This window comes from Escherichia sp. WS1118 (assembly GCF_046487695.1).
Lineage (GTDB): Bacteria > Pseudomonadota > Gammaproteobacteria > Enterobacterales > Enterobacteriaceae > Escherichia > Escherichia coli.
Map to the genome: position 1 here is coordinate 1 of NZ_JBJQIZ010000012.1, position 57,671 is coordinate 57,671.

General features: G+C 52.2%; 53 protein-coding genes (1 of these 53 running past the window's edge). 17 read left to right on the top strand and 36 right to left on the bottom strand.

Going from position 1 to position 57,671, the window contains the following annotated elements; genetic code table 11:
* Positions 1-413: 413 nt before the first annotated feature.
* Positions 414-986, bottom strand: a complete 573-nt coding sequence (gene gmhB / locus ACJHYO_RS18825) for a D-glycero-beta-D-manno-heptose 1,7-bisphosphate 7-phosphatase (protein WP_001140178.1) — start codon at positions 984-986, stop codon at positions 414-416.
* 187 nt (positions 987-1,173) lie between these two features.
* Here gmhB and metN point away from each other — a divergent pair, with 187 nt between their 5' ends.
* The 7 genes from metN to ACJHYO_RS18860 all read left to right on the top strand — a co-directional run bounded on the left by metN (position 1,174) and on the right by ACJHYO_RS18860 (position 7,638).
* A complete protein-coding gene (metN, locus tag ACJHYO_RS18830; RefSeq protein WP_000593994.1) occupies positions 1,174-2,205 on the top strand; it encodes a methionine ABC transporter ATP-binding protein MetN in 1,032 nt (343 codons plus the stop codon).
* Positions 2,198-2,851 (top strand): methionine ABC transporter permease MetI, encoded by a 654-nt coding sequence (locus tag ACJHYO_RS18835; protein ID WP_001294600.1) that lies wholly within the window; start codon positions 2,198-2,200, stop codon positions 2,849-2,851. Before metN ends, ACJHYO_RS18835 begins: the two co-directional genes overlap by 8 nt.
* Before the next feature lie 39 nt (positions 2,852-2,890).
* Entirely contained in the window at positions 2,891-3,706 is an 816-nt protein-coding gene (gene metQ / locus ACJHYO_RS18840; RefSeq protein ID WP_000874224.1) for a methionine ABC transporter substrate-binding lipoprotein MetQ, read from the top strand.
* Positions 3,707-3,823: 117 nt separating this feature from the next.
* Positions 3,824-4,228, top strand: coding sequence for an Rcs stress response system protein RcsF (gene rcsF / locus ACJHYO_RS18845; RefSeq protein ID WP_001202329.1), 405 nt, complete (start codon positions 3,824-3,826; stop codon positions 4,226-4,228).
* Positions 4,225-4,932, top strand: a complete 708-nt coding sequence (gene tsaA / locus ACJHYO_RS18850) for a tRNA (N6-threonylcarbamoyladenosine(37)-N6)-methyltransferase TrmO (protein WP_000094006.1) — start codon at positions 4,225-4,227, stop codon at positions 4,930-4,932. The genes rcsF and tsaA overlap by 4 nt, the downstream gene beginning before the upstream one ends.
* Positions 4,933-5,042: 110 nt before the next feature.
* Entirely contained in the window at positions 5,043-6,761 is a 1,719-nt protein-coding gene (gene proS, locus ACJHYO_RS18855; RefSeq protein WP_410232542.1) for a proline--tRNA ligase, read from the top strand.
* 52 nt (positions 6,762-6,813) lie between these two features.
* Positions 6,814-7,638, top strand: coding sequence for a YaeF family permuted papain-like enzyme (locus tag ACJHYO_RS18860; RefSeq protein WP_000360465.1), 825 nt, complete (start codon positions 6,814-6,816; stop codon positions 7,636-7,638).
* A 155-nt stretch (positions 7,639-7,793) separates the two neighbouring features.
* Here the strand turns inward: ACJHYO_RS18860 and nlpE are convergent, their stop codons facing one another.
* Genes nlpE through ACJHYO_RS18875 form a run of 3 tightly spaced genes read right to left on the bottom strand, consistent with a single transcriptional unit; the run spans position 7,794 to position 9,482 of the window.
* On the bottom strand, positions 7,794-8,504 hold the full coding sequence (gene nlpE / locus ACJHYO_RS18865) for an envelope stress response activation lipoprotein NlpE (RefSeq protein WP_000239186.1): 711 nt from the start codon (positions 8,502-8,504) through the stop codon (positions 7,794-7,796).
* Positions 8,505-8,517: 13 nt separating this feature from the next.
* A complete protein-coding gene (arfB, locus tag ACJHYO_RS18870; protein ID WP_000635528.1) occupies positions 8,518-8,940 on the bottom strand; it encodes an alternative ribosome rescue aminoacyl-tRNA hydrolase ArfB in 423 nt (140 codons plus the stop codon).
* Complete coding sequence (locus tag ACJHYO_RS18875) at positions 8,937-9,482, bottom strand: YaeQ family protein (protein WP_001185283.1); 546 nt, start codon at positions 9,480-9,482, stop codon at positions 8,937-8,939. Before ACJHYO_RS18875 ends, arfB begins: the two co-directional genes overlap by 4 nt.
* 165 nt (positions 9,483-9,647) lie before the next feature.
* Between ACJHYO_RS18875 and ACJHYO_RS18880 the strand changes: the two genes are divergently transcribed.
* Positions 9,648-9,848, top strand: coding sequence for a YaeP family protein (locus tag ACJHYO_RS18880; RefSeq protein WP_000417058.1), 201 nt, complete (start codon positions 9,648-9,650; stop codon positions 9,846-9,848).
* Positions 9,835-10,095, top strand: a complete 261-nt coding sequence (rof, locus tag ACJHYO_RS18885; RefSeq protein ID WP_000062311.1) for a Rho-binding antiterminator — start codon at positions 9,835-9,837, stop codon at positions 10,093-10,095. The genes ACJHYO_RS18880 and rof overlap by 14 nt, the downstream gene beginning before the upstream one ends.
* 33 nt (positions 10,096-10,128) lie before the next feature.
* Here the strand turns inward: rof and tilS are convergent, their stop codons facing one another.
* The 20 genes from tilS to rpsB all read right to left on the bottom strand — a co-directional run bounded on the left by tilS (position 10,129) and on the right by rpsB (position 33,633).
* Positions 10,129-11,442, bottom strand: coding sequence for a tRNA lysidine(34) synthetase TilS (tilS, locus tag ACJHYO_RS18890; RefSeq protein WP_033555661.1), 1,314 nt, complete (start codon positions 11,440-11,442; stop codon positions 10,129-10,131).
* Positions 11,443-11,506: 64 nt separating this feature from the next.
* Positions 11,507-11,896, bottom strand: a complete 390-nt coding sequence (locus ACJHYO_RS18895) for a VOC family protein (protein WP_000901082.1) — start codon at positions 11,894-11,896, stop codon at positions 11,507-11,509.
* A gap of 56 nt (positions 11,897-11,952) precedes the next feature.
* Positions 11,953-14,094, bottom strand: a complete 2,142-nt coding sequence (ldcC, locus tag ACJHYO_RS18900; RefSeq protein ID WP_001020993.1) for a lysine decarboxylase LdcC — start codon at positions 14,092-14,094, stop codon at positions 11,953-11,955.
* 97 nt (positions 14,095-14,191) lie between these two features.
* The gene (accA, locus tag ACJHYO_RS18905; RefSeq protein WP_000055741.1) at positions 14,192-15,151 is read right to left on the bottom strand and encodes an acetyl-CoA carboxylase carboxyl transferase subunit alpha; all 960 of its coding nucleotides are present in this window, start codon (positions 15,149-15,151) and stop codon (positions 14,192-14,194) included.
* Positions 15,152-15,163: 12 nt separating this feature from the next.
* On the bottom strand, positions 15,164-18,646 hold the full coding sequence (gene dnaE / locus ACJHYO_RS18910) for a DNA polymerase III subunit alpha (RefSeq protein WP_001294801.1): 3,483 nt from the start codon (positions 18,644-18,646) through the stop codon (positions 15,164-15,166).
* 36 nt (positions 18,647-18,682) lie between these two features.
* Positions 18,683-19,279 carry a ribonuclease HII gene (gene rnhB, locus ACJHYO_RS18915; RefSeq protein WP_000569423.1) on the bottom strand — a complete coding sequence of 199 codons (597 nt, stop codon included), beginning with the start codon at positions 19,277-19,279 and terminating at the stop codon, positions 18,683-18,685.
* Positions 19,276-20,424, bottom strand: coding sequence for a lipid-A-disaccharide synthase (gene lpxB, locus ACJHYO_RS18920; protein ID WP_033555664.1), 1,149 nt, complete (start codon positions 20,422-20,424; stop codon positions 19,276-19,278). Before lpxB ends, rnhB begins: the two co-directional genes overlap by 4 nt.
* A complete protein-coding gene (lpxA, locus tag ACJHYO_RS18925; protein ID WP_000565966.1) occupies positions 20,424-21,212 on the bottom strand; it encodes an acyl-ACP--UDP-N-acetylglucosamine O-acyltransferase in 789 nt (262 codons plus the stop codon). Before lpxA ends, lpxB begins: the two co-directional genes overlap by 1 nt.
* A 3-nt stretch (positions 21,213-21,215) precedes the next feature.
* Positions 21,216-21,671: a 3-hydroxyacyl-ACP dehydratase FabZ gene (gene fabZ / locus ACJHYO_RS18930; protein ID WP_000210739.1), complete on the bottom strand. Its 456-nt coding sequence runs from the start codon at positions 21,669-21,671 to the stop codon at positions 21,216-21,218.
* A 104-nt stretch (positions 21,672-21,775) separates the two neighbouring features.
* Complete coding sequence (gene lpxD / locus ACJHYO_RS18935; RefSeq protein WP_001139272.1) at positions 21,776-22,801, bottom strand: UDP-3-O-(3-hydroxymyristoyl)glucosamine N-acyltransferase; 1,026 nt, start codon at positions 22,799-22,801, stop codon at positions 21,776-21,778.
* Between the two features lie 3 nt (positions 22,802-22,804).
* A complete protein-coding gene (gene skp, locus ACJHYO_RS18940) occupies positions 22,805-23,290 on the bottom strand; it encodes a molecular chaperone Skp (protein WP_000758956.1) in 486 nt (161 codons plus the stop codon).
* Positions 23,291-23,411: 121 nt separating this feature from the next.
* Entirely contained in the window at positions 23,412-25,844 is a 2,433-nt protein-coding gene (gene bamA / locus ACJHYO_RS18945) for an outer membrane protein assembly factor BamA (protein WP_001240896.1), read from the bottom strand.
* A gap of 29 nt (positions 25,845-25,873) precedes the next feature.
* Complete coding sequence (rseP, locus tag ACJHYO_RS18950; RefSeq protein ID WP_001298422.1) at positions 25,874-27,226, bottom strand: sigma E protease regulator RseP; 1,353 nt, start codon at positions 27,224-27,226, stop codon at positions 25,874-25,876.
* A gap of 11 nt (positions 27,227-27,237) precedes the next feature.
* A complete protein-coding gene (cdsA, locus tag ACJHYO_RS18955) occupies positions 27,238-28,095 on the bottom strand; it encodes a phosphatidate cytidylyltransferase (protein WP_033555671.1) in 858 nt (285 codons plus the stop codon).
* A 12-nt stretch (positions 28,096-28,107) separates the two neighbouring features.
* Positions 28,108-28,866: a (2E,6E)-farnesyl-diphosphate-specific ditrans,polycis-undecaprenyl-diphosphate synthase gene (gene ispU, locus ACJHYO_RS18960; protein WP_001295562.1), complete on the bottom strand. Its 759-nt coding sequence runs from the start codon at positions 28,864-28,866 to the stop codon at positions 28,108-28,110.
* 188 nt (positions 28,867-29,054) lie between these two features.
* A complete protein-coding gene (gene ispC / locus ACJHYO_RS18965) occupies positions 29,055-30,251 on the bottom strand; it encodes a 1-deoxy-D-xylulose-5-phosphate reductoisomerase (RefSeq protein WP_000811920.1) in 1,197 nt (398 codons plus the stop codon).
* Between the two features lie 91 nt (positions 30,252-30,342).
* A complete protein-coding gene (gene frr / locus ACJHYO_RS18970) occupies positions 30,343-30,900 on the bottom strand; it encodes a ribosome recycling factor (protein WP_000622418.1) in 558 nt (185 codons plus the stop codon).
* 149 nt (positions 30,901-31,049) lie between these two features.
* Positions 31,050-31,775: a UMP kinase gene (gene pyrH, locus ACJHYO_RS18975; protein WP_000224573.1), complete on the bottom strand. Its 726-nt coding sequence runs from the start codon at positions 31,773-31,775 to the stop codon at positions 31,050-31,052.
* Between the two features lie 146 nt (positions 31,776-31,921).
* A complete protein-coding gene (gene tsf, locus ACJHYO_RS18980; RefSeq protein WP_000818114.1) occupies positions 31,922-32,773 on the bottom strand; it encodes a translation elongation factor Ts in 852 nt (283 codons plus the stop codon).
* A 134-nt stretch (positions 32,774-32,907) separates the two neighbouring features.
* A complete protein-coding gene (rpsB, locus tag ACJHYO_RS18985; protein ID WP_000246882.1) occupies positions 32,908-33,633 on the bottom strand; it encodes a 30S ribosomal protein S2 in 726 nt (241 codons plus the stop codon).
* A gap of 367 nt (positions 33,634-34,000) precedes the next feature.
* Here rpsB and map point away from each other — a divergent pair, with 367 nt between their 5' ends.
* The 4 genes from map to ACJHYO_RS19005 all read left to right on the top strand — a co-directional run bounded on the left by map (position 34,001) and on the right by ACJHYO_RS19005 (position 39,082).
* Positions 34,001-34,795, top strand: coding sequence for a type I methionyl aminopeptidase (map, locus tag ACJHYO_RS18990; protein ID WP_001018194.1), 795 nt, complete (start codon positions 34,001-34,003; stop codon positions 34,793-34,795).
* A gap of 61 nt (positions 34,796-34,856) precedes the next feature.
* Positions 34,857-37,529, top strand: a complete 2,673-nt coding sequence (glnD, locus tag ACJHYO_RS18995) for a bifunctional uridylyltransferase/uridylyl-removing protein GlnD (protein WP_085455686.1) — start codon at positions 34,857-34,859, stop codon at positions 37,527-37,529.
* Positions 37,530-37,559: 30 nt separating this feature from the next.
* Positions 37,560-38,384 carry a 2,3,4,5-tetrahydropyridine-2,6-dicarboxylate N-succinyltransferase gene (gene dapD, locus ACJHYO_RS19000; RefSeq protein WP_001186656.1) on the top strand — a complete coding sequence of 275 codons (825 nt, stop codon included), beginning with the start codon at positions 37,560-37,562 and terminating at the stop codon, positions 38,382-38,384.
* 311 nt (positions 38,385-38,695) lie between these two features.
* On the top strand, positions 38,696-39,082 hold the full coding sequence (locus tag ACJHYO_RS19005; RefSeq protein ID WP_000272188.1) for a DUF3461 family protein: 387 nt from the start codon (positions 38,696-38,698) through the stop codon (positions 39,080-39,082).
* A gap of 52 nt (positions 39,083-39,134) precedes the next feature.
* Here ACJHYO_RS19005 and cdaR read toward each other — a convergent pair whose 3' ends face one another.
* From cdaR to dgt, 3 genes are all read right to left on the bottom strand, one after another.
* Positions 39,135-40,292, bottom strand: a complete 1,158-nt coding sequence (cdaR, locus tag ACJHYO_RS19010; protein WP_000929439.1) for a DNA-binding transcriptional regulator CdaR — start codon at positions 40,290-40,292, stop codon at positions 39,135-39,137.
* 154 nt (positions 40,293-40,446) lie between these two features.
* The gene (gene degP, locus ACJHYO_RS19015; RefSeq protein ID WP_000753936.1) at positions 40,447-41,871 is read right to left on the bottom strand and encodes a serine endoprotease DegP; all 1,425 of its coding nucleotides are present in this window, start codon (positions 41,869-41,871) and stop codon (positions 40,447-40,449) included.
* Between the two features lie 129 nt (positions 41,872-42,000).
* On the bottom strand, positions 42,001-43,518 hold the full coding sequence (dgt, locus tag ACJHYO_RS19020; protein ID WP_021515945.1) for a dGTPase: 1,518 nt from the start codon (positions 43,516-43,518) through the stop codon (positions 42,001-42,003).
* A gap of 83 nt (positions 43,519-43,601) precedes the next feature.
* On the opposite strand from dgt, the gene mtnN reads away from it, so the two are divergent.
* Genes mtnN through ACJHYO_RS19035 form a run of 3 tightly spaced genes read left to right on the top strand, consistent with a single transcriptional unit; the run spans position 43,602 to position 45,754 of the window.
* A complete protein-coding gene (gene mtnN, locus ACJHYO_RS19025; protein WP_000689844.1) occupies positions 43,602-44,300 on the top strand; it encodes a 5'-methylthioadenosine/S-adenosylhomocysteine nucleosidase in 699 nt (232 codons plus the stop codon).
* A complete protein-coding gene (btuF, locus tag ACJHYO_RS19030) occupies positions 44,293-45,093 on the top strand; it encodes a vitamin B12 ABC transporter substrate-binding protein BtuF (protein ID WP_001129927.1) in 801 nt (266 codons plus the stop codon). The genes mtnN and btuF overlap by 8 nt, the downstream gene beginning before the upstream one ends.
* A gap of 37 nt (positions 45,094-45,130) precedes the next feature.
* Positions 45,131-45,754: a TRIC cation channel family protein gene (locus tag ACJHYO_RS19035; protein WP_000964221.1), complete on the top strand. Its 624-nt coding sequence runs from the start codon at positions 45,131-45,133 to the stop codon at positions 45,752-45,754.
* A gap of 46 nt (positions 45,755-45,800) precedes the next feature.
* Here ACJHYO_RS19035 and erpA read toward each other — a convergent pair whose 3' ends face one another.
* The 4 genes from erpA to yadX are packed head-to-tail and all read right to left on the bottom strand — an operon-like array spanning position 45,801 to position 47,707.
* Complete coding sequence (gene erpA, locus ACJHYO_RS19040; protein WP_001295564.1) at positions 45,801-46,145, bottom strand: iron-sulfur cluster insertion protein ErpA; 345 nt, start codon at positions 46,143-46,145, stop codon at positions 45,801-45,803.
* Positions 46,138-46,203 carry a small protein YadW gene (gene yadW, locus ACJHYO_RS19045; RefSeq protein ID WP_120795373.1) on the bottom strand — a complete coding sequence of 22 codons (66 nt, stop codon included), beginning with the start codon at positions 46,201-46,203 and terminating at the stop codon, positions 46,138-46,140. Before yadW ends, erpA begins: the two co-directional genes overlap by 8 nt.
* A gap of 23 nt (positions 46,204-46,226) precedes the next feature.
* Positions 46,227-47,648, bottom strand: a complete 1,422-nt coding sequence (gene clcA, locus ACJHYO_RS19050) for a H(+)/Cl(-) exchange transporter ClcA (protein ID WP_000845407.1) — start codon at positions 47,646-47,648, stop codon at positions 46,227-46,229.
* Positions 47,649-47,659: 11 nt separating this feature from the next.
* On the bottom strand, positions 47,660-47,707 hold the full coding sequence (gene yadX / locus ACJHYO_RS19055) for a protein YadX (RefSeq protein ID WP_211180485.1): 48 nt from the start codon (positions 47,705-47,707) through the stop codon (positions 47,660-47,662).
* 165 nt (positions 47,708-47,872) lie between these two features.
* On the opposite strand from yadX, the gene hemL reads away from it, so the two are divergent.
* Positions 47,873-49,153 (top strand): glutamate-1-semialdehyde 2,1-aminomutase, encoded by a 1,281-nt coding sequence (gene hemL / locus ACJHYO_RS19060; RefSeq protein WP_000045295.1) that lies wholly within the window; start codon positions 47,873-47,875, stop codon positions 49,151-49,153.
* A 34-nt stretch (positions 49,154-49,187) separates the two neighbouring features.
* On the opposite strand, the gene fhuB is transcribed toward hemL, so the two are convergent.
* The 5 genes from fhuB to mrcB form a co-directional block, all read right to left on the bottom strand.
* Positions 49,188-51,170 carry a Fe(3+)-hydroxamate ABC transporter permease FhuB gene (gene fhuB, locus ACJHYO_RS19065; RefSeq protein ID WP_085455685.1) on the bottom strand — a complete coding sequence of 661 codons (1,983 nt, stop codon included), beginning with the start codon at positions 51,168-51,170 and terminating at the stop codon, positions 49,188-49,190.
* Complete coding sequence (gene fhuD, locus ACJHYO_RS19070) at positions 51,167-52,057, bottom strand: Fe(3+)-hydroxamate ABC transporter substrate-binding protein FhuD (protein ID WP_001765359.1); 891 nt, start codon at positions 52,055-52,057, stop codon at positions 51,167-51,169. The genes fhuB and fhuD overlap by 4 nt, the downstream gene beginning before the upstream one ends.
* Complete coding sequence (gene fhuC / locus ACJHYO_RS19075) at positions 52,057-52,854, bottom strand: Fe3+-hydroxamate ABC transporter ATP-binding protein FhuC (protein WP_001158929.1); 798 nt, start codon at positions 52,852-52,854, stop codon at positions 52,057-52,059. The genes fhuD and fhuC overlap by 1 nt, the downstream gene beginning before the upstream one ends.
* Before the next feature lie 50 nt (positions 52,855-52,904).
* On the bottom strand, positions 52,905-55,148 hold the full coding sequence (gene fhuA / locus ACJHYO_RS19080; RefSeq protein WP_000035485.1) for a ferrichrome porin FhuA: 2,244 nt from the start codon (positions 55,146-55,148) through the stop codon (positions 52,905-52,907).
* Positions 55,149-55,367: 219 nt separating this feature from the next.
* On the bottom strand, positions 55,368-57,671 hold the 3' portion of the coding sequence (gene mrcB, locus ACJHYO_RS19085) for a bifunctional glycosyl transferase/transpeptidase (RefSeq protein ID WP_000918171.1). Its footprint extends 231 nt past the window's final position; 2,304 of the gene's 2,535 nt are visible here — the last part of the coding sequence; its start codon lies off the right edge, out of view; it ends in the stop codon at positions 55,368-55,370.

A 57,671-nucleotide genomic window follows, 5' to 3' on the forward strand; every position in this document is an offset into this window, starting at 1 on the left:
GGCCTGCCGCCAGCGTTCAATCTGAGCCATGATCAAACTCTTCAATTTAAAAGTTTGATGCTCAAAGAATTAAACTTCGTAATGAATTACGTGTTCACTCCTGAGACTTGGCATTCATTTTTCGTCTTGCGACGTCAAGAATCCGTATCTTCGAGTGCCCACACAGATTGTCTGATAAATTGTTAAAGAGCAGTTGCGACGCGGCTTTCAGCTCACTGTCGCGAGGTGGCGTATATTACGCTTTCCTCTTTCAGAGTCAACCCTGAATTTCAGGATTTTTCTCTTCAACCGAACCGGCTGTTTGTGTGAAGTGATTCACATCCGCCGTGTCGATGGAGGCGCATTATAGGGAGTCGGCTCAGGAAGACAAGCGGAAAAATGCATTTTTATTTCAACCGCTCATCTTTTAATCATTACGCCGGTTTTTGCTGCTTTTTTATCGCTTGCGGCAGGTCTGCCAGGCTATTTAACACCCAATCCGCCGCGTTTTCTGCTTCAGGCGTAACAGGTTTACCCGTACGCACCAGCACTTTTGTTCCCACGTTCGCCGCAGCCGCTGCCTGCATATCTTCTAATTTATCGCCCACCATATAAGAAGCGGCCATATCAATATGCAAATAATCGCGTGCCGACAAAAGCATCCCCGGATGTGGTTTGCGGCAGTCGCAGACCTGGCGAAACTCTTCAACACTACCCTGCGGATGATGCGGGCAATAATAGATGCCATCCAAATCGACATCGCGGTCCGCCAGCGACCAGTCCATCCACTCGGTCAGCGTTTCAAACTGTGCTTCAGTAAATTTACCGCGAGCAATGCCAGACTGGTTGGTTACTACCACCAGCGCAAAGCCCATTTTTTTTAGCTCGCGCATGGCGTCAATAACACCGTCGATAAATTCAAAGTTGTCGATCTCATGGACATAGCCGTGATCGACATTAATGGTGCCATCACGGTCAAGAAAAATTGCGGGTACGCTCTTCGCCACCTTTTATAGCTCCTTAATAAGGCATGTGACGCTAGTATCGCATGTTTCGACCAGCAAGAAAGTGCTCTTCGCATAAACCTGATTGATTTAGACGTCTGGATGCCTTAACATCCATTTCATTGACGGCGTTGCCCGTTCCAGGCATTCGAAATGCCACGACTAACTTAATGACGATAATAAATAATCAATGATAAAACTTTCGAATATCACCAAAGTGTTCCACCAGGGCACCCGCACCATCCAGGCGTTGAACAACGTCAGCCTGCATGTGCCAGCTGGACAAATTTATGGCGTTATCGGTGCCTCTGGCGCGGGTAAGAGTACGCTTATACGTTGTGTAAACCTGCTGGAGCGCCCAACCGAGGGTAGCGTGCTGGTCGATGGCCAGGAACTGACCACGCTGTCAGAATCCGAGTTGACCAAAGCTCGCCGCCAGATTGGTATGATTTTCCAGCATTTTAACCTGCTCTCTTCGCGTACTGTTTTTGGCAACGTGGCTCTGCCGCTGGAGCTGGACAACACACCGAAAGACGAGATCAAACGTCGCGTGACGGAATTGCTGTCATTGGTTGGTCTTGGCGATAAGCATGATAGCTACCCGTCGAATCTTTCCGGTGGGCAGAAACAACGTGTGGCGATTGCCCGTGCATTAGCCAGCAATCCCAAAGTATTGCTGTGTGATGAAGCCACCAGCGCGCTGGACCCGGCAACGACACGTTCTATTCTCGAACTGCTGAAAGACATTAACCGCCGTCTGGGTTTGACGATTCTGTTGATCACCCACGAAATGGACGTTGTGAAGCGTATTTGTGATTGCGTGGCGGTCATCAGCAATGGCGAACTGATCGAGCAGGACACGGTAAGTGAAGTGTTCTCGCATCCGAAAACGCCGCTGGCGCAGAAGTTTATTCAGTCGACCCTGCATCTGGATATCCCGGAAGATTACCAGGAACGTCTGCAAGCGGAGCCATTTACTGACTGCGTGCCGATGTTGCGCCTGGAGTTTACCGGTCAATCGGTCGATGCCCCGCTGCTTTCTGAAACCGCGCGTCGTTTCAACGTCAACAACAACATTATTAGCGCGCAGATGGATTACGCCGGTGGCGTTAAGTTCGGCATCATGCTGACTGAAATGCACGGCACACAACAAGATACGCAAGCCGCCATTGCCTGGCTGCAGGAACACCATGTAAAAGTAGAGGTACTGGGTTATGTCTGAGCCGATGATGTGGTTGCTGGTTCGTGGCGTATGGGAAACGCTGGCAATGACCTTCGTATCCGGATTTTTTGGCTTTGTGATTGGTCTGCCGGTCGGCGTCCTGCTTTATGTTACGCGCCCGGGGCAAATTATTGCTAACGCGAAGCTGTATCGTACCGTTTCTGCGATTGTGAACATTTTCCGTTCCATCCCGTTCATTATCTTGCTGGTATGGATGATTCCGTTTACCCGCGTTATTGTCGGTACATCGATTGGTTTGCAGGCAGCGATTGTTCCGTTAACCGTTGGTGCAGCACCGTTTATTGCCCGTATGGTCGAGAACGCTCTGCTGGAGATCCCAACCGGGTTAATTGAAGCTTCCCGCGCAATGGGTGCCACGCCGATGCAGATCGTCCGTAAGGTGCTGTTACCGGAAGCACTGCCGGGTCTGGTGAATGCGGCAACTATCACCCTGATTACCCTGGTCGGTTATTCCGCGATGGGTGGTGCAGTCGGTGCCGGTGGTTTAGGTCAGATTGGCTATCAGTATGGCTACATCGGCTATAACGCGACGGTGATGAATACGGTACTGGTATTGCTGGTCATTCTGGTTTATTTAATTCAGTTCGCAGGCGACCGCATCGTCCGGGCTGTCACTCGCAAGTAACGTTCAACACAACATAAATAATTGAAGAAGGAATAAGGTATGGCGTTCAAATTCAAAACCTTTGCGGCAGTGGGAGCCCTGATTGGATCACTGGCACTGGTAGGCTGCGGTCAGGATGAAAAAGATCCAAACCACATTAAAGTCGGCGTGATTGTTGGTGCCGAACAGCAGGTAGCAGAAGTCGCGCAGAAAGTTGCGAAAGACAAATATGGCCTGGACGTTGAGCTGGTAACCTTCAACGACTATGTTCTGCCAAACGAAGCATTGAGCAAAGGCGATATCGACGCCAACGCCTTCCAGCATAAACCGTACCTTGATCAGCAACTGAAAGATCGTGGCTACAAACTGGTCGCAGTAGGCAACACTTTTGTTTATCCGATTGCTGGTTACTCCAAGAAAATCAAATCACTGGATGAACTGCAGGATGGTTCGCAGGTTGCCGTGCCAAACGATCCAACTAATCTTGGTCGTTCACTGCTGCTGCTGCAAAAAGTGGGCTTGATCAAACTGAAAGATGGCGTTGGCCTGCTGCCGACCGTTCTTGATGTTGTTGAGAACCCAAAAAATCTGAAAATTGTTGAGCTGGAAGCACCGCAGCTGCCTCGATCTCTGGACGACGCGCAAATCGCTCTGGCAGTTATCAATACCACCTATGCCAGCCAGATTGGCCTGACTCCAGCGAAAGACGGTATCTTTGTCGAAGATAAAGACTCCCCGTACGTAAACCTGATCGTAACGCGTGAAGATAACAAAGACGCCGAGAACGTGAAGAAATTCGTCCAGGCTTATCAGTCTGATGAAGTTTACGAAGCAGCAAACAAAGTGTTTAACGGCGGCGCTGTTAAAGGCTGGTAATTTTTAGGCTGTTTCCACAATTTGTAATATCATTCAGGACGGGCGCTTGCCCGTCTTGTCATTTTTACAAGCTCCTGATTCAATATTGACGTTTTGATCATACATTGAGGAAATACTATGCGTGCTTTACCGATCTGTTTAGTAGCACTCATGCTAAGCGGCTGTTCCATGTTAAGCAGATCCCCTGTCGAACCCGTTCAAAGCACTGCACCCCAGCCGAAAGCGGAGCCTGCAAAACCGAAAGCGCCGCGCGCCACGCCGGTCCGAATTTATACCAATGCAGAAGAATTAGTCGGCAAACCGTTCCGCGATCTCGGCGAAGTCAGTGGCGACTCTTGCCAGGCCTCTAATCAGGACTCTCCGCCGAGCATTCCAACCGCACGTAAGCGGATGCAAATCAACGCCTCGAAAATGAAAGCCAATGCGGTATTACTGCATAGCTGCGAAGTCACCAGCGGTACGCCAGGCTGCTATCGTCAGGCTGTATGTATCGGTTCTGCGCTTAACATTACGGCGAAATGAGCAGTTTCCAGTTCGAGCAAATAGGCGTTATTCGCTCGCCCTATAAAGAAAAGTTCGCCGTTCCGCGCCAGCCAGGTCTGGTAAAAAGCGCCAACGGCGAACTGCATCTCATTGCTCCCTACAACCAGGCCGACGCCGTTCGCGGCCTGGAAGCATTCAGCCATTTATGGATCCTTTTCGTCTTTCATCAAACGATGGAAGGCGGCTGGCGTCCGACTGTGCGTCCGCCTCGTCTTGGCGGTAATGCCAGAATGGGTGTTTTCGCTACGCGCTCCACTTTTCGCCCTAACCCAATTGGTATGTCGCTGGTAGAGCTGAAAGAGGTTGTTTGCCATAAAGACAGCGTGATTCTGAAGCTCGGCAGTCTGGATCTGGTCGATGGTACGCCGGTGGTGGATATCAAACCGTATCTCCCCTTTGCCGAATCGCTTCCCGATGCCAGTGCCAGCTATGCGCAAAGTGCGCCAGCGGCAGAAATGGCGGTGTGTTTTACCGCAGAGGTCGAAAAGCAGCTTTTGACGCTGGAGAAGCGTTATCCGCAGTTAACGCTGTTTATCCGCGAAGTACTGGCGCAGGACCCGCGCCCGGCCTATCGTAAAGGTGAGGAAACGGGCAAAACCTATGCCGTCTGGCTGCATGATTTTAACGTTCGCTGGCGCGTCACCGACGCAGGTTTTGAAGTCTTTGCGCTGGAACCGCGTTAAATTCACGCCCTTCTCTTTTGACATTTCTTTTGCACTGGTAAACTAAATCACTTTTTTTGTCCCAGGCTCGCCTTGAGCCTGTTCTACCTTCCAACTGGAACCGTAACAACATGCGTACTAGCCAATACCTGCTCTCCACTCTCAAGGAGACACCTGCCGACGCCGAGGTGATCAGCCATCAGCTGATGTTACGCGCCGGGATGATCCGCAAGCTGGCCTCCGGGTTATATACCTGGCTGCCGACCGGCGTGCGCGTTCTGAAAAAAGTCGAAAACATCGTGCGTGAAGAGATGAACAACGCCGGTGCGATCGAGGTGTTAATGCCGGTGGTTCAGCCATCTGAACTGTGGCAAGAGAGTGGTCGTTGGGAACAGTATGGCCCGGAATTGCTGCGTATTGCTGACCGTGGTGACCGTCCGTTCGTACTTGGCCCAACTCATGAAGAAGTGATTACCGACCTGATTCGTAACGAGCTGAGCTCTTACAAACAGCTGCCGCTGAACTTCTATCAGATCCAGACCAAGTTCCGCGACGAAGTGCGTCCGCGTTTCGGCGTCATGCGTTCCCGCGAATTCCTGATGAAAGATGCTTACTCTTTCCATACTTCTCAGGAATCCCTGCAGGAAACCTACGATGCAATGTATGCGGCCTACAGCAAAATCTTCAGCCGCATGGGGCTGGATTTCCGCGCCGTACAGGCCGACACCGGTTCTATCGGCGGTAGCGCCTCTCACGAATTCCAGGTGCTGGCGCAGAGCGGTGAAGACGATGTGGTCTTCTCCGACACCTCTGACTATGCAGCGAACATTGAGCTGGCAGAAGCTATCGCGCCGAAAGAACCGCGCGCTGCTGCTACCCAGGAAATGACGCTGGTTGATACGCCGAACGCGAAAACCATCGCGGAACTGGTTGAACAGTTCAATCTGCCGATTGAGAAAACGGTGAAGACTCTGCTGGTTAAAGCGGTTGAAGGCAGTAGCTTCCCGCTGGTTGCGCTGCTGGTGCGTGGTGACCACGAGCTGAACGAAGTTAAAGCAGAAAAACTGCCGCAGGTTGCCAGCCCACTGACTTTTGCGACCGAAGAAGAAATTCGTGCCGTGGTTAAAGCCGGTCCGGGTTCACTGGGTCCGGTAAACATGCCGATTCCGGTGGTGATTGACCGTACCGTTGCGGCGATGAGTGATTTCGCTGCTGGTGCTAACATCGATGGTAAACACTACTTCGGTATCAACTGGGATCGCGATGCCGCTACCCCGGAAATTGCTGATATCCGCAACGTGGTGGCTGGCGATCCAAGCCCGGATGGTCAGGGTTCGCTGCTGATCAAACGTGGTATCGAAGTCGGTCACATCTTCCAGCTGGGTACCAAGTACTCCGAAGCACTGAAAGCCTCCGTACAGGGTGAAGATGGCCGTAACCAAATCCTGACGATGGGTTGCTACGGTATCGGGGTAACGCGTGTAGTAGCTGCGGCGATCGAGCAGAACTACGACGAACGCGGCATCGTATGGCCTGACGCTATCGCGCCGTTCCAGGTGGCGATTCTGCCGATGAACATGCATAAATCCTTCCGCGTACAGGAGCTGGCCGAGAAACTGTACAGCGAACTGCGTGCACAAGGTATCGAAGTGCTGCTGGATGACCGCAAAGAGCGTCCGGGCGTGATGTTTGCTGATATGGAACTGATCGGTATTCCGCACACTATTGTGCTGGGCGACCGTAACCTCGACAACGATGATATCGAATATAAATATCGTCGTAACGGCGAGAAACAGTTAATTAAGACTGGTGACATCGTCGATTATCTGGTGAAACAGATTAAAGGCTGATGCCAGAAAGGGTCCTGAATTTCGGGGCCCTTTTTTACATGGATTGTATAAAATGGATAAACCAAAGGCGTACTGCCGCCTGCTTCTCCCCTGCTTTCTTTTACTTTCGGCCTGTACCGTTGATATCAGCCAGCCAGACTCATCAGCCACAGTGGTAAATGCCGAGGCGAAAACATGGGCTGTTAAATTCCAGCATCAAAGCTCTTTCACCGAACAATCAATAAAAGAAATAACGGAACCAGATCTCAAACCCGGCGATTTGCTTTTCTCCTCAAGCCTTGGGGTAACCTCATTTGGTATCCGCGTATTCAGCACTTCCTCTGTGAGTCACGTTGCAATCTATTTGGGAGATAACAACGTTGCCGAAGCGACAGGCGCTGGCGTCCAGATTGTTTCCCTTAAAAAAGCCATAAAGCATAGTGATAAGCTTTTCGTCTTACGAGTCCCGGATCTTACCCCGCAACAAGCCACAGAAATCACCGCGTTCGCCAACAAAATTAAAGATAGCGGTTACAACTATCGCGGCATTGTCGAATTTATTCCATTTATGGTGACTCGCCAGATGTGCTCACTAAATCCGTTCTCCGAGGATTTTCGTCAACAGTGCGTCAGCGGCCTGGCGAAAGCGCAGTTAAGCAGTGTGGGCGAAGGAGACAAAAAGTCGTGGTTTTGTTCGGAATTTGTCACTGATGCATTTGCCAAAGCCGGGCATCCGCTTACGCTGGCGCAATCAGGCTGGATTAGCCCTGCCGATCTGATGCATATGCGTACTGGCGATATCTCTGCGTTTAAGCCAGAAACGCAGTTACAGTATGTTGGGCACATGAAGCCTGGGATTTATATCAAGGCAGGCCGCTTTGTTGGGCTGACTCAGTGATAAAAGCCAGCCTCGTGCGCAAAATGCCGGATGCGGCGTGAACGCCTTATCCGGCCTACAAAATCGTGCTAATTCAAAATATTGCATTGTATGCTTTAGGCCTGATAAGCGCAGCGCATGAGGCAATATTTCATTTGTTTCTGTCTCAAGACGGGTTACAGCCCCAAACTACTGCAATCCTGGTTTGGGTAAAATTTACCTGCCGTATCGGGCGCTAATACTTTAGTCGGCGCACCGGTATCGGGATTAGCCTCCAGCGTAAAGTGACCTTCAACTGACAGTAACACTGGTTTTTCACTGTTACCGCGCGCAGCCAGGTAGCCACGCTCCAGCTCTGCGTTATTCGCCACCATGAAACGTTTTCCGGTCGCGCAATCAGTGAAGGTCGCCGCATCAGCCATATAAAAATACATGCCCCGCAGGGTCATCGGCGTCATGGGTAAGCTGGATTGTGCCGGTTCCAGCGTGTAGTTGAACTGCGATTCAATCGGATTACCTTCACGATCGAGCATCTCCAGCGCATCTCCTTTCGCGCGATAATATGACTTTTCACCTTTGCTATCGGTTAATACCAGCTTGTCAGCGGTTCGCGCCCATGTACCGTAGGAAGCGAAGGAGGAAGGTTCTTCACGAGCCCCCAGATAACGCTCATTCATCACCCAGGTTCCGTCTTTTTCGAGGAACAGAGAGGTTTCGATTCCTTCGCAATCAGCACACGGCAGCACGCCACGCCAACTTTGCGGCATCGGTTTCAGTTCGGCAGCCTGCGCCGGAGAAAGCGTATCGACTTCGGCCCGATTATTACATCCCATCAGAGTAAAGAGGCTGATTACAGCCATCGCTGTCACTATCGCTTTTTTCACCATCCATTCCTTCTTTTTATTCCCGACCGCTGCGCACTTTGCCGCGCATCGCCTTCACGCTTGATTTTTGTGCTTTCGATGCCAGCCTGCGCTCTTTTGATGCACGGGTGGGCCGCGTAGGTCGTCGGGCTTTTTGTTCTGTTGTTAAATCTTTAATCACTGCCACCAGCCGGGCCAGCGCCGCTTCGCGGTTCAGTTCCTGACTGCGGTATTCCTGTGCCTTAATGACAATCACTCCGTCACTGCTGATCAAATGATGGCTGGCGGCGAGCAGACGCTCTTTGTAATACTCTGGCAGGCTGGACGCCCGAATGTCAAAACGCAGATGAATAGCCGTTGAGGTCTTATTAACATGCTGCCCGCCCGCGCCCTGCGCACGAATGGCGGTGATCTCAAACTCGCCATCAGGGATAGCAACATGTCGGGAAATCACAATCATGAAGGTTGTTGCCAGACGGTTAAGTTCACTTCCAGATTATTCTTATCATCCGATAACCAGATAACACCATCCTGAATCGTTGCCTGCAGCGTCATAGTACGATCGGCAAAGGCGCTCACTTTCGCCAGCTGCTCGTCGTCCAGATACCAGACGGAAAGATTGGCAAACTGCGCACATTTGCTCTGATTTTGCTGCCACCAGATTTGCGCCGCCCGACTATTATAGGCAAACAGCGCCACTTCTGCGGCCTGGGTGCAGGCTTTCTTAATCCGTCGCTCATCCGGCAGCCCCAGCTCAATCCACAAATCAATGCCCAGGTGATCGTTACGCAGCCACGCTTCCGGCTCATCATCGGCACACAAACCACGGGTAAATTGCAGACGTTCATCGGCATATTTTAGCCACGCCAGCAGGCGCAGCATCATGCGCTCCTGGGTTTCTGAAGGATGGCGCGCCAGCGTCAGAGAGGCATCGAGAAACTGGTTGCGGTCGAGATCGGCCACATTAACCGTCGCTTTATAAATTGTCGCTTTAAGCGCCATAAGAAAACTCCTTTCGAATCAGGAGGCCATTGTAACGGAATACGTGCAGTTGCGGCGCTGATATTGCAGAAATGAGTGTGGTATAGTCACCTTGCGAAACAGAGTTTATCTTCGTAGGCTTAGACTTGCATCCACGGTTAAGTCAGAGTGCTGACAGGAGGGCATGTGGAAAAATATTGTGAGTTAATACGCAAGCGGTACGCGGAAATCGCCAGCGGAGACTTAGGATACGTTCCGGACGCGCTGGGCTGCGTTTTGAAAGTGCTGAATGAAATGGCTGCCGACGACGCCCTTTCTGAGGCTGTCAGGGAAAAAGCAGCATACGCTGCGGCAAACTTACTGGTGAGCGATTATGTCAATGAATGATACGTATCAACCAATCAATTGTGATGATTACGATAATCTTGAGCTCGCCTGCCAGCATCATTTAATGCTGACACTTGAGCTGAAAGATGGCGAAAAATTGCAGGCGAAGGCCAGCGATTTAGTCTCCCGCAAAAATGTGGAGTATCTGGTCGTCGAGGCCGCTGGTGCAACCCGCGAGCTGCGTCTGGATAAAATTACCAGCTTTAGCCACCCGGAAATCGGTACGGTGGTGGTGAGCGAGTCCTGATTGACTTTCGCCGGATGCGACGTTTGATGCGTCTTATCCGGCTTTCACTTGACTAAGCGTTTTCTGCCAGACAAAACTGACGCCATTCTCACCTACAGCCACACCGTCTTGCGTCACAAATACCCCTGCCGCCGCAATCAGCGTTTCGCCATAAAACAGCAGTGGCGTGGTATCACGTAGCCACGGCGGAACGCCTAACTCTTGCCAGATTTTCTTCAGCTTACGTCCGCCGTTGCGCCCGACAATATGCAGCAGTCCTGGCGCTTTGAAACGCACGCTGACCGCTTCATCTGCACGCGGAGGGCGAATATCGCCTCCCGCAGTAAGCTGTACACTTCCCAGCCCCGCCGGTAATTCCAGCGGTTGTAGCCACGTCTGCCACGGCACAATGGTTTCGCTTTGCCCGGCAACGGATTTAATCCACCATAGTTGCGACTGATAGCGGCGGATTTCAAACGCGCCCAAACGTAAACAGGGGGAGGCATCTTCCCGCGCCAGCGCCACTTCCTGCCAGATCCTCACCAACGCGTCGCGGGAAGGCATCGGTGCATTCTGCCCTGCCAGCCAGCGGCGGATAATCGCCGCGCGACGGGCATCACTCATCGCCAGCATTGGCGCAATCTGCAGCGTCCCCTGCGGAGTTTGACAGTGCGCTAAATCATCCGCCAGCAGTTCATCTAACAGGCTCTCTTGTTCAGCACAAAGTGCGGCGCTGCGGGCTGTTGCTTCGGCAAAATGCGGCCAACGCTGCTGCAATAACGGCACTACGCGCAGGCGCAGAAAGTTACGATCGTAGCTATCATCCTGATTACTTTCGTCTTCAATCCAGCGTAAACCATGCGCCAACGCCCACTGCACCAGTTCTCCCCGCGTGCGGGCAAGCAACGGGCGGATAAGCTGTGTTCCGGCAAACTCCGAAACTTCCGCCATAGCCGAAAGCCCGGCAGGGCCGCTACCGCGTTTTAGCGCCAGCAGAAAGGTTTCACATTGATCGTCGAGATGTTGCGCTGTAACCAGCACTTCACCGGGCAACAAGGTGCGGGCAAATGCCTGATAACGTGCCTGCCGCGCCTGGGCCTCAATACCTAGCCCCTCTTGCGCAAGCTGCACACGTTCGACCACCAGCGGCACCTGCCACTGTTGGCAGATGTTTTCACAATGTTTCACCCATGCATCAGCATTGGCGCTTAAACCGTGATGCACATGGATAGCGCGCAGAGTGACGCCCGGATTTTCCGTCCGCCACTGCACCAGTTGATGCAGTAAGACAGTAGAATCAAGGCCGCCGCTAAAGGCCACCAGAATCTGGCGTGAGGAGAGAAGTTGTCTATTGAGCGTGAGTGTCATGATGGTGCGATTTTACAGTAGCAATGCCGGGCACGTTACCGGGCAAATGCGGCGATGACAAGCCTTACTGCTCATACAGTTCCAACGGCAGCCCGTCCGGATCGTTAAAGAACGTGAAGCGTTTTTGCGTGTAGGGATCGACACGGATGGCTTCACACTTCACGTTATGGCTTTCAAGGTGCGCCACTGCCGCATCGATATCATCAACGCTAAAAGCCAGATGACGCAGGCCGCAAGCTTCCGGTCGGCTGGGGCGCTCCGGCGGGAACGGAAATGAGAAAAGCTCAATCACATATTGTCCATTAAGCGCCAAATCCCCTTTCCACGAGTCGCGCGCTTCGCGATAGACTTCGCTTTGCAGCGTGAAACCAAGAATATCGCAGTAGAAAGCTTTGCTCATCGCATAATCCGTCGCAATAATCGCAATATGGTGAACCTGTTTTAAACCCAGCATAACGTCTCCTTTATTTGTTAACAGCACGTTACTCGCCCGGAAGCCGCTCTGGCAAGTTATCCTGCCATTTTTAGGACTCGTACGCGGTAAACACCGTCTTCGTCCTGTTTCGCGCCGTGAATATCCGTTTCAAAACCGGGGTAATGTTGCCCTACGGAACAAAGCATCAGTAGAAAATCGAGTACCGTGCGGCTCTCTTCGGTAAGCATTTCTCCCGGCATCAGCAGCGGTACGCCGGGTGGATAAGGCAGGATCATATTTGCCGATACTCTACCGACCAGTTGTTCCAGCGCAATGGTTTCTACTTCGCCTTTAATCTGTCTCTGCCATGCCTGATGTGGCGTCATGATCATCTCCGGCAAGGTATCAAATGCCCGCAACATCAAACCGGGAAGATCGTGTTTACGAATCAGCTTATGGATCCCTTGCGCCAGATCCTGAATACGCATATTGCGGTAGAAATCGGGATCTTCTGCATAGAGATCGGGCAGCATATTTTTGATCCGCAGGTTGAGATCGTAAGAGCGCTTAAATTCCGTCAACCCACGCAATAATCCCATTGCTTTGGTTTTATCGATGCCAATACTAAAGAGAAACAGCAGGTTATAAGGGCCGGTTTTCTCTACTACGATCCCACGTTCGTCGAGGAATTTTGCCACCAGCGCCGCCGGGCTCCCCTCCTCGCTCATATTGCCCTGCTCGTCCATCCCCGGTGTCAAAATAGTGACTTTAACCGGATCGAGAAACATGTGATTGGCATCCGCATCGCTAAAGCCGTGCCACTGTTCGCCAGGCGCAACGGGCCAGCATTCGGCTTCATCCACCTGCGGCGGTTGCCAGATATCGAAAAACCAGCCGTCAGACTCTTCCCGCAGCCGCTGGACCTCTTTGCGAAAATGCAGAGCTCGTTCTACTGAACGGTTAATCAGCCGTTTGCCCGGATTACCACGCAACATCGCCGCCGCCGTCTCAACAGAAGCAACAATGGGATAACTGGGCGAGGTGGTGGTATGCATCATAAAGGCTTCGTTAAACGCCTCTTCGTCATACTCACCTTTAATGTGGATCAGCGACGCCTGCGATAACGCCGCCAGCATTTTGTGGGTCGACTGCGTTTCGAAGATCACTTTTCCTGCAACACGCTCGCCGCTCATACCACTTTTACCCTGGTAGATTGGATGAAAATGGGTGTACGGCACCCAGGCAGAATCGAAGTGAATCGACGGGACATCCAGCGTCTGTTTGATCCAGTCGGTGTTGTAGAGCAAGCCATCATAGGTGGAGTTGGTGATCACCGCATGAACCGGCCATTGTGCCTGCGTGGTGGCAGCGACTTTCTCTTCGATGCTGTCGCGAGTAAATTCACGGCGCGGGATCCCACCCAGAATCCCCAACGCATTACGCGTCGGTTTCAGCCAGACTGGCACTACATCGTTCATCATCAACAGATGCGCCAGCGATTTATGACAATTGCGGTCGATCAACAGCGTACTGCCGAATGGCGCGGCGTACATACCCACAATTTTGTTCGACGTCGATGTTCCGTTGGTAACGATATAACTCTGTTCCGCGCCAAACGTCCGCGCGATGTACTCTTCCGCTTCCAGGTGTGGCCCGGTGTGGTCGAGCAACGAACCAAGCTCGGTGACCGAAATAGAGACGTCCGCCTTGAGGGTATTCCCGCCGAAAAAATCATAAAACAGACAGCCAACCGGGCTTTTTTGATATGCGGTGCCGCCCATATGCCCCGGCGTACAAAAGGTGTACTTCCGCTCTTTGACGTAGGTAAACAAGGCTTTCGTGAACGGCGGCGTAATGTTATCAAGATATTCGTTGGTGTACTGACGCATACGAATGGCGATATCTTCCGCCTGCCCCAGCGCATATTCAAAAAACCAGAGCGCCATCCGCATATCCTGCACGCTGACATCCATCGTCGAGTGGGTGTTGATGAAGGCATAAAGCGGGAGATATTCATTAAGTTGATTGATATCGCTACATAAATCGAGACTGTACTCATCCCAGTCAAAAATCACGCCGCAAATTCGTGGGTTATGTTCGATAAACTTCAGCAAATCAACGCTGTTTTGTGGCCAGATAATCTGAAAGCCTTGCGCCACCAGCGCCGACTCCAGTTCTTTGATGGGCTCATCTTTATAAAAGACGCCATGCGGTCCCATAATGGCAATGATGTTCATGTGTTCCTCCTGGAAAATCCTTCCTTAATCATAGCCTGCTCAAACCGTGGCGATAAAAAAGGGCCACCGAAGTGACCCTTTTCAGAACATTTGCCGATTACGCGTAGCCGTAGCTCATCAGGCGCTGATAACGACGATTTTTTAAATCTTCAGTGCTTAACACGTCGAGATCGGCCAGATCCGCCAGCAGCTGCGCTTTCAGAGACGCCGCCATCGCTTCCGGGTTACGGTGAGCACCGCCCAGCGGTTCCGGGATGATGGAGTCGATCAGTTTCAGCTCTTTCAGACGCGGAGCGATGATACCCATCGCTTCAGCCGCCAGCGGCGCTTTGTCAGCGCTCTTCCACAGAATGGACGCACAACCTTCCGGCGAGATAACGGAATAGGTGCTGTATTGCAGCATATTCACTTTATCGCCCACGCCAATCGCCAGCGCACCACCAGAACCACCTTCACCGATAACCGTACAAACTACCGGTACGCCGAGGCGAGACATTTCACGCAGGTTGCGTGCAATGGCTTCAGACTGACCACGTTCTTCTGCGCCCACGCCCGGATAAGCCCCCGGGGTGTCGATAAAGGTGATGATAGGCATCTTAAAACGTTCAGCCATTTGCATCAGACGCAGTGCTTTGCGGTAACCTTCTGGCGCTGGCATACCAAAGTTACGGCGAATTTTTTCTTTGGTTTCACGACCTTTTTGATGACCAATGATCATCACCGGACGACCATCGAGACGGGCGATACCACCGACGATAGCTTTATCGTCTGCATACGCGCGGTCGCCAGCCAGTTCGTCAAATTCATCAAATGCCAGGCGAACGTAATCCAGGGTATAAGGACGCTGTGGATGGCGTGCCAGTTGCGCAATCTGCCATGCACCGAGATCGGCGAAGATTTTACGCGTCAGTTCTACGCTTTTTTCACGCAAACGATGCACTTCTTCATCGATGTTAATATCCAGTTTCTCATCCTGACGGCTAACCGCGGTCAGAGAATCGATTTTCGCTTCCAGCTCTGCAATCGGCTGTTCAAAATCAAGGAAATTCAGACTCATAGTATTCCTGTATTAGTCAAACTCCAGTTCCACCTGCTCCGAACCAATGAGGCCACGGAGATCGTTTAATAAACGATCGCTCGGAGAGACACGCCACGTCGCGCCAAAACGCAATCGCGCGCGTGCATCCGCCCTCTGATAGTAGAGATGTACTGGAATTGTCCCAGAGCGGTGGGGTTCCAGAGACTGACGGAGTCGGTTTAAAAGCTGGTCATCAATTTGCCTGTCCGTCAGCGAGATAGCAAGCCCGCGAGCATATTTTTCCCGGGCTTCGTCAATATCCATCACTTCGCGAGCGGTCATTTTAAGCCCACCGCTGAAGTCATCAAAGCTGACCTGTCCGCTGACGATAAGTATGCGGTCTTTTTCCAGCAATTGCTGGTATTTATCCAGGGCGTCAGTAAACAACATCACTTCCAGCCGCCCGGAACGGTCATCCAGCGTGCAGATACCGATACGATTGCCGCGCTTGGTGACCATAACCCGCGCGGCAACAACGAGCCCCGCAGCCGTGATGACTTTACCACGTTCTGTCGGGTGCATGTCTTTCAGCCTTACGCCTCCGACATAACGCTCAATCTCTTTTAAATACTGGTTGATAGGGTGTCCCGTGAGGTACAGACCTAACGTTTCACGTTCCCCATCTAACACCACCTGCTCCGGCCAAGGTTGGCAGCTGGCGTAGGATTGTTCAATTTGTTCCGGCTCTTCGGCCAGCACGCCGAACATATCGGCCTGACCGATAGCTTCCGCTTTCGCGTGTTGGTCTGCCGCTTTTAACGCATCACCCAGCGAGTTCATCAGCGCCGCGCGGTGTGGCCCAAGACGGTCAAACGCCCCGGACATGATCAGTTTTTCCAGCACTCGCCGGTTTAACTTTTTGGTGTCGGTACGGGCGCAGAGATCAAACAGTTCGCGGAAGTAGCCGCCTTTATTACGGGCTTCGATGATGGCCTCAATCGGGCCTTCACCTACCCCTTTGATCGCGCCAATACCATACACGATTTCGCCGTCGTCGTTGACGTGGAAATGGTAAAGACCGGAGTTTATATCTGGTGGCAGGATTTTCAGCCCCATCCGCCAGCACTCATCCACCAGGCCCACCACCTTCTCGGTGTTGTCCATATCGGCGGTCATTACCGCCGCCATAAACTCCGCCGGATAGTGCGCTTTCAGCCATAACGTTTGATATGACACCAAAGCATAGGCCGCAGAGTGCGATTTGTTAAATCCGTAACCCGCGAATTTCTCCACCAGGTCGAAGATTTTCATCGCCAGTTCGGCGTTGATTCCGTTCTTTTCTGCACCTTCAGCAAATACAGAACGCTGCTTAGCCATCTCTTCCGGCTTTTTCTTACCCATCGCACGACGCAGCATATCCGCGCCACCGAGGGTATAACCAGAAAGCACCTGGGCAATCTGCATGACCTGTTCCTGATACAGGATGATGCCGTAGGTTGGCTCCAGCACCGGTTTCAGGCTTTCATGCTGCCACTGCACGTCCGGATAGGAGATCTCTTCGCGACCATGTTTACGGTCGATAAAGTTATCCACCATCCCTGATTGCAACGGACCGGGGCGGAAAAGTGCCACCAGTGCGATCATATCTTCGAAGCAGTCAGGTTGCAGACGCTTGATCAGGTCTTTCATGCCGCGCGATTCAAGCTGGAATACCGCCGTGGTTTCCGAGCGTTGCAGCATGTCGAAGCTTTTCTTGTCATCCAGCGGGATCGCGGCGATATCCAGAGGCGGCTCGCCATTCTTCGCCCGCCGCTTGTTGATCATCTCCAGCGCCCAGTTGATGATGGTGAGCGTACGCAAACCAAGGAAGTCGAACTTCACCAGTCCGGCGTATTCAACGTCGCTTTTATCAAACTGGGTGACCGGATGTTTGCCCTCTTCATCGCAGTAAAGCGGCGCAAAATCGGTAATTTTGGTCGGTGCGATAACCACCCCACCGGCGTGCTTACCGGCGTTACGGGTGACCCCTTCCAGTTTGCGCGCCATGTCGATCAGCGCCTTAACTTCTTCATCCGCTTCGTAGATTTCCGGCAGCTGCGGCTCGGCTTCAAACGCTTTCGCCAGCGTCATCCCCGGATCGGGCGGGATCAGTTTCGAGATACGGTCGACAAAGCCGTACGGATGCCCCAGCACGCGGCCTACGTCGCGGATCACCGCTTTCGCCGCCATCGTACCGAAGGTGATAATCTGCGATACCGCATCACGACCGTACATGTCCGCTACGTGCTCGATAACCTGGTCGCGTTTCTCCATACAGAAGTCAACGTCGAAGTCAGGCATGGAGACACGTTCCGGGTTAAGGAAACGTTCGAACAGCAGGTCAAATTCCAGCGGATCGAGATCGGTGATTTTTAACGCGTAGGCCACCAGTGACCCTGCACCAGAACCACGGCCTGGCCCTACCGGTACACCGTTATCTTTCGACCACTGGATAAATTCCATAACGATGAGGAAGTAACCCGGGAAGCCCATCTGGTTGATAACCTGAAGTTCAGTATCCAGACGTTCGTCATATTCCGGGCGGCGCTTAACACGTTCTTCCTCGTCAGGGAATAAAAAGGCCAGACGCTCTTCCAGGCCCTCTTTTGCACGCTTGACCAGATAATCTTCGGTGCTCATGTCCCCGGTCGGGAACTGCGGCAGGAAGTATTCACCAAGGCGCACGGTCACGTTACAGCGTTTGGCGATCTCAACGGTGTTGGCAAGGGCTTCGGGGATGTCGGCAAACAGCTCACACATCTCCTCTTCGCTACGCATATATTGCTGCGGCGAATAGTTACGAGGGCGTTTAGGATCGTCGAGGGTAAAGCCGTCGTGGATCGCGACGCGGATTTCGTGTGCGTCAAAGTCGCTGCTGTCGATAAAGCGCACATCGTTAGTCGCCACGACGGGCAAACCGCGCGCTTCCGCCAGTTCCACCGCCGCGTGCAGATAGCTTTCTTCATCCGGCCTGCCGGTGCGGATCAGCTCGAGAAAATAGCGATCCGGGAAGTGTTCTTCATAAAACGCGACACACTCATCTACCAGCGCGCTGTTACCACGCAAAAGACTGCGTCCAACGTCGCCCATGCGCCCGCCGGAAAGAAGGATCAACCCTTCATTTAATTCGATAAGCCAGTCGCGATCGATGATCGGCCCGGCGGTACCGTACCCGCGCTGATACGCTTTTGAGATCAGCAACGTCAGATTCTGATAGCCGGTATTGTTCGCCGCCAGCACCGTCAGGTGAGTTAACTCATCACCCAGCAGGTCGCACTGGACGTTAAAATCCGCCCCGACGATGGGCTTAATCCCTGCGCCATGTCCCGCTCCGTAGAACTTCACCAGACCGCAAAGGTTGGTGAAATCGGTGATCGCCAGTGCTGGCATACCCAACGCTGCCGCCTTTTTTACCAGCGGTGCGGTTTTGGCCAGGCCATCGATCATCGAGTAGTCGCTGTGCACCCGCAGGTGTACGAAACGTGGTTCAGACATCTTCAGATTCCGGTTTACTTAATCTCGACACAAGAATCAGGACGCAAGTCCCAGTGCGCGTTTGACAGGCCCAAAGCTGCGCCGATGGTGTTCGGTCGCGCCGTGTTCAGCCAGTTTTTCCAGATGAAAAGCGGTTGGATACCCTTTGTGTTGGGCAAAACCATATTGCGGGAAAACAATATCCAGCGCCGCCATTTCGGCGTCACGCGTCACTTTCGCCAGGATAGACGCGGCACTGATTTCCGGTACGCGGCTATCGCCTTTCACCACAGCCATCGAAGGCATCGGTAATTTCGGGCAGCGGTTACCATCAATCAACACATATTCCGGCGCAATATGCAGTCCAGCGACGGCACGCTGCATCGCCAGCATGGTCGCATGTAAAATATTCAGTTCGTCGATTTCGTGAGGTTCCGCGCGGCCCAGACTCCAGCTCAACGCTTTCTCTTTGATCTCTTCACAGAGCGCCAGACGGCGTTTTTCGCTCAGCTTTTTGGAATCATTCAGCCCGGCAATTGGGCGCGCCGGGTCAAGGATCACCGCAGCGGTGACGACCGCGCCAACTAACGGCCCGCGTCCGACTTCATCCACACCCGCAACCAGCTGCGTGTGCGGATAGACAAATTCGATCATTGTGCTAACTCCAGAACGGCTTGTGCCGCCTGCTCATCGGCATTGCAGCGGATCTGCTGATGCAGCTCGCGGAAGGTGTCGTGCATCGCATGGCTGGTTTTCCCGTTCGCCAACAGCGGTAACAGCGCCGCAGCCAATTTTTGCGGCTCACACTCTTCCTGCAATAGCTCTTTGACTAACTCTCTGCCCGCCAGCAGATTTGGCAGCGAGACATAATCAGTTTTCACCAGTCGCTTCGCCAGCCAGAAGGTGAAAGGCTTCATGCGATATCCCACTACCATCGGGCATTTAGCCAGCATACACTCCAGTGCTGCCGTACCCGACGCCAGTAGCGCCGCATCACTGGCGACCATCGCCTCACGGCCCATTCCATCCAGCAAATGAACCGACAGGTCTGGCGCGACTGCAGCTTTGATGCGTTCAAACTGCTCGCGGCGTTTGGCATTCACCAGCGGCACCACGATTTCGAGATCCGGATATGTCTGGCGCAAAAGCTGGGCCGTTTTCAAGAAATCGGCACTAAGCATTTCGACTTCTGCACCACGGCTGCCCGGCAACAATGCCAGACAGTGGGCATCGTAAGGGATCCCCAGCACATCACGGGCACCATTTTTATCTGGCTCTAATGGCATGGCATCAGCCATGGTATGACCGATAAAGCGGCACGGTACGTTGTATTTGTCATAAAACGCCTTTTCGAAAGGCAGAAATGCGAGCACCAGATCGGTGGCTCTGCCTATTTTGAAAACGCGTTTCTGTCGCCACGCCCAGACGGACGGACTGACGTAATGAATGGTTTTGATACCCTGCTTTTTGAGGTTACCTTCAAGAGTAATATTGAAGTCAGGCGCATCAATACCAACAAAAACATCTGGCTTCAGTTCGCCAAAACGCTTTGTCAGATCGGCACGAATATGTAGTAAGCGACGCAGACGACCGAGCACTTCAACAATGCCCATCACTGCCAGTTCTTCCATTTCGTACCAGGCTTCGCAGCCTTCAGCCTGCATTCGTGGCCCGGCAACACCAACAAAGCGGGCGTTGGGCACACGTTCTTTCAGAGCGCGGATTAAACCGGCCCCCAGGATATCGCCGGAGGTTTCTCCGGCGACCAGGGCAATCGTTAATGGACGCTGTTCAGTCATTAACGAATCAGACCGCGCGTTGAGCGTGCAAAGAAATCGGTAAAGGCTTTCACTTCCGGATATGTTTCCGCCAGTTCAGCAATTTCCGGTTTCACTTCATCGAGCGTTTTACCGCTACGATAAATCAGCTTATACGCATTGCGGATAGCGGTAATCGCCTCACGGCTGAATCCGCGGCGCTTCAGCCCTTCGATATTGACACCGAACGGCGTTGCGTGGTTACCCTGCGCAATGACATAAGGAGGGACGTCCTGCGCCACACCGGAGCAGCCGCCAACCATCACATGCGCACCAATGATGCAGAACTGATGGACTGCGGTCATGCCGCCGATGATCGCGAAGTCGTCAACCGATACGTGACCCGCCAGCGTTGCGTTGTTGGCGAGGATGCAGCGGTTACCTACCGTACAATCGTGCGCAATGTGCGCATTGATCATCAGTAAGTTGTCGCTGCCCACCTTCGTCAATCCACCGCCCTGGACTGTGCCACGATGAATGGTGACGCTTTCGCGAATGCGGTTACGATCGCCGATTTCCACGCGGGTCGGTTCGCCAGCATATTTCAGATCCTGGTTAACTTCGCCGATGGAGGCGAACTGATAAATCTCATTATCGCGGCCAATTTTAGTATGACCATTCACGACAACGTGAGATTTCAGTACGGTACCCTCACCAATTTCGACATGGGGTCCAACGATACAAAAAGGACCAATGTGAGCGTTCGCGCCAATCGACGCGCCCTCTTCCACAATGGCGGTTGGATGCACAAAGGCGGATTTATCAATCACGTATCAGGCCTCCCGGCTACGAGCACACATCATCGTTGCTTCGCAAACTACTTTACCGTCGACCAGAGCAACCCCTTTAAAACGGGTCAGGCCGCGGCGCGTTTTTTCGAAAGTGACTTCCATGATCATTTGATCGCCAGGCACGACCGGGCGCTTAAAGCGCGCTTCGTCAATACCGGCGAAGTAGTACAGCTCACCCGGTTCCAGTTTTCCTACGCTTTTAAACGCCAGAATACCTGTTGCCTGTGCCATTGCTTCCAGAATCAGCACACCCGGGAAAATCGGTTTTCCAGGGAAATGGCCCTGGAAGAATGGCTCATTGACAGAGACATTTTTTACTGCGCGCAGAAAACGACCTTCTTCAAAATCCAGCACGCGATCCACCAGTAAGAATGGGAAACGGTGCGGCAGAAGTTCTAAAATCTCTTCAATCTGCAGAGTATGAGTGTTAGTAGTCAAGATACTCTTCCTGTCAAAATATAAGAAACGACAATAATAACACGGCCTGCCGCAATCGTAAGAATGAGACAGGCCGTAAAGTTTGGCGAACAAAAGATGGAACGTTAGTCTTGTTGATTAACCTTGCGCTCAAGCGATTTCAGACGCTTGCTCATGTCATCAATGTTCATCACCAGTGCAGCGGTTTTGCGCCAGACTTTGTTGGGTTGCAGCGGAATGCCTGAGGAATAGACGCCTGGTTCAGTGATGGGACGCATCACCATACCCATGCCCGTAACCGTCACTTTGTCGCATATTTCCATATGCCCGTTGATTACGCTGGCTCCGCCGATCATGCAGTAACGACCAATTTTCAGGCTGCCCGCCATAATGACGCCACCGGCAACTGCCGTATTGTCGCCAATCACGACGTTATGTGCAATCTGGCACTGGTTATCAATGATCACACCATTGCCAATAACAGTGTCATCCAGCGCGCCACGATCAATGGTAGTGCAGGCACCGATCTCCACGCGATCGCCAATAATTACGCGACCAATCTGTGGGATCTTCACCCAGTTACCACGATCGTTGGCATAACCAAAGCCGTCTGCGCCTACCACTGTTCCGGACTGGATCAGGCAATTCTGACCGATCTGGATCTCATGGTAAATGGTTACGTTCGCCCAGAGACGCGAACCTGCACCGATTTTGCTGTTTTTACCTACGAAGCAACCGGCACCGATAATCACGTTATCGCCCAGTTCAACGCCGGACTCAATCACCGCGTTAGCGCCAATCGATACGTTGTTACCCAGCTTCGCTGTCTCGTCAATCACCGCACTGGGTGCAATGTTCTGCGCGGGCTTCGGCGTGGTATCTAAAATTTGCGCCATGCGCGCGTAAGTCAGGTAGGGATTCTTCACTACCAGCGCGGCACTTTTCGCGAAAGGAAGATCGTCCTGGGTCATGACAACCGCGGACGCCTGGCACAAGCCTAAATGCTCACGGTATTTTGGGTTAACCATGAACGTAATGTGACCTGTTTGTGCAGATTGCATGGACGCAACGCCGGTGATGACGATATCGCCATCACCGTGTAGTTCTGCATCCAACTGCTGCGCTAAATCAGCCAGTCGAATTGAAGGCATTACTTATTTAACCTGTTTCAGTACGTCGGCAGTGATGTCTTTTACATCGCTGCTGTTGTAAGCAACGGCGTTTGCATCAACAACCAGATCGATATCCTGGCTGTTGGCAACTGATTTCACAGCAGTCTGGATACGAGTAACCAGTTTGCCGCGTTCTTCGTTGGAACGACGTGCGCGATCCTGCTCAAAAGCCTGCGCTTTCTGAGCAAAAGTCTGGCGCTGAGCCATCACGTCTTTTTCCAGCTTAGTGCGATCGCTGCCCGCTTTCATGGACTGCAGCTTTTTCATTTTAGCCTGCAGATCGGTTTCCATACGCTGCAGTTCGCTGGCACGGCCTTTGAACTCGTTTTCCAGCGTGTTAGAAACACCGGTTTTCTGCGCTACCTGCTGGAACAGGCTGCCCATATTGACGATTGCAATTTTGTCAGCCGCCTGAGCAGAAGTTGCCAGTGCTAAACCGAGACCTGCAGCTAATAACCACTTTTTCACAATAAACTCCTTACCATCCCATTTGCACCGGAGGGTGCAGTTCTTTGCGTGGCCCGGCGATCTTATATTGATCGCCTAAAGTCATCGCTACACTACCACTACATTCCTTTGTGGAGAACACTTACCAGGTTTTACCGATGTTAAACTGGAACTGTTCTGCCTTGTCTCCATCGTACTTTTTGAACGGCTGGGCGTAGGAGAACACCAACGGCCCCAATGGGGACATCCATTGTAATGCGATACCCGCAGACATACGGATATTGCTTGGATCACTATAGTCCGGATATCCAGAATATTGGCTGGAATCCCAGTTTGTATCCCAAACGGTACCCATATCCCAGAAGAAGGAAGTACGAACCGAGTTAGCATACTTATCGCTAATAAACGGCGTCGGGGTGATGAACTCGAGGCTGGCAACCGCCATGGCGTTACCGCCTACAGCATCATCCGATTTACACAGATCTTTCGCGCCGTCCTGAGTCGCACATTCGTAATCATAGTCCGGATCATAATTACTGGCCTGATGCGGGAAGTAAACTGCTTTCGGACCAATGGTATTGGACTGGAAGCCACGCACGGTGCTGGAACCACCGGCATAGAAGTTCTCATAGAACGGCATCTCTTTGCCGCCTAAACCATCACCATAACCCCAGCGGGTACGACCCAGAACAACCCATTTGTGATCATCATCAATCGGCACATAAGTCGCCGTGTCTAACGTCACTTTGTAGTATTCGTTATCCGATCCCGGAATGGTCACTTTACCGGTCAGGTTGACACGTGAACCATCTGTCGGGAAGTAACCACGGTCAAGCTTGTTATAGGTCCAACCATAGTTGAACGTGAAGTCGTCCGTTTTGAAGCTGTTATCCTGATCAGAGGTGCTCGGATGTTCACCCATAGAGTACAGATAACGCCACATCGCAACCTGCGGCTGCATGTTGGACAGGGAGTTATGTACATAACCCAGACCTGCACGCAGCGAGTTATATTCGTTGATCGGGAAGCCCAACGTCACGTCTGTACCATAACTCTTGTTGGTATAGTCGGACAGGTCGGCGTCATCTGCCTGGAAGTCATTATAGAAGAGACGACCACCGAGGCTTACGCCATCTACGGTGAAGTACGGGTTGGTTACCGACAGTTCAGCATAGGTCTGGTAATCGTTTTTGGTCCCGTTGATACCAACAGCATAACCCGTACCTAACCAGTTATCCTGTTGCACACCAGCCTGGAAGCTCACGCCACTTTCAGTACCGTAACCAATCCCGAAGTTGAAGCTACCGGTGTTACGTTCTTTCACCTTGTAAACTACATCAACCTGATCCGGGCTCCCCGGAACACGTTGGGTATCGGTATCGACAGTTTCAAAGAAGCCCAGACGGTTCAGACGCTCCTTACCCTGATCGACCAGATCGCTCCCCAGCCATGCACCTTCCATCTGACGCATTTCGCGACGCAGGACAGCATCTTTCGAGGTATCGTTACCTTCAAAACGGATCTTACGCACATAGAAACGGTTACCCGCATCAACGTTCACGCGTAATTTAACGGTTTTGTCGGCATCGTTAATTTCAGGCATCGACTGTACGCGCGGATAGGCATAACCATAGCGACCAAGAAGCTTTTTAATGTCATCTTCCATTTTGGTCACTTTGGTGCCGTTATACAGCTCGCCCGGCTCGATCTTAGTCAGTTGCTCAATTTCAGCGGAGTGCCCGGCAAGATTGCCGCTAACTTCAACGCCAGAAAGCTTGTACTGATCGCCTTCGGTGATGTTCACCGTGACGTAAATACCTTTTTTATCTGGCGTCAGACTGACCTGGGTAGAATCGATGTTGAAACGGGCATAACCGCGATCCAGATAGTAACTGCGCAGGGTTTCAAGGTCGCCCGCCAGTTTCTGTTTCTGGTATTTACGATCGCCTACCACGTTCCACCACGGCACTTCGTCACGCAGTTGGAAATGAGAGATCAGTTCATCGGTGGTGAAAGCATGGTTACCAACAATGTTAATTTGCTGGATTTCAGCTGACACACCTTCCTGGAACACCAGTTTTAGGTCAACACGGTTGCGCGGCAGCGGGGTCACGACAGCTTTAACGCTGGCGCTATATTTACCGACGCTGTAGTAGAAGTCTTCCAGACCTTTCTCGATATCGGCAATGGTGGTGCGATCGAGGGATTCGCCCACACGCACACCAGAAGCCTCGAGGTTTTGCTTCAGCATGTCATCTTTCACCGATTTGTTACCGGAGAAAGTAATGCTGGCAATGGTCGGACGTTCTTTTACCTGAACCAGAAGGGTATCACCATCACGAAGGACGCGAACATCCTCAAAGTTGCCGGTAGCAAACAGAGCGCGAATGGTATTACTGATATCTTCATCATTAACCGTGTCGCCTGTGCGCACCGGCATACTGAGGAGGGCCGCACCAACGGCGACACGCTGAAGGCCTTCGAAATGAATATCTTTCACTACGAACCCTTCAGCACCGTATACGGTGGCGCTGCTAAACAGCAGCGACGCTATGAGCAACTTTTTCATCGCCATCGTTATTATGCGTTCTTCCTAACTAACTCTCATAACCGAGAGAAATCATTGAAAAGTGCAAGCCCCATTAACAGCACCAGCAGAATCGAGCCAATGCGATAACAAAAGTCTTGAACCCGCTCGGATACCGGTCCGCCCTTGATCTTTTCGATCGCAAGGAACAGCAGATGCCCCCCGTCAAGTACGGGCAACGGAAACAGGTTAATTATCCCTAAGTTCACGCTAATAAGCGCAAGAAACGGCAGGTAATAAACTACCCCGAGTTCCGCTGTCATCCCAGCCCCCTTGGCGATAGAGATCGGCCCACTGAGGTTGTTCAGTTTCACATCACCGGTGATCAATTTTCCCAGCATACTGACCGTCAGCTTCATCAACTGCCACGTTTTGTCCGTGGCTTCGACGATAGCGTTGAACGGCCCATACTGGCGTACAACTTTATACTCATCTGGCAAAGGAATGACTTTCGGCTCAATACCGACAAAACCAATCGCTTTACCCTTACCCGGTTTACTCTCCGGGATTAATGTCAAAGACAAGGGACTCCCCTGCCTTTCGATTTCTAACGCTAAGGATTTACCCGGGTTATCCCGGACAAGCATCACAAAGGTCACCCACTGCGTTAAGGGCTGACCATCGACTTTAACGATCCTGTCGCCTGCTTGCAAACCTGCCTTGCTTGCCGCCGAGTTTGGCTGCACATTTTCCAGTACAGGTTCAATTTGCGGCCCACGAGGACGAATCCCCAACGAAGATACCGGATCTTCTTTATCAGGCTCAAACGCCCAGTGACGTAAATCGAGCTTTACATCCCGCCGTTGGTCGCTGCCAAATGGCGCTACCGTAATGGTGGTGCTTTCATCGCCAATTTTATCGACCAACTGCAAACGCACGGCATCCCAATCAGGCGTTTCGATACCATCTACGGCTTTTAGTTCCGTACCTGGTGCAATTTGTGCTTCCGCAGCTATCGAATTGGCTGCTATTTCACCAACCACCGGACGTACGCCAGGCACACCAATAATAAAAACCAGCCAGTAGGCAAAGATAGCAAAAATGAAGTTTGCAACCGGACCTGCGGCAATAATCGCCGCTCGTTGGCCGACAGATTTATTATTGAAGGCATGGTGGCGGAGTTCCGGAACGACCGGTTCTGCGCGCTCATCCAGCATTTTGACATAACCGCCCAACGGGATCAGGGCGATAACATATTCGGTGCCGAGCTTATCAGTTCGCCGCCAGAGCGCCTTACCAAACCCTATTGAGAAACGCTCAACGCGAACACCACAACGCCGGGCAACCCAGAAATGACCAAATTCATGCACGGTGATAAGTACACCCAGTGCAACGATGAACGAAGCCAAATCCCAGAGAAAACTCAGCATATTACCTTCCGTTAAAGCGTCCTGAATACCAGTAACAACAAGCAAGCAAAGACCGGTACCGCAGCCGTCAGGCTATCAATACGATCTAAAATACCACCGTGTCCTGGAATTAAATGACCGCTGTCCTTAATTCCTGCTTCACGCTTAAACATACTTTCGGTCAGATCGCCGAGCACTGAGGCTAACGCTGCGACAATAGAGCAAATGAGTAAGGTGACGGGAGCGACGTCGAGATTCACCCACATGCCATAACCCCATGAGATTACCGCTGCGGTCACTAGTCCACCGATAAAGCCTTGCCAGGTTTTACCCGGAGAAACCTTCGGTGCCAGTTTATGTTTACCAAACAATTTGCCAAACATATATGCGCCAGAGTCAGCGCCCCATACCAGGATCATGACATAGAGCAGCCATATTGCGCCACTGTAATGATTCTCGCCGTAGTGCCAGGCCCGTAACGCCAGCATGCCCCAGAAGAAGGGAACAATGGTTAGCACGCCAAAAATAATGCGCAATGTTTTAGAGTTACGCCAGATTGCTGCGGAACCTGGGTAAAACAGCACCAGCAATAGCGCGACAATCCACCAACCCAGCGAAGCCCAAAGTGAGATTTCAACCAGCGGTTGATGAATATTTCGGTGATATTCCGGCAACAGAAAAAGCATCAGCGCCAACAATAACCCACATAACACCGCCAACCATACTCGCTGCGAACGAGTGGTAAAACCGCTAAGCTGTCCCCATTCCCACGCTGCCAGCATACAGACCACCAGCGTTACAATGGCGAACCCCACCGGCGGCAACAGAAACAACGCCGCGATGACGACGGGTATTAACACAAAAGCAGATATCAGGCGATACTTCAGCAAAAGCGACCCCCATCAGGCTGTTTCATCACCGGGCTCGGTGCCGCCGAAACGACGCTCTCGATTAGCAAAGGCATTTAACGCCCCTTCAAAGTCTTGTTCATCGAAATCGGGCCAGAGAACATCTGTAAAGTAAAGTTCGGCATAGGCAATTTGCCAAAGCAAAAAGTTACTAATGCGATGCTCCCCCCCAGTCCTAATTACTAAATCTACAGGGGCCAGTTCATGCATACAGACATGCTGGTTTAGCATCTCTTCATCTATCTGATCTGGTTGCAGGTTTCCTTGCTGCACCTTTTCAGCCAGTTGCCTGACTCCCTGGACTATATCCCAACGTCCACCGTAGTTCGCCGCAATATTCAGCGTCAGACCGGTATTCCCGGCTGTTAGCGCTTCAGATTTACGAATACGTTCTTGCAAACGCGAGTTAAAGCGACTGGTATCGCCAATAATACGCAGACGCACGTTATGTCGGTGCAGACTTTTTACTTCGCTATCTAGCGCCCACACAAACAGTTCCATTAACGCACTGACTTCCTGCGCTGGTCGGTTCCAGTTTTCACTACTAAAGGCATACAGCGTTAACGCCTCAATACCGTTGTTGGCCGCAAAAGAGACAGCCCGGCGGACGGATTTTGCCCCGGCTTTATGCCCAAAGGCACGAATCTTCCCTTGCTTTTTTGCCCAGCGACCATTGCCGTCCATAATGATCGCAACATGACGACAGCCATGCGCTGGCAATTTTTCGCTAAGTGGTTGAGTAGCAGACAACATCACGCGTTTCTTATTCCCTGACAGGGTTTACGGTACTCAGGAATACTGAAGCCTATACAAAAAAAAGCCGTGTAAAACCACGGCATACCTGACCTTATAAAGCCAACTACTTACGATCAGATGGCGCAGACTATATCACTGAAGCCCTACGCTAACAAATAGCGCGACTCTCTGTAGCCGGATTATCCTCAGCTTGCGAGACGCATCACCTCTTTTCTGGCGACTTCACGCGCGTTCGCATCAACAGATAACACATCATCCACACATTGTGGTTCGCGCATATCCATTTTTTCCAGTACGGATAAATTCAACGCAGCGATATCCGTAAAGCGGATTTGTTGCGCAAGAAAAGCAGCCACGGTGATTTCGTTTGCGGCATTCAATGCTGTCGTCGCTGCCTGGCCTTGTTCGAACGCCTCCATCGCCAGTTTCAGGCATGGATAACGATCATAATCCGGTGCGGCAAATGTCAACGCATTTAGTTTGCAAAAATCGAGCGGCTTCACGCCAGAGTTCACGCGATTCGGCCATGCCATGGTGTGAGCAATTGGCGTACGCATATCCGGTTCACCCAGCTGCGCCAGAACACTGCCGTCCTGGTAGCGCACCATTGAGTGAATCACTGACTGCGGGTGAATCAGCACTTCCATCTGGCTGGCGCTGGCGTTAAACAGCCAACGCGCTTCAATGTATTCCAGACCTTTGTTCATCATGGTAGCCGAATCGACGGAAATTTTACGTCCCATCGACCAGTTCGGATGACGGCAGGCTTGATCGGGCGTCATTGTTGCCAAATCGCGCAATGGCGTCTCACGGAAAGGGCCACCAGACCCGGTAAGTAAAATGGACACCACGCCATTTTGCTCAAGGTCAGCGTATCCCAGATTATGCTGGATAGGTTGCGGTAAACTCTGAAAAATAGCGTTATGTTCGCTATCGACCGGTAACAATTGCGCTTTGCTCTGCTTTACGGCGTCCATAAACAGACGTCCGCAGGTAACCAGTGATTCTTTATTGGCCAGCAAAATGGTTTTACCCGCGCGGATCGCAGCAAGCGTAGGTAACAGCCCAGCAGCGCCAACAATGGCTGCCATCACCTGATCAACATCCTCAAGCGCAGCCATATCGCAAGCGGCTTGTTGCCCACTTAAGACTTCGGTGCGGCTCCCCTGTTGCTGTAGCATCGTTTTAAGAAGTTTCGCACTCGCTTCATCGTCCATTACGGCATAGCGGGGAGAGAATTCCAGGCACTGTTCTACCATGCGAGTGACATTTTTGCCTGCCACCAGCGCAACTACGCGGAAGTGTTCGGGATTATGGCGCACCACGTCCAGCGTGCTGCAACCAATCGAGCCGGTCGAGCCCAGAATGGTGAGTTGCTTCATGAAACATCCAGAGTTGAGACAGAATAAAAAGCAAAACGCCGCCAGCCGATCCGCAAGGATCTACTGAGCGGCGTTTTTGTCGTTCAAGAAATCAGAACTGCATCAGTTCTGCTTCTTTGTCTGCCAGCGCCGCTTCAATTTTCTTGATTGCAGCATCAGTCAGTTTCTGTACATCGTCCTGAGAACGGCGATCGTCGTCTTCGCTGATCTCTTTATCTTTCAACAGTGCTTTCACTTTGTCGTTCGCGTCACGACGCACGTTACGTACTGCAACACGCGCTTGTTCTGCTTCACCACGAACGATTTTGGTCAGATCTTTACGACGTTCTTCCGTCAGCGGCGGCAGCGGAACACGGATGTCGCTACCCGCAGAGTTCGGGTTCAGGCCAAGATCGGACGCCATAATCGCTTTTTCAACGGCCGGAGACATTGAACGATCAAACACGTTGATTTTCAGAGTACGGGAATCTTCTACCGTTACGCTTGCCAGCTGACGCAGCGGCGTCGGCGTGCCGTAATATTCCACGACAATGCCATCCAGCAGGCTGGGAGAAGCACGACCCGTGCGTATTTTGCTGATTTGGGTTTTGAACGCTTCTACGCATTTGTCCATGCGTACTTCAGCATCTTTTCTGATATCGCTAATCACGTTACGAATCCTTGAAAACTTGTCTCAGTCAGACCAGACAGTCACACACAGTGGAAGTGTGCTAAGTATAGCCCTGATTAAACATATTACGGGTAAGATCCCCCGCGATACTTACGCGGAATCTTACCCTTATTTATCCATCACGGGAATTACTCCGTGATTAAAGTCCCTTCTTTTTCACCCATTACCACACGGCGCAGCGCACCCGGTTTGTTCATGTTGAAAACGCGAATCGGTAATTTATGGTCACGAGCAAGCGTGAAGGCCGCCAGGTCCATGACTTTCAGCTCTTTTTCCAGCACTTCGCTGTAAGTCAGTTGCTCGTACATGGTTGCGGTTGGATCTTTCGCCGGATCAGCAGTAAACACGCCGTCAACTTTGGTTGCTTTCAGCACCACATCGGCTTCAATTTCGATACCACGCAGGCAAGCTGCTGAGTCGGTGGTAAAGAACGGGTTACCTGTACCGGCGGAGAGGATCACCACACGGTTGTTGCGCAACAGGCTGATAGCTTCTGCCCAGCTGTAGCTGTCGCACACGCCATTCAATGGAATAGCGGACATCAGACGAGCGTTCACATAGGCGCGGTGCAGTGCATCACGCATTGCCAGGCCGTTCATTACGGTCGCCAGCATCCCCATGTGGTCGCCCACAACGCGGTTCATACCCGCTTTCGCCAGACCAGCGCCACGGAACAGGTTACCCCCACCAATCACCACACCAACCTGAATACCCAGTTCAACCAGTTCTTTGATTTCCTGAGCCATGCGATCCAGTATGCTTGCATCAATACCGAAGCCTTCAGTGCCCTGCAGAGCTTCGCCACTCAACTTAAGCAGAATGCGTTTATAGACGGGTTTTGCATTGGTAGCCATGTTTCTTTCCTGAGACTGTCAACGATTGAAATGAATTAATACTAGCGACATTGTACGTCGCTTTTCAGCGCAGCCCCACAAGGGTTAGCTGAATTTACAAGATGGGCACAAAAAGAAGCCGCCCTCAGGCGGCTCCTTTTCGATAATTAAGACTGCTTGGACATCGCAGCAACTTCTGCTGCAAAGTCAGTCTCAACTTTCTCGATGCCTTCACCCACTTCGAAGCGGATGAAGCCAGTCACTTCAGCGTTATGCTCTTTCAGCAGCTGACCAACAGTTTTGCTTGGTTCCATAACGAACGGCTGACCGGTCAGAGAAACTTCGCCGGTGAATTTCTTCATGCGGCCTTCAACCATTTTCTCTGCGATTTCTTTCGGCTTACCAGACTGCATCGCGATATCCAGCTGTACCTGGTATTCTTTTTCTACCACTTCAGCGGATACGTCTTCTGGTTTGATGAATTCTGGCTTGCTTGCAGCAACGTGCATAGCGATGTGTTTAACCAGCTCTTCGTCAGCGCCTTTAGCAGCAACCAGAACACCGATACGCGCACCGTGCTGATAAGAACCCAGAACGTCGCCTTCCAGCGCAGCAACGCGGCGAATGTTGATGTTTTCACCAATTTTCGCTACCAGCGCAACACGTTCTTCTTCGAACTGTGCTTTCAGAACTTCAACGTCAGTGATTTTGCCAGCAACAGCTGCGTCCAGAACTTTGTCTGCAAACGCCTGGAAACCAGCGTCTTTTGCAACGAAGTCAGTCTGGCAGTTAACTTCCAGAATGATGCCGTAGTTGCCGTCGATTTTGGTTTTGATCACGCCGTCAGCAGCAACGTTGCCTGCTTTTTTCGCTGCTTTAATAGCACCGGACTTACGCATGTTTTCGATTGCCAGCTCGATGTCGCCGTTAGCTTCAGTCAGTGCTTTTTTGCAATCCATCATGCCTGCGCCAGTACGCTCACGCAGCTCTTTTACCAGGGATGCGGTAATTTCAGCCATTCTAAAATCCTCGGAGATGTGATCTGCCCGGCATTAAACCGCACAGATATAAAAGTGAAAAAGGGGGCCATATGCAGGCCCCCTAACCAAACGTGTACTACCTGGTCTATAAGGGCTCGTACGAGCGTGCCTTATTACTCAGCTTCTACGAAGCTTTCTTCCGCCTGGGAAGCCAGATCCTGAGAACGGCCTTCACGTACGGTTGCAGCAACAGCGCCCAGGTACAGGGTCACAGCACGGATTGCGTCGTCGTTACCCGGGATAACGAAGTCAACACCGTCCGGATCAGAGTTGGTATCAACGATAGCAAATACCGGAATACCCAGGTTGTTTGCTTCTTTGATAGCAATGTGTTCGTGGTCAGCATCGATTACAAACAGAGCGTCCGGCAGACCGCCCATGTCTTTGATACCGCCCAGGCTGTTTTCCAGTTTCTCCAGCTCACGAGTGCGCATCAGCGCTTCTTTCTTGGTCAGCTTGTCGAAAGTACCGTCCTGAGACTGAGTTTCCAGGTCTTTCAGACGTTTGATGGACTGACGAACGGTTTTCCAGTTAGTCAGCATACCGCCCAGCCAGCGATGGTTCACGAAGAACTGGTCGCAGCTCAGAGCAGCGTCTTTCACCGCTTCGCTTGCAGCGCGTTTAGTACCAACGAAAAGGATTTTACCTTTGCGAGAAGCAATCTTGTTCAGTTCAGCCAGAGCTTCGTTGAACATCGGTACAGTTTTCTCAAGGTTGATGATGTGAACTTTGTTACGCGCACCGAAGATGAACGGCTTCATTTTCGGGTTCCAGTAACGGGTCTGGTGACCGAAGTGAACACCAGCCTTGAGCATGTCGCGCATGGAAACAGTTGCCATGATTAAAACCTCTATATAAAAGTTGGGGTTATGCCTCCACGTATCCCATATTACCGACCCCAAAGGGCACCCCGGAATATGTGCCGATACGTGTGTGTTGTTACACAAAGTGAGATTGTCGCTTCCGTCCAGTCTGTGTATACGAAATGGATCGGAAGTCCGGCGCGCTTTATACCACAAATACGTCGTGGACACCAATAATTGTTGGCGCTGTGTACAGCATCAGACGTTGAATTTTCTATTATAGAAAACCTTCAGTGGCACGTTTGGCGAAATTCAGAATGATTCTCAATTTGCCCGGGTGTGATACCATTGACGGCACTTACATATATATTGTCGGTATCACCGACGCTGATGGACAGAATTAATGGCTATCTCAATCAAGACCCCAGAAGATATCGAAAAAATGCGCGTCGCTGGCCGACTGGCTGCCGAAGTGCTGGAGATGATCGAACCGTATGTTAAACCGGGCGTCAGCACCGGCGAGCTGGATCGCATCTGTAATGATTACATTGTTAATGAACAACACGCGGTTTCTGCCTGCCTCGGCTATCACGGCTATCCGAAATCCGTTTGCATCTCTATTAATGAAGTGGTGTGCCACGGTATCCCGGACGACGCCAAGCTGCTGAAAGATGGCGATATCGTTAACATTGATGTCACCGTAATCAAAGATGGTTTCCACGGCGATACCTCGAAAATGTTTATCGTCGGTAAGCCAACCATCATGGGCGAACGTCTGTGCCGCATCACGCAAGAAAGCCTGTACCTGGCGCTACGCATGGTAAAACCTGGCATTAATCTGCGCGAAATCGGTGCGGCAATTCAGAAATTTGTCGAAGCAGAAGGCTTCTCCGTCGTTCGTGAATATTGTGGACACGGTATTGGTCGCGGCTTCCACGAAGAACCGCAGGTGCTGCACTATGACTCCCGTGAAACCAACGTCGTGCTGAAACCGGGGATGACGTTCACCATCGAGCCAATGGTCAACGCGGGTAAAAAAGAGATCCGCACCATGAAAGATGGCTGGACGGTAAAAACCAAAGATCGCAGCTTGTCTGCACAATATGAGCATACTATTGTGGTGACTGATAACGGCTGCGAAATTCTGACGCTACGCAAGGATGACACCATCCCGGCGATAATCTCGCACGACGAATAAAATGAAGCCGGCGAATGCCGGCTTTTTTAATGCAATAATTTAATCTTATGGGTGGCGCACAATGAATACCCTTCCAGAACAGTACGCAAACACCGCTCTCCCCACCCTGCCCGGTCAACCGCAAAATCCATGCGCCTGGCCCCGTGATGAATTAACCGTCGGTGGGATAAAAGCCCATATCGATACTTTCCAGCGTTGGCTGGGTGATGCCTTTGACAATGGTATCTCCGCAGAACAGTTGATTGAGGCGCGTACCGAGTTTATCGACCAGCTCCTTCAACGATTATGGATTGAAGCGGGATTCAGCCAGATTGCCGACCTGGCATTGGTCGCCGTCGGTGGCTACGGTCGTGGCGAGCTGCATCCACTTTCTGACATCGATTTACTGATTTTAAGCCGTAAAAAGCTCCCGGACGATCAGGCGCAAAAAGTGGGCGAGCTGTTAACGCTGCTCTGGGATGTAAAGCTGGAAGTAGGTCATAGCGTGCGCACGCTTGAAGAGTGCATGCTGGAAGGGTTATCGGATTTAACCGTCGCCACCAATTTAATCGAATCCCGCTTATTAATTGGCGATGTTGCGCTGTTCCTCGAACTGCAAAAACATATTTTTAGCGAAGGATTCTGGCCTTCCGACAAGTTCTACGCGGCGAAAGTTGAAGAACAGAACCAGCGCCATCAGCGTTACCACGGCACCAGCTACAATCTTGAACCAGACATCAAAAGTAGCCCCGGCGGCTTGCGCGATATCCACACTCTGCAATGGGTGGCCCGCCGTCATTTTGGCGCAACATCGCTGGATGAAATGGTAGGGTTTGGCTTCTTAACCTCTGCGGAGCGAGCGGAATTAAACGAATGCCTGCATATATTGTGGCGCATTCGCTTTGCCCTGCATCTGGTCGTCAGTCGTTACGATAATCGCCTGTTATTCGATCGCCAGCTTAGCGTCGCCCAGCGTTTGAATTACAGTGGTGAAGGTAACGAACCGGTCGAGCGGATGATGAAGGATTACTTCCGCGTTACACGCCGCGTCAGTGAACTCAACCAGATGCTGCTGCAACTGTTCGATGAAGCCATCCTCGCCCTTCCCGCCGACGAAAAACCACGTCCAATCGACGATGAGTTTCAGCTACGCGGAACGCTGATCGACCTGCGTGATGAAACACTATTTATGCGCCAGCCAGAAGCCATCTTGCGTATGTTCTACACCATGGTGCGCAACAGTGCGATCACCGGCATTTACTCCACCACACTACGCCAGTTACGCCACGCCCGTCGCCACCTGCAACAACCTCTGTGTAATATTCCGGAAGCGCGAAAACTGTTTTTGAGCATTCTGCGTCACCCCGGAGCGGTGCGGCGCGGGCTATTGCCAATGCATCGCCATAGCGTACTCGGCGCGTATATGCCGCAATGGTCGCATATCGTCGGGCAGATGCAGTTTGATCTGTTCCACGCCTACACGGTGGATGAACATACTATCCGCGTGATGCTGAAACTGGAGAGTTTTGCCAGTGAAGAAACGCGCCAGCGCCATCCGTTGTGTGTGGACGTCTGGCCGCGCCTGCCGTCAACTGAGCTGATTTTCATCGCCGCGCTGTTTCACGATATCGCCAAAGGACGCGGCGGCGACCACTCCATTCTCGGTGCTCAGGATGTAGTGCATTTTGCCGAACTCCACGGGCTGAACTCACGCGAAACACAGTTGGTCGCCTGGCTGGTTCGCCAGCACTTGCTGATGTCGGTGACCGCTCAGCGCCGCGATATTCAGGACCCGGAAGTCATCAAGCAGTTTGCCGAAGAAGTTCAAACGGAAAATCGTCTGCGCTATCTGGTATGCCTGACAGTGGCTGACATTTGCGCCACCAACGAAACACTGTGGAATAGCTGGAAGCAAAGTCTGTTGCGCGAACTCTATTTTGCCACCGAAAAGCAGCTACGACGCGGAATGCAAAACACGCCGGATATGCGCGAACGGGTTCGCCATCACCAACTCCAGGCGCTGGCGCTACTGCGCATGGATAACATCGACGAAGAGGCGCTGCACCAAATTTGGTCACGCTGTCGCGCTAACTATCTTGTCCGCCATAGCCCAAATCAACTGGCCTGGCACGCACGCCATTTATTACAGCATGATTTAAGCAAACCGCTGGTACTGCTTAGCCCGCAGGCTACGCGTGGAGGCACCGAGATTTTTATCTGGAGCCCGGACCGCCCCTATCTGTTTGCCGCCGTCTGTGCCGAATTAGACCGCCGCAATTTAAGTGTTCACGACGCACAAATTTTCACCACTCGCGACGGTATGGCGATGGATACCTTTATAGTGCTGGAACCCGATGGTAGCCCGCTATCCGCAGATCGTCATGAGGTTATTCGGTTTGGTCTGGAGCAAGTACTGATACAAAGTAGCTGGCAGCCACCGCAGCCCCGTCGCCAACCCGCCAAATTGCGCCATTTTACTGTTGAAACCGAAGTGACGTTTTTGCCGACCCATACCGACCGCAAATCGTTCCTCGAACTGATCGCCCTCGACCAACCTGGACTGCTGGCGCGAGTCGGGAAAATTTTTGCCGATCTGGGAATTTCGCTTCATGGCGCCCGAATTACAACCATTGGCGAGCGAGTAGAAGATTTATTCATAATTGCCACCGCTGACCGGCGTGCGCTTAATAACGAGTTGCAGCAGGAAGTGCATCAGCGGTTGACAGAGGCCCTCAATCCAAACGATAAAGGGTGATGTGTTTACTGATATGAAAAGAGTTTAACAATGCAGCAGTTACAGAACATTATTGAAACCGCTTTTGAACGCCGTGCCGAGATCACGCCAGCCAATGCAGACACCGTTACCCGCGAAGCGGTAAATCAGGTGATCGCCCTGCTGGATTCCGGCGCACTGCGTGTAGCGGAAAAAATTGACGGTCAGTGGGTGACGCATCAGTGGTTGAAAAAAGCGGTGCTGCTCTCTTTCCGTATTAATGATAATCAGGTGATCGAAGGGGCAGAAAGCCGCTACTTCGACAAAGTGCCGATGAAATTCGCTAACTACGATGAAGCACGTTTCCAGAAAGAAGGCTTCCGCGTCGTGCCACCAGCGGCAGTGCGTCAGGGCGCGTTCATTGCCCGTAACACCGTGCTGATGCCGTCTTACGTCAACATCGGCGCATATGTTGATGAAGGCACCATGGTTGATACCTGGGCGACCGTCGGTTCCTGTGCGCAGATTGGTAAAAACGTCCACCTTTCCGGTGGCGTGGGTATCGGCGGCGTGCTGGAGCCGCTGCAGGCTAACCCGACCATTATTGAAGATAACTGCTTCATCGGCGCACGCTCTGAAGTGGTTGAAGGGGTGATTGTCGAAGAAGGTTCCGTCATCTCTATGGGCGTATACATTGGTCAGAGCACCCGTATTTATGACCGTGAAACCGGCGAAATCCACTACGGTCGCGTTCCGGCGGGGTCTGTGGTTGTTTCAGGTAATCTGCCGTCGAAAGATGGCAAATACAGCCTCTACTGTGCAGTTATCGTTAAGAAAGTTGACGCGAAAACTCGCGGTAAAGTTGGTATTAACGAACTGCTGCGTACCATCGACTAAAAGTATGTACACGGGCAGCACGACGCTGCCCGATTGCTTTCTGGCTCAGAATAATTCGTCCTACTCATTTTCCCCCTTTTTTTTAAATACTTTTTCATCTTGTTTCGGACTGTCATGTAATTCGCAAAATGAAGATAAATGTGCTAATCCATCCCATGGAATATCACCACAATAAAGCAGGTAATTTTTTGATTTTTACGCCATGATAGAAGTCTGGAAGAAAAAGGCTTTCTGCGATCACAGTCGAGCCGGGCGGGCCAGGCCAAATGCTAAAATAAGCACAATTTACTGACTCATTTTGAGGTAACGCTATGTACGACAATCTGAAAAGTCTGGGTATTACCAATCCTGAAGAAATTGATCGTTACAGCCTCCGGCAGGAAGCCAACAACGATATTCTGAAAATCTATTTCCAGAAAGACAAAGGCGAGTTTTTCGCCAAGAGCGTGAAGTTTAAATACCCGCGTCAGCGTAAAACGGTCGTCGCTGATGGTGTGGGTCAGGGTTATAAAGAAGTCCAGGAAATTAGCCCGAATCTACGGTATATCATTGATGAGCTTGATCAAATCTGCCAGCGTGACCGCAGCGAAGTTGATCTTAAGCGTAAGATCCTCGACGACTTACGTCACCTGGAGTCAGTAGTAACCAATAAGATCAGCGAGATTGAAGCCGATCTGGAAAAACTGACGCGTAAATAATGCCATTCTGTGGCCGGGTAAAGTCTCACTCGGCTGTAATTTTGTAATCGACCTACCGCTCTTCATCCAGTTGTAACGCCACATACAGCAGCAACCTGTCATCAAAATTGCCCAAATCAAGCCCGGTCAGTTCCGATATACGATTAAGCCGATATTCCAGTGTATTACGATGAATAAACAACGCCTTTGACGTTGCCAGCGGTTGCACATTGTGGCGAAACCACGCCGCCAGCGTTCGCCGCAGCAAGCCGTTATTGTCCATCGCTTTCAGCCGCGCCAGCGGTCGCGCCAGTTCGTTGGCTTGCCAGTCGCCACGCAAACTGTCGAGTAACACAGGTAACATCAGATCCTGATAAAAATAGCAGCGACTTTCTGGCATCCGCTGTTTACCCACCACCATCGTCGTTTTCGCCGTACGATAGGATCGGGCAATACTGCCAGGACCGGTAAAATAGTTGCCCAGCGAAACGCGAAAACGCAACTGGCCATACTCTTTCATGCGGGTAATCAGTTGTTCAACTCGCTTACGATGATCTTCTGCGTCCCAGCGCCCAAAAGAGTTCAACGCCGGTTTCAACACCACCATTTCGGTTAGCGAGACAATCGCCACCAGATTATTACGCTCGGGTGTAGTCAGCGCATTTTGCAGTTGCTGTAACTCCGCCATTGCGCTGTCCACACCAAGCTGACCGCTGTCGACCTCAACAATAGCCACCACTCGCGGTTGATTGAGATCGATCCCCAGCCGTTGCGCCCATTCAGTAAGTGCGGGAGTATTCTCCTCAGCCTGAATCAGGTTCATCACCAGTTCTTCCCGCAAACGGCTATCCTGCGCCAACAGGTGCATCAACCGCGACTGTTCCAGCATCATTTCAGCCGTCATGCAGACCAGTTCGCCATATTTACGCAGATTCTCTGGTTCACCTGTCAGGCCAATTACGCCGACAATTTCACCTTCCAGCCGTAACGGTAGATTAATCCCCTGCCGCACACCGTGCAGATGACGTGCCACCGCGTCATCGATATCGACGACTCGTCCTTGTGAAAGTACCAGCAATGCTCCTTCGTGCAATTCACCAATACGCTCACGATCGCCGCTGCCGATAATTCGCCCGCGGGCATCCATTACGTTGATATTGGTATCGATGATGCGCATGGTACGTGCCACGATATCCTGCGCCATTTTGGTATCAAGATGCCAGCCAGCCATAAGTCCTCCATTATGCACGGCTTAGCATAAGGAAGTACGTAACGTACGGCATTGTGCAAATGCCCAAAGGATGATGAAGATGTATGGAGTTGTGGTGAAGTTCACAGATTGTAAGGAGAACCCCTTCCCGTTTTCAGGAAGGGGTTGAGGGAGATTACTGCATTAACAGGTAGATGGTGCTGTCGCCGCGCTGAATGTTCAGTGCCAGCACAGACGGTTTGCTGTCGAGAACTTTACGCAGTTCAGCGATGTTTTTCACTGCCTGCTGGTTCGCGCCAATAATCACATCACCTTTCTTCAGGCCGATCTGCGCAGCCGGAGTGCCCGTTTTCACGTTGTTCACCACCACGCCCTGATCTTTGCCTTTGTTACTCATCTCAGCGCCTTCAATGCCGTTGAAGATGGTGCTGGAATCAACCTGATTCTGGCTGCTCTGCTGAAGTTCCAGGTTCACGTTAACCTGCTTCCCGTCGCGCAGTAAGCCCAGGGTCAGTTTGCTACCTACCGGCATAGTGCCCACCTGAGCACGCAGTGCGGCAAAGCTGCTGATTGGCTTACCGTTCAGTGAGGTGATCACATCACCCGCTTTAATGCCCGCTTTCGCGGCGGAAGAATTCGGCAGAACCTGGCTTACGAAAGCACCGCGCTGGGCGTCAACTTTCATCGCTTTCGCCAGATCGGAGTTCAGCTCAGTGCCCATAATACCCAACTCACCACGTTTCACCTGGCCGTATTCCACCATCTGCGAGGTCAGGTTTTTCACCATGTTGCTCGGGATAGCAAAACCGATACCGATGTTTCCGCCGTCCGGTGCGAGGATCGCGGTGTTGATACCAATCAGTTCGCCGTTCAGGTTAACCAACGCACCACCTGAGTTACCCCGGTTGATCGCTGCATCGGTCTGGATGAAGTTTTCGTAGTTTTCAGCGTTCAGGCCGCTACGTCCCAGCGCAGAGACAATCCCGGAAGTTACTGTCTCGCCCAGGCCGAACGGGTTACCAATTGCTACGGTGTAATCACCCACGCGCAGCGCATCAGAATCCGCCATCTTAATTGCGGTCAGGTTTTTCGGGTTCTGGATCTGGATCAGCGCGATATCAGAGCGCGGATCTTTGCCAACCATCTTCGCGTCGAACTTACGACCATCGCTCAGTTGGACTTTAATCACCGTCGCGTTATCAACAACGTGGTTGTTGGTGACGACATAGCCTTTATCGGCATCAATGATAACGCCGGAACCCAGCGCCATGAATTTCTGTTGCTGGCCGCCGCCATTACCGCCCAGGCCCCCCTGGCAGAACGGAGAGCTCTGGAACGGAGAACCCTCTTGGCAGAACGGAGAATCATCACCGAAGAACTGCTGGAAATTACGCGGCATACGCGGCGTATTAACGGTTGTGCTACCTTCTACGTTAATGCTGACCACTGAAGGCATCACCTTTTCGAGCATCGGTGCAAGGCTTGGCATCTGCTGGGCTGTCGTTGCTGAAGAAGTCTCAGCCGCCGTTGCAGAGAGCGGAGATAACGCCAAACCTAAACTCAGAGCCAGTGCACTCAGTGCTAATGTGGTTTTTTTCATGTATTTCAGTCTCGATTAACAGATAACGCAAAATTGCTGTGTTCTTCAGATTCGTTTTATAGCGCGAAGTTCCGAACTAAAGTTTCTGCAAAAGGTAAAAATTTATTGTTCGTCTTTACAAAAGCCTGGTTATTGTTCTACGGCCATCAGACGTCGGTATTCATCCCACGCATAGAGGTCGGTCATACCGCTGATATAATCCTGCAGCAGGCGGCAACGGTAATAATATTCCCATAGCGGAAACTCAGGAGAATCTGACGGTAATTTACTGACAGCCTCGACATAGGCCAGCCGATGGCGCGTCGAGAGTTTGTGGAATAAGCGCGTTTCAATAGGGAAACGTTTCACCCGTTCTTTTTCTACCAGTTCAGTAAAGTCTGATAACGGCAGGTTTAATAAAGGACGATAAATCTCTAATAATCCGCTAATGACCCGATAGCCCTGCAATTCAAGCTGCTCGACATCTGGATGGCTAAACACATGTTTTACAGCGACATTTTTATATAGCTTAAGAAGATCGCTGCATTCGCTGGCATCTTCCAATAATGCATGATTAAACGTTCCGGCGAAAATCGCAGGCAGATTATCAATAAATCGTTGTGCCGCGTAGGGTACCAGTTTATTTAGGGTGTTTACCCGTAAATACATAAAAAACTGATCTTCCGTACTGCGGCTTAAACTATTTGAGCGTGATTTTTCCCAGGCATTTTCAACCACCAGCGAAAAGAGCGAACCTTTCTCATGCTGGCCCCACGCCTCGTGCAAATGATGATAAAGCTGCTCAACGGTAAATATCCTTTTCTCTACCGCATCTTCAAGGTCTGCCACACAATAGGAGATGTCGTCGGCAGCTTCCATAATCCACGTTAACGGAAAACGACTGTAAAGCGCCAAATTAAGTTCTTTACGCAACCGGGCAATATAGGCTTCTTCAGAAAGATAATAACCCGGCTTTTTCATTAAATAGTGATGTGTCTCAGGCGTTTCGCCACGCCACCACGCCGGACGGGTATATTTTAAAATACCGCCAACCTGTGCCCAGGTGAGATTCATCCGCATCAATGTATGCACCAAACGAATACCCTGTGCGTTACCTTCAAAATGACATAAGTCCTGACGAATCTTGCGCCGCAGCGCGTTAAGCGGTTCTTCCCCGTCCCGTAAACGTAGTGCCGCCACGCTGCAGCGATCGTCAGTCAGAGGCTGGCTTTCGGCATCTTCCGGGTACAAACGCTGGCGAAACCAGTCATTTATCGCCGCTTCGCCAAAATGACCAAACGGCGGATTGCCGATATCGTGCATCAGGCATGACATCTCAACAATGCTTTCAAAGGGCCCGGTCAGTTCATCGAGACCATACGCCTCCACTAATTTAAGCTCTTTCAGACGGCTTAAAATTTCTTTGGCGATGTAGCGCCCCACCTGCTGGACTTCCATCGAGTGGGTAAGACGCGTGCGCACGGCGGCATTGCGCTCCAGTGGAAAAACCTGGGTCTTTTGTTGCAGACGACGAATTGCCGGAGAGTTAATGATACGCCCGCGATCGCTCTCGAAGATCCGCAGAATCTCATGTTCGGTTTTAACGCCCTGCGGTGAACGGTAACGACGATGCCAGTTTATTTTTTTTCGGAAATCAATCTGTGCCATGTCCTCTCCCGCGTGAGAAATACGCTTCCCCGTAAGCGCATGGTAAACTATGCCTTCAAATCGGGCTTATCGCGAGTAAATCTATGAAAATCGGCATCATTGGTGCAATGGAAGAAGAAGTTACGCTGCTGCGTGACAAAATCGAAAACCGTCAAACTATCAGTCTGGGCGGTTGCGAAATCTATACCGGCCAACTGAATGGAACCGAGGTTGCGCTTCTGAAATCGGGCATCGGTAAAGTCGCTGCGGCGCTGGGTGCCACTCTGCTGTTGGAACACTGCAAGCCAGATGTGATTATTAACACCGGTTCTGCCGGTGGCCTGGCACCAACGCTGAAAGTGGGCGATATCGTTGTCTCGGACGAAGCGCGTTATCACGACGCGGATGTCACGGCATTTGGTTATGAATACGGTCAGTTACCAGGCTGCCCGGCAGGCTTCAAAGCTGACGATAAACTGATCGCTGCCGCTGAGGCCTGCATTGCCGAACTGAATCTTAACGCTGTACGTGGCCTGATTGTTAGCGGCGACGCTTTCATCAACGGTTCTGTTGGTCTGGCGAAAATCCGCCACAACTTCCCACAGGCCATTGCTGTAGAGATGGAAGCGACGGCAATCGCCCATGTCTGCCACAATTTCAACGTCCCGTTTGTCGTAGTACGCGCCATTTCCGACGTGGCCGATCAACAGTCTCATCTTAGCTTCGATGAGTTCCTGGCTGTTGCCGCTAAACAGTCCAGCCTGATGGTTGAGTCACTGGTGCAGAAACTGGCACATGGCTAAGTCACTGTTCAGGGCGCTGGTCGCCCTGTCTTTTCTCGCGCCGCTGTGGCTCAATGCCGCGCCGCGCGTCATCACGCTTTCTCCCGCCAACACTGAACTTGCCTTTGCCGCCGGGATCACGCCGGTTGGGGTCAGCAGCTATTCCGACTATCCTCCACAAGCGCAAAAGATTGAGCAGGTTTCCACCTGGCAGGGGATGAATCTGGAACGCATTGTCGCGCTGAAACCCGATCTGGTGATTGCCTGGCGTGGAGGTAATGCCGAGCGGCAGGTTGACCAGCTGGCTTCGCTGGGAATAAAAGTGATGTGGGTCGATGCGACAAGCATTGAACAAATTGCCAATGCGTTACGTCAACTGGCCCCCTGGAGTCCGCAACCGGATAAGGCCGAACAAGCCGCGCAATCCCTGCTGGATCAGTACGCGCAATTGAAAGCGCAATATGCTGATAAACCTAAAAAACGTGTTTTTCTGCAATTCGGCATTAATCCGCCATTTACCAGTGGAAAAGAGTCGATTCAGAACCAGGTACTCGAAGTTTGTGGCGGAGAAAACATCTTTAAAGACAGCCGGGTTCCCTGGCCGCAAGTTAGCCGCGAACAGGTGTTAGCACGCTCGCCACAGGCGATTGTCATTACAGGCGGACCGGACCAAATTCCTAAAATCAAACAATACTGGGGTGAACAGCTCAAAATTCCCGTTATTCCTCTCACGAGTGACTGGTTTGAACGTGCAAGCCCACGTATTATCCTCGCTGCACAACAGCTCTGTAATGCGCTTTCACAGGTAGATTAGTGCCTGACCTTTTCAGGTGCTCAGTGGGGATTGAACAATGCTCGTCTATTGGCTGGATATAGTCGGCACAGCGGTATTTGCTATCTCTGGCGTTTTGTTAGCCGGAAAATTGCGTATGGACCCTTTTGGTGTTCTGGTATTGGGCGTGGTTACCGCAGTAGGCGGCGGAACAATTCGCGACATGGCGCTGGATCACGGCCCGGTATTTTGGGTGAAAGATCCCACCGATCTGGTCGTTGCAATGGTCACCAGCATGCTGACCATCGTGCTGGTGCGCCAGCCAAGACGCTTACCAAAATGGATGTTGCCGGTGCTGGACGCCGTTGGTCTGGCGGTGTTTGTCGGCATTGGCGTGAATAAAGCCTTTAATGCGGAAGCCGGTCCGTTAATCGCGGTTTGTATGGGCGTCATTACTGGCGTTGGCGGCGGGATCATTCGTGATGTACTGGCCCGCGAAATCCCCATGATTTTACGTACAGAAATCTACGCAACTGCCTGTATTATCGGCGGTATTGTCCACGCTACGGCTTATTACACATTTTCCGTACCACTGGAAACAGCCAGTATGATGGGCATGGTCGTGACGCTATTGATTCGGCTGGCGGCTATTCGTTGGCATCTTAAGCTACCGACGTTTGCGCTGGATGAGAATGGTCGTTGAAGAGAGAAGATGTGCCGGATAGTTTATCCGGCACATGAACAGCAGATTAGATACTAAAGGAAGAACCGCAACCGCAGGTACTTTTCGCGTTCGGGTTGGTCACGATGAAACGAGAACCTTCCAGACCTTCGGTATAGTCAACGGAACCGCCAACCAGATATTGCAGGCTCATCGGATCAACCACCAGGCCAACGCCCTGTTTTTCGATGGTCATATCGCCTTCGTTCACCTGATCATCAAAGGTGAAACCATACTGGAAGCCGCTGCAACCGCCACCGGTGATATACACGCGTAATTTCAGATTCGGGTTATCTTCGTCAGCGATCAGGCTTTTAACTTTGTTGGCTGCTGCGTCGGTAAACTCCAGCGGCAGTGCTACGTCATCACTCATATTTTGCTCCAAACGACATCGGCAATTGGGCAAATTCTAACCCAATAATAATCGCCATTATCTAATACCCTGGTATTTCGTTCAAGTATTCTCGCGGGCTGATGCGGCCTTGCTTCGCGCCAGTTGCTCAGCTTCCTGTTTTGCCAGCGTGCGCGCAAGAATCGCCGAGTATAGCGGTTTCCCACCGGTAAATTGTGCTAATAGTGTTGCGCCAAGACCGGTAATAATCATTGGCAAAATGAGCTGGTAGTTATCGGTCATTTCCAGAACCAGAATGATCCCCGTTAACGGCGCGCGAATAGATGCCGCCAGTAACGCCCCCATTCCGGCAATAGCAAACGTCCCCGCCTCAAGGTGATATTGCGGAAACAACTCAACGGCAACCATTCCGAAAGCGGTTCCCAGCACAGTACCCAGCGCCAGCATCGGGGCAAAAATACCGCCCGGCGCGCCGGAAGAGAAGCAGAGTAAAGTGGTAATGACCCGCGCGACGAAGATAAACACCAGCATTCCCATGCTGAAATTCCCCGCGGTAGCGATAGGAATCAGGTTAAAACCGCCGCCCGAAGTTGCTGGTGCCACAAACCCCAGCAATCCACACAGACCGCCAATCGCACCGCCCATCAGTACCCATTTGGTAATATTGCCACCGTGCACACGGTGCAGCAAATCCTGCATCCCCAGCACCCATTTATTAAAAATAGGGCCGAAAATGCCAAAAATAATACCGAGGATCAGATAAAGCCACAGCGTATTAAGCGGCGCATCAGAAAGTTTACCGACGTCAATCAACGCAACTTCATGATTAAAAATCCGGTACATAATGGTCGACATAATGACGCCAATAAATACCGCTTTAATCGAAATTAACGTATAGCGAAACTGCGGACGCATCTCTTCGATAATAAACAAAATACCCGCCAGCGGCGCGTTAAAGGCCGCAGCCAGCCCCGCAGCAGCACCGGTTGCCAACAGCGTATGACGAGCTTCGTCACCTTTCAGGCGGAAAACATCGAGTACCATCCGCCCGATATTGCCGCCTATCTGCACGGTTGGCCCTTCGCGCCCCAACACCATGCCTCCGCCGAGTGTTCCCAGCCCGCCAAAGAATTTCACCGGCAACACACGCCACCAGCGAACGGGACGTTGATCTTCCAGCGCCCCTTCAATTTCCGGGATCCCCGAACCACCTGCTTCCGGCGCGTATTTGCGCACCAAAAAGTAGCCGAACATCGCCAGCACCGCCGAACAGAGAAAAGCGACGGTTAACAGAAGCGGATAATTATCAGCAGTATGTACCAGTGCCCCCATACGTTGGTTCTGCAACCAGGCGACACCTTTGTCAAAAGCAACCGCAGCTAGCCCGACAAGCGTGCCGACGACTGCCGCCATAAACAAAATGGCTAACGGGGTTTTATCGCGCTCAAGAAGTTGGCGAATCAGTTGTCTGCGTCGCAGGCGCGCGGCCTGCGGTGTTTCTAAAGAGGGAGTATCAGTTTTCATCCAATGATCACTTATTGGTCATACAAATAAGATGACGGCATTTTACTCGCACGTTCCATGAAAATCCTTTGCAAAGCGTAATGTTTCAAATGCACAAAACTTTTATACTCTAAGAAATCAGGATTGCACCAGTACAAGCAGCCTGATGTTTGACGAGTATTTAACTTGTTATGAATAACATAGAATAGCAGCCATTCACTTTTTCTACGAATCAGGAACCCTCCATGAGTAAGTCTGAAAATCTTTACAGCGCAGCGCGCGAGCTGATCCCTGGCGGCGTGAACTCCCCTGTTCGCGCCTTTACTGGCGTGGGCGGCACTCCACTGTTTATCGAAAAAGCGGACGGCGCTTATCTGTACGATGTTGATGGCAAAGCCTATATCGATTATGTCGGTTCCTGGGGGCCGATGGTGCTGGGCCATAACCATCCGGCGATCCGCAATGCCGTGATTGAAGCCGCCGAGCGTGGTTTAAGCTTTGGTGCACCAACCGAAATGGAAGTGAAAATGGCGCAACTGGTGACCGAACTGGTCCCGACCATGGATATGGTGCGCATGGTGAACTCCGGCACTGAAGCGACGATGAGCGCCATCCGCCTGGCCCGTGGTTTTACCGGTCGCGACAAAATTATTAAATTTGAAGGTTGTTACCACGGTCACGCTGACTGCCTGCTGGTGAAAGCCGGTTCTGGCGCACTCACGTTAGGCCAGCCAAATTCGCCGGGCGTTCCGGCAGATTTCGCCAAACATACCTTAACCTGTACTTATAACGATCTGGCCTCTGTACGCGCCGCGTTTGAGCAATACCCGCAAGAGATTGCCTGTATTATCGTCGAGCCGGTGGCAGGCAATATGAACTGCGTTCCACCGCTGCCAGAGTTCCTGCCAGGTCTGCGCGCGCTGTGCGACGAATTTGGCGCGTTGCTGATCATCGATGAAGTGATGACCGGTTTCCGCGTAGCGCTAGCTGGCGCACAGGATTATTACGGTGTGGAACCGGATCTCACCTGCCTCGGCAAAATCATCGGCGGTGGAATGCCGGTAGGCGCATTCGGTGGTCGTCGTGATGTAATGGATGCGCTGGCCCCGACCGGTCCGGTCTATCAGGCGGGTACGCTTTCCGGTAACCCGATTGCGATGGCTGCTGGTTTCGCCTGTCTGAATGAAGTCGCACAGCCGGGCGTTCACGAGACGCTGGATGAGCTGACAACACGTCTGGCAGAAGGTCTGCGGGAAGCGGCAGAAGAAGCCGGAATTCCGCTGGTGGTAAACCACGTTGGCGGCATGTTCGGTATTTTCTTTACCGACGCCGAGTCCGTGACGTGCTATCAGGATGTGATGGCCTGTGACGTGGAACGTTTTAAGCGTTTCTTCCATATGATGCTGGACGAAGGTGTTTATCTGGCACCGTCAGCGTTTGAAGCGGGCTTTATGTCTGTGGCGCACAGCATGGAAGATATCAATAACACCATCGATGCTGCACGTCGGGTGTTTGCGAAGTTGTGATGATTTTGCCTCGCCCACCGGGCGAGGCATTCAATTAACGGCTCTGCTTTCTCAACAAATAGATAAAATATGGCGCGCCGATAAAGGTCGACAGCAGCCCCGCGGGGATCTGGAATGGAAACAGCACCATCCGCCCACACCAGTCAGCGAACACCAGCAGTAAACCACCCACCAGCGCCGAAATTACGATGTGTGGCATCGTCCGTCGAAAGCCCATCATCCGCGCAATATGCGGTGCCATTAAACCAACAAAACTCAACGGTCCAATGGTCATTGTCGCGGTCGCCGTCAGGCAAGCCGCTAACAGCAGCAGCGCAATTCGCGTCGGCGTCAGCGCCATCCCCACGGCTCGTGCGGTATCACCACCCAGCGGTAAAATGGTCAGCCAGCGGCGGCACAGCGGGGTAATCGCCAGCAAAATCACCATCACAATTCCGGTACGCCAGACCTGCGCATCGGTCGCGTTGTAGGTCGAACCGGAAATCCAGGTCAGAACTTGCGCCATTCGCGGGTCACCACTTGCCTGCAACATCATCAAAAGCATGGTGAACGCGGTACTTAACGCCATCCCCGCCAGTAACATGCGGTGTGGGGAAAATCCACCACGTCCGGCGGCGATCATAATGATCAACAGCGTCACCGCCGCCCCGAGACTGCCTGCGGGTAACAGCCAGCCAAAGGCATTACCCGGCACCAGAAACAGCATTAACACCACGCCAAACGCCGCGCCGGAGCTAATCCCCAGCACTTCCGGGCTTGCCATCGGGTTTCCGGTCAGCCGCTGAATAATACAGCCCGCCACCGCCAGCATGACGCCCGCAAACAGCGCAGCCATAATTCGCGGCCAGCGCCAGGGCATCAAATCCTCGAGCAACGCCCCGCTCGCCCACGTCCAGCCGTGCGCATCACGACCCAACGACAGCGCCACCACCACAGCCATCAACAGCAGCACGCCGCCCGCGAGGGCAAACGCCAGCACGTGTTGGCGTTCAGTCGCGACACGATCGTTCACCTTCATATCCGGCGCGCTAATGCTGCGTAAACGCGGCAGCAACCACAGTAGCAGCGGCGCACCGATCAACGCAGTGACCGAACCGGTGGACACTTCCATCCACACGCGAGTCAGCCAGAGGATGATTTGATCAGAAAGCCACAGAATTAACGCACCAATCAGCGATGCCAGCATCAACCGTGGCAACAAACGCCGCGCCCCCAGCATTTTCGCCAGCAGTGGCGCGAACAAACCGATAAAGCCGATAATCCCCACCGCGTTCACCAGCAGCGCACTGATGACAATCGCCAGCGACAACGCCGCCAGACGAGCGAGCGACAAGGCCAGCCCGAGATTGCGCGCCACGCCATCATCAAGCCCCATCAGAGTTAACGGGCGAAGTAGCAATAACGTCAGCATCACGCTGCCCAGCAGCTGCGGCCATAAACGCTCAACGCCGCCCCAGTCGGTTTGCGTCAGCGTTCCGGTGCTCCACAGGAACATGCTTTGCAGTTGGTCATGATGGAAGATAACCAGTAACTGATTGATTGCGCCGCAATAAAGGCTCACTACCAGCCCCGCGAGGATCAGCGTTACCGGCGAAAGCCGTTTCCCCCACGCGACGCCAAAGACGATTAAGCCAACAACACAAGCCCCTGCCAGCGCAGCAAACTGGCTCGCCATCGCGCCGGGGATCGCCCAGAGCGTGGTGACGGTAATCCCCAGTTGCGCGCCTGTTGCAACACCCAACGTCGTCGGTTCCGCCAGCGGGTTACGTAGCACTTGCTGAAACAGCACGCCCACCAGCCCCAGGCCCGCGCCCACCAGCAGCGAAATCGCCAGACGCGGCAACAAGCTGTAGTGAAAAATCATCTGCTCGATGACGTCAATATCCGGCGACCAGGCGGCCTGCGCCCACTGACTGCGCGGCAGCGCCTGCGAGAAGTTCATCCAGGTCAACGCTGCAGCAGCAACCACCAGCAGCGCCAGCAATAACACCGGAAAAAGCGCAATTCGTTTACTCACGCTTTACCTCCGATGGCGTTATCCAGAACGCGCACAAAGTGCATTGCCGAAAGCGTCGCACCATAAAACCAAACTGCAGGTACACGCTGAAAGCGTCCGGCGCGGACAAACGGCATGGCCTGCCACAGCGGGGTTGCCATTAGCGCATCCATGTCTTTGCTGTTGTCGTGATCAAAACAGAGCACATCAACGTCTTTATACGCTGCCAGACGATCGATACTGACGGCGGTACTGCCCCAGAAGTTGGTTTCCCCTTGCCAGGCATTTGGGATGCCGTACTCATCGAGAATTTCCTGGAACAAGCTGTTTGGACCGAAGACTAACATATGGCGCGGATCGATAAGCGTCGTCAGCAATAACGGGCGTGCACCACGCTTCACAAAGCGGGGTTTCATGCTGCGGATAAAGTCTTCATAGTGCGCTAAATGCGTTTCCGCTGCGCTTTGCAGGTTAAGTAAATCTGCCATTTCCGTCAGTGATTTACGCGCCATCGCCAGTGGCTGTTTGCCGTCGCTGAAGTTAAATCCGCGCCCCGGCGCAATACGTGCCAGCATTTCTGGTGAAGGGCCATATCCTGCAGACCAGACCATAAACGACGGTTTCATTTCGGTCAGCAGTTCAAGGTTGGGTTCTGTACGCAAACCAACGTCAATCACTGAGTCCGGCAATGGCGGTTCGCTGACCCACAGGCGATAGTTGATGGTGTCCGCCACGCCGTAAGGCACGATGCCGAGCGCCAGCAGTAACTCCACCGGCAACCACTCCAGTGCCACAATACGATTGGGATCAATAACTGCCGCGTGGGCGGTATTCATCTGCCATAACAACGGAGAAAGCGCCATCGCCGTTAACAGTCGGCGGCGCGAAATAAGAGGTAAGCCGCTCATCAATAAACAAAACTCACAGGTGCAGCACCCGCCGGATGCGGCAGAATACCCATCGGGATGCCATAAATCATTTCGAGGGTTTCGCCGCGCATAATTTCCGCAGGCGTTCCCTGAGCAATCATTTCACCGCCGCGCAGGGCGACCAGATAATCACAGTAGCGCGCAGCCATATTGATATCGTGCAGCACGGCAATGACCGTCAGGCCACGCTCCTGACTTAAACGATGCACCAGCGCCAGTACATCAACCTGGTGGGCGATATCCAGCGCCGAAGTCGGTTCGTCGAGCAACAGACAGCGGCTATCCTGCGCCACCAGCATGGCGATCCACGCCCGCTGACGTTCGCCGCCAGAAAGGCTATCGACCAGCCGATGCGCCAGCGGTTTTAAGCCAACCAGCGAGATAGCTTCCTCGACCTTTTCGCGATCTGCAGCACCAAAGCGCCCTAGTGCGCCATGCCACGGGTAACGACCAATCGCCACCAGTTCACGCACGGTCATCCCTTCTGCCGGAGGAAGCTGCTGCGGTAAATAAGCCACTTTGCGGGCAAACGCTTTGCTGCTCCAGCTTTCCAGCGGTTGGGCATCAAGAAGAATCTCCCCTTCCGACGGTGGCTGGTGACGACCAAGCATTTTGAGCAGAGTGGATTTGCCAGAACCGTTGTGACCAATCAGACCAGTCACTTTCCCGGCAGGAAAGGTTAACGACAACGGATGCAAAAGCGTGCGCCCGGGCACACGAAAGGAGATATTACGCAGTGCAAAAGTGGTATCGGAATGATTCGTGTATTCCTGCATAACAGCCAACTTGTGAAACGGGCACGGAAATCCGTGCCCCAAAAGAGAAATTAGAAACGGAAGGTTGCGGTTGCAACGACCTGACGTTCTGCGCCCCAGAAGCAACCATAAGTGTTAAAGCAGCTGGCGACGTATTCACGATCAAACAGGTTGTTGACATGCAGCGCCACGTTGGAGCCCGCCATGCCGACTCGCGCCAGATCATAACGCACTAACGCATCCACGACCGTATAACTTCCCACTTTAAAGGAGTTAGCCGGATCACCATAGCTGGAGCCAGTATAACGACCACCGGTGCCCAGCGTCAGACCTGAAAGCGGACCGTCAAAGAAGGTATAGTCAGCCCACAGCGAAGCCATGTGTTTTGGCACCTGTGCAGGCGTATTGCCTTTGTAGGTAGTATCGGTAGTGTATTCCGCATCGGTGTAAGTATAAGAACCGACTACGTTAACACTCGCCGACAGCGCCGCTTTCGCTTCAATTTCTACGCCACGAGCGCGGATCTCGCCACCTTCAACCGAGAAGAAGGAACCCTCAGGGTCCGCCATCAGGTTGTTGGTTTTAGTAAGATTATACACGGCACCAGTAACTACAATCGGACGATCTTCCGGTACATATTTCACGCCGACTTCATACTGCTTACCTTTAGACGGTGCGAAAATATTACCATCCTTCCCAACTTGCGAAGAAGGTTCAAACGATTCGCTATAGCTGAAGTATGGTGTTACACCATTATCAAACAGGTAGTTAACACCACCACGCCAGGTAAACTGTTTGTCATCACGTTTATCGGTCGTTCCCGCTACGCGGTTAAGAGATTCTTGATCTGCCCAGTCGTAACGACCGCCCAGGGTGACCAGCACTTTATCCCACTGCGCCTGATCCTGAACATAAACGCCCGTTTGCTTCTGCTTATTCAGAATGCGGTACGGACCGGAGTTATCCGGGTCTTTCGCATTGAAGTCGAAATCGGTATTTACCGGATTGTACAGATCGAGCAGTGGCACAGAGTCGTCGTAACCAAACCAGGCGTTGATGTCATTACGCATACGCATAAAGTCGACACCGGTCAGCAGAGTGTGGTCGATATCGCCAGTGGCAAACTTGCTCTGCAACTGGGTATCAACGGAGAAGTTTTGCAGCTTCTCATCATCAACGACGTATTTACGTGCCAGATAATGGCCTTTATCCGCTGGCGCTAATGCCGCACACTGTTTGCTGTAAGCATTCGCCGGATCGGAGCAGACGCCGTAACCATAAACGCTGTTTTGCGAGGTTTTGTTTTCAGCAAAGCGCAGGTTCTGACGCACAGTAAAGGTATCGTTAAATTCGTGATCGAAGCTGTAGCCGACCATCTTCTCGTTACGAGAATAGGTGTTGTTCTTCGCCCCTTCGTTAAAGTCTGTCGGCAGACGCTTACCGTTCGGCAGCGGCTCAACGGTTCCCTCTTTCGGCAACCAGCCGTAATAACCAGTTTCCGGCTCGTTCTGGAAGTAAGAAAGGAAGGTGAAATTGGTTTTATCATCCGGACGCCAGGTGAACGCCGGTGCAATAGCATAACGCTGCTCTTCTGACCCTTTCTGCTGGGCATTGGCAGAACGCGCAAGACCGGTCAGGCGATAAGAATAAACGCCGTCATCATCCAGCGCATCGCTAAAGTCAAAACCAGTCTGGAACAGGCTGTCAGTACCGGCTTTAAACTGAACTTCTTTCAGCGGTTCGGTGGTCGGACGCTTGCTGACCATATTCAACAGACCGCCAGGACTGCTTTTACCGTAAAGCACGGAAACCGGGCCACGCATAATTTCAGCACGTTCCAGCATATACGGGTCGATGACCGCATCGTTATAGAAGTTGCCCTGCAACTTCAGGCCATTCAGATAGTTATTCTGGCTTTGGCCTTCTGCCGCAAAACCGCGAATGATCAGGTGGTCATAGGTGTTGGATGCGCCACGCGTACCAACAGAGACACCCGGCGTATAGCTAAGCGCTTCTTTCACCGACTTAGGCTGATGCAGCGCCATCTCTTCAGCGGTGACGACAGAAATAGATTGAGGTACTTTTTGAATCGGCGTATCGGTTTTAGTGCCGGTAGCTGACTGTCGCGCCGCAATAGTTGCAGCCGGCCCCCATGCGCTTTCTTGCGGCGCAGGTGCAGCGGTAACGGTGATAGTGTCTTCTTTCGGTTCAACCGCTGCCTGTGCATAAACAGACATGCCGCTAACCGCTGTGGCTACTACAACTGCGATTTTACGCAGTGAGTGTTTTGGCTGAGCAGTTTTGGAAGGTGCCATTGGTATTTCTCTGGTGTAAAGTGAATGATAACGTAAACGAGAATGATTATTATAAAGATGAGATAATATTCGAAACGCTGGCGGGTTCGCAAGCGGTACGCAATCTGCGCATTCCTGAAGGGTCAATAAACAATCAGATGAAAAGAAAGGGTTAATACTTTGGAGGGGATGTTATTTTACCGGATGGCAGCTCGCCATCCGGTATATCACGCTTAGACGTTAATTACTCCCAAACATATCTTTAATCCAACCGGCTACACCGTCGCTGTCTTTCTGCTCTTGCTGAGCAGGTTGCTGTTGCGGCTGTTGCTGCGGCTGAGAAGACTGATCAAACGGATTGCCTGACGGTTGCTGCTGCATCTCACTCTGCTGGCACAGCGATTGCGGATCGCTGGTCCAGACCGGCAAGACACGCATACCACCGCTGCAAACAAAGTTGCCGTCGTAGTCCACGCCCATATCTGCAATATCTTCTGGCGGAACAAGATTCAGCGGCGTTGGCGTCTGGTTAGCCAGATAACGCTGATAAATCGACATTGCCCCGCTGGCACCATACAGTTTGGTCGGCTGGTTGTTATCACGGCCGACCCAGGTGATGGTCACCGTGCTCCCATCAATGCCCGCAAACCAGGTATCTACGTTATTGTTGGTAGTCCCTGTTTTCCCTGCCAGATGCAGGTTCGGGTATTTCGCCCCAAGCTGACGACCCGTACCGCGTTGTACAACCTGCTGCATGGTCCATAGTGTCAGATACGCCGCCTGCGCCGGAACAGCGCGTTCCGCCTGCGGGAAGCTCTGATACAACACCTTGCCGTCTTCTGCGATGACTGAACGTAGCGCGGAAAGCGGAGCACGATTACCACCGCTGGCGATAGTCTGGAAGGCCTGCGCCACTTCGATTGGCGTTAAGTTCAACGCCCCCAACAACATTGCTGGAACTGGATTCAGTTGATCTTTCGGCACACCCAGTTTAATCCAGGTCTCCGTAACCGCAGGTAACCCCAACGCCATGCCCAGATTCACCGTCGGCACGTTCATCGAACGGGTCAACGCATCTACCAGCATCACCCTGCCACTTTCGCTATAACGACGATCATCGTTCTGCGGTGACCAGACCTGGCCATTCGGCTGACGCAGCGCGATTGGCGCATCGGCAATCCACGTATTTAAACGATATATTTTCGGCTGGCTTAAGGCCGTTAGATAAGTCGCTGGTTTTGCAAGGGAACCAATCGAACGACGCGCCTGCATCGCACGATTGTAGCCCGCAAACTGCGGCTCAGAACCACCGACCATCGCACGAACTTCACCGCTAAAGCGGTCAACAACCACAATCGCGGTTTCAAGATCGCTCAACTTACGCTGTTTCTTCAGTGCCGGAATGCCTTCCACGGCGGCTTTTTCTGCCGCGTCCTGGGCCACCGAGTCAAAGGTAGTGAAGATCTTCACGCCGGAGAGATCTTTTACCTTATCGCCTAATTTCGCCTGCAGCTCCTGACGCACCAGCTGCATAAAGGCTGGCTGAGGAGAGATCACCCCACCGCGCGGCTGAACACCCAGCGGACGCGCACTCAGCATGTCGTAGAGTTCTTGATCAATAATTTGTTGCTGTTGCAGCAAACGTAGTACCAGGTTACGTCGCTCCAGCGCCAGTTTCGGGTTACGCCACGGGTTGTAGATGGACGCCCCTTTCACCATACCCACCAACAGCGCCTGCTGATCGAGGCTCAATTCTTCTACCGGGCGACCAAAGTAATACAAGCTCGCCAGCGGGAAGCCGCGAATTTCGTTGTCGCCGCTCTGACCGAGATACACCTCGTTCATATACAGCTCAAGAATACGGTCTTTGCTGTAACGCGCGTCCATGATCAGCGCCATGTAGGCTTCGTTCGCTTTACGCCAGTAAGAACGCTCGCTGGAGAGGAACAGGTTTTTAACCAACTGTTGCGTCAGCGTACTCGCCCCCTGCACCGTGCGTCCGGCAGTCAGGTTTGCCAGCACCGCACGTCCGATTGAGTAGAGACTGATCCCATCATGTTCGTAGAAATGACGGTCTTCTGTCGCCAGCAAAGTATCCACCAGCAAATCCGGGAAACCACTGCGCGGCACAAACAGACGCTGCTCACCGTTTGGCGAAGAAATCATGGTGATCAGGCGCGGATCAAGACGGAAGAAACCGAACTGACGGTTGTTCTCCATATTGACGATCGTCGCCAGATGATCGCCATCAAAGGTCAGACGCGCGCGCACCTGCCCTTCTTTGCTGTCCGGGAAATCAAACGGACGGCGGATCATCTCAATGCTGTTGGCCTGTACGGTAAACTCGCCAGGACGGGTCATTTTCGACACCTGGCGATACTGGGTCGCCTCCAGCAGCTTCACCATCTCGTTCTTGCTGATGGTCATGTCTGGCTCAAGGTTGACCATTCGGCCATAAACTGCCGCGGGCAATTGCCAGACCTTGCCATCAATACGGCTACGAATTTTTTGATCGAGATAAACGCCGTAAATGGCGATCAGCAC

Excerpts from the sequence above, each read along its gene's own strand:
- tsaA (WP_000094006.1), top strand. The coding sequence starts at position 4,225 with ATGAGCAGTTTCCAGTTCGAGCAAATAGGCGTTATTCGCTCGCCCTAT.
- rnhB (WP_000569423.1), bottom strand. The coding sequence starts at position 19,279 with ATGATCGAATTTGTCTATCCGCACACGCAGCTGGTTGCGGGTGTGGAT.
- lpxD (WP_001139272.1), bottom strand. The coding sequence starts at position 22,801 with ATGCCTTCAATTCGACTGGCTGATTTAGCGCAGCAGTTGGATGCAGAA.
- rseP (WP_001298422.1), bottom strand. The coding sequence starts at position 27,226 with ATGCTGAGTTTTCTCTGGGATTTGGCTTCGTTCATCGTTGCACTGGGT.
- erpA (WP_001295564.1), bottom strand. The coding sequence starts at position 46,145 with ATGAGTGATGACGTAGCACTGCCGCTGGAGTTTACCGACGCAGCAGCC.
- lpxB (WP_033555664.1), bottom strand. The coding sequence starts at position 20,424 with ATGACTGAACAGCGTCCATTAACGATTGCCCTGGTCGCCGGAGAAACC.
- tilS (WP_033555661.1), bottom strand. The coding sequence starts at position 11,442 with ATGACACTCACGCTCAATAGACAACTTCTCTCCTCACGCCAGATTCTG.
- ACJHYO_RS18875 (WP_001185283.1), bottom strand. The coding sequence starts at position 9,482 with ATGGCGCTTAAAGCGACAATTTATAAAGCGACGGTTAATGTGGCCGAT.
- mtnN (WP_000689844.1), top strand. The coding sequence starts at position 43,602 with ATGAAAATCGGCATCATTGGTGCAATGGAAGAAGAAGTTACGCTGCTG.
- dapD (WP_001186656.1), top strand. The coding sequence starts at position 37,560 with ATGCAGCAGTTACAGAACATTATTGAAACCGCTTTTGAACGCCGTGCC.
- tsf (WP_000818114.1), bottom strand. The coding sequence starts at position 32,773 with ATGGCTGAAATTACCGCATCCCTGGTAAAAGAGCTGCGTGAGCGTACT.
- proS (WP_410232542.1), top strand. The coding sequence starts at position 5,043 with ATGCGTACTAGCCAATACCTGCTCTCCACTCTCAAGGAGACACCTGCC.
- fhuA (WP_000035485.1), bottom strand. The coding sequence starts at position 55,148 with ATGGCACCTTCCAAAACTGCTCAGCCAAAACACTCACTGCGTAAAATC.
- dgt (WP_021515945.1), bottom strand. The coding sequence starts at position 43,518 with ATGGCACAGATTGATTTCCGAAAAAAAATAAACTGGCATCGTCGTTAC.
- ispU (WP_001295562.1), bottom strand. The coding sequence starts at position 28,866 with ATGTTGTCTGCTACTCAACCACTTAGCGAAAAATTGCCAGCGCATGGC.
- degP (WP_000753936.1), bottom strand. The coding sequence starts at position 41,871 with ATGAAAAAAACCACATTAGCACTGAGTGCACTGGCTCTGAGTTTAGGT.
- dnaE (WP_001294801.1), bottom strand. The coding sequence starts at position 18,646 with ATGTCTGAACCACGTTTCGTACACCTGCGGGTGCACAGCGACTACTCG.
- ACJHYO_RS18835 (WP_001294600.1), top strand. The coding sequence starts at position 2,198 with ATGTCTGAGCCGATGATGTGGTTGCTGGTTCGTGGCGTATGGGAAACG.
- ispC (WP_000811920.1), bottom strand. The coding sequence starts at position 30,251 with ATGAAGCAACTCACCATTCTGGGCTCGACCGGCTCGATTGGTTGCAGC.
- hemL (WP_000045295.1), top strand. The coding sequence starts at position 47,873 with ATGAGTAAGTCTGAAAATCTTTACAGCGCAGCGCGCGAGCTGATCCCT.
- nlpE (WP_000239186.1), bottom strand. The coding sequence starts at position 8,504 with ATGGTGAAAAAAGCGATAGTGACAGCGATGGCTGTAATCAGCCTCTTT.
- metQ (WP_000874224.1), top strand. The coding sequence starts at position 2,891 with ATGGCGTTCAAATTCAAAACCTTTGCGGCAGTGGGAGCCCTGATTGGA.
- ldcC (WP_001020993.1), bottom strand. The coding sequence starts at position 14,094 with ATGAACATCATTGCCATTATGGGACCGCATGGCGTCTTTTATAAAGAT.
- ACJHYO_RS19005 (WP_000272188.1), top strand. The coding sequence starts at position 38,696 with ATGTACGACAATCTGAAAAGTCTGGGTATTACCAATCCTGAAGAAATT.
- rpsB (WP_000246882.1), bottom strand. The coding sequence starts at position 33,633 with ATGGCAACTGTTTCCATGCGCGACATGCTCAAGGCTGGTGTTCACTTC.
- arfB (WP_000635528.1), bottom strand. The coding sequence starts at position 8,940 with ATGATTGTGATTTCCCGACATGTTGCTATCCCTGATGGCGAGTTTGAG.
- accA (WP_000055741.1), bottom strand. The coding sequence starts at position 15,151 with ATGAGTCTGAATTTCCTTGATTTTGAACAGCCGATTGCAGAGCTGGAA.
- bamA (WP_001240896.1), bottom strand. The coding sequence starts at position 25,844 with ATGGCGATGAAAAAGTTGCTCATAGCGTCGCTGCTGTTTAGCAGCGCC.
- ACJHYO_RS18860 (WP_000360465.1), top strand. The coding sequence starts at position 6,814 with ATGGATAAACCAAAGGCGTACTGCCGCCTGCTTCTCCCCTGCTTTCTT.
- rcsF (WP_001202329.1), top strand. The coding sequence starts at position 3,824 with ATGCGTGCTTTACCGATCTGTTTAGTAGCACTCATGCTAAGCGGCTGT.
- fhuD (WP_001765359.1), bottom strand. The coding sequence starts at position 52,057 with ATGAGCGGCTTACCTCTTATTTCGCGCCGCCGACTGTTAACGGCGATG.
- pyrH (WP_000224573.1), bottom strand. The coding sequence starts at position 31,775 with ATGGCTACCAATGCAAAACCCGTCTATAAACGCATTCTGCTTAAGTTG.
- rof (WP_000062311.1), top strand. The coding sequence starts at position 9,835 with ATGTCAATGAATGATACGTATCAACCAATCAATTGTGATGATTACGAT.
- ACJHYO_RS19035 (WP_000964221.1), top strand. The coding sequence starts at position 45,131 with ATGCTCGTCTATTGGCTGGATATAGTCGGCACAGCGGTATTTGCTATC.
- metN (WP_000593994.1), top strand. The coding sequence starts at position 1,174 with ATGATAAAACTTTCGAATATCACCAAAGTGTTCCACCAGGGCACCCGC.
- glnD (WP_085455686.1), top strand. The coding sequence starts at position 34,857 with ATGAATACCCTTCCAGAACAGTACGCAAACACCGCTCTCCCCACCCTG.
- cdaR (WP_000929439.1), bottom strand. The coding sequence starts at position 40,292 with ATGGCTGGCTGGCATCTTGATACCAAAATGGCGCAGGATATCGTGGCA.
- btuF (WP_001129927.1), top strand. The coding sequence starts at position 44,293 with ATGGCTAAGTCACTGTTCAGGGCGCTGGTCGCCCTGTCTTTTCTCGCG.
- map (WP_001018194.1), top strand. The coding sequence starts at position 34,001 with ATGGCTATCTCAATCAAGACCCCAGAAGATATCGAAAAAATGCGCGTC.
- fhuC (WP_001158929.1), bottom strand. The coding sequence starts at position 52,854 with ATGCAGGAATACACGAATCATTCCGATACCACTTTTGCACTGCGTAAT.
- ACJHYO_RS18895 (WP_000901082.1), bottom strand. The coding sequence starts at position 11,896 with ATGCTGGGTTTAAAACAGGTTCACCATATTGCGATTATTGCGACGGAT.
- clcA (WP_000845407.1), bottom strand. The coding sequence starts at position 47,648 with ATGAAAACTGATACTCCCTCTTTAGAAACACCGCAGGCCGCGCGCCTG.